Source organism: Nocardioides cavernae (genome assembly GCF_016907475.1).
In the GTDB taxonomy this organism is placed as follows: domain Bacteria; phylum Actinomycetota; class Actinomycetes; order Propionibacteriales; family Nocardioidaceae; genus Nocardioides; species Nocardioides cavernae.
This window is the reverse complement of the sequence record NZ_JAFBCA010000001.1, coordinates 4,144,599-4,201,373: the sequence shown is the minus strand read 5'-3', so window position 1 is coordinate 4,201,373 and position 56,775 is coordinate 4,144,599. Positions and strand designations below refer to the sequence as shown.

Below are 56,775 nucleotides of genomic sequence, written 5' to 3'. Positions count from 1 at the left end.
TGGAGGTAGAGGCTGCACTTGTCGTTGACGTCGTTCCAGAAGTCGTAGAACGACTCCGAGCTCTGCGAGGTCGCCGGCCAGTGCTGGCGCAGGTCGGCGAGCCACTGCGGCGCCTCGGGGTCGTCGGGGCTGGTCCACCCGGCGCCCGGCTCGAGCTGACCGGCCAGCCACCGCGTCAGGTCGCTGAGGGCCTGCACCGGTGCCTCCATCGCCGAGGGGTCCGGCTCCCAGACGTCCTGGCTCGCGCTGCGGTAGACCGTGGGAACGGCGCTGTTCACCCAGCTGTCGTGGCTCTGGTTCCACGTCGTCGTCAGGGCCTCCTGCATGAGCCGCTCGCGGTCGGCGTTGGTCACCGTCTGCTCGTACCAGTCGGGGTGGGTGGGGTGCATCGCGACGTAGAGCGCCTGCGTCTCCCACGGGTGCGACCCCGGGATCGTGAAGTAGCCCGGCTCGTGGCACCACCCGTCCTCGACGCGACGGTTCTGCTCGCTGTCGAACAGGTCGGCGCAGGACTCGTTGCCCTCCAGCTCGCCGATGCCGTCGACGATCTGCGTGAAGAGGGGGTCGAGCTGCTCGATGAGTCCGCTCACCTCACACCTCCGGAGCGGTCGGCTCGGGCGCGAGCTCGGGGTCGCCGACGTACTGCTGGTGCTGGGCGAACCACGCCTCGGCGTCCGCGTCGACGCCCACGAAGTCGTCGGCGATCGCGTCGAGCGCCGTCGCGCTGTCGTTGAAGGTCCGGACCATCGAGCGCAGGTGGACGAAGAGCTCGACCGACAGGTCGGCGAGGTCACCGGCGACCGGGTGGTTGCCGGCGAGCGCGAGCTGGGCCACGATCGGGTCGATCGCCCCCGACGTGGCGTCCGCGCGTGCGGAGAAGTCCGCTGCCTTCGCGGGCAGGACGTCGTGGGCCGCCTGGTAGATGGCGCCCATCTTCATCTCGATCACGCTCATGTGGTCCCCTTCGTCAGTCCCCGCCTGGTACGCCACTGCTACCCCGACGCGCCCGGGCGAAACCATCTCGGTGCCGTGAGGGAGGATCGTGCGCGTGAAGCCCGCCGTCCGGTACGCCCTCCCGCTCGCGCTCGCCGGCGCCCTGCTGGCCGGGTGCAGCTCGGGGGAGAGCGACGACGACGGTCAGGTCGAGGCGGGCCACACCCACGCGCCCGGCCAGGGCCACACGTCGATGGCCGTCGGCGACGGCACCCGCGTCAGCGAGGTCGGCTACTCGCTCGCCGGCCTGCAGGTCCGCGAGCAGCCCGACGGCATCGGGGAGCTGCGCTTCCGCATCGACGACTACGAGGGCGAGCCGGTCACCGACTACGTCGAGGAGCTCACCAAGGAGCTGCACCTCTACGTCGTCAACGACGACCTCACCGTGTTCCGCCACCTGCACCCCACCCGCGACGACGACGGCAGCTGGACGGCGCCCTTCGACGTGCCGGACGCCGGTGGCTACCGGGTCGTCACGGAGTTCATCGCGGTCGACGAGGGTGGCAACGGCGACCACGTCGTGCTGGGCCGCCCGCTCGCCCTCCCGCCGGGCGACCCGGGCGACACCGCCGCCGACGACCGGGCGGTGTCGGTGTCGGTCGCCGAGGCCCCGACGACGGGCCCCAACGGCGAGCTGCGTCTGGTCGTGCGCGACGCCGCCCGCCGGCCCGTCGAGCTCGGCACCTACCTCGGGGCGTACGCCCACGTCACCGGCTTCCACCGCGAGACCGGCGCGATGGTGCACCTGCACCCGCTCGGCCCGCCCGAGGTCACCCAGGCCGGCTCCGAGCTGACGTTCCACGCCGAGATCCCCGACCCCGGCGACTACCGCCTGTTCGCGCAGGTGCGCGTCGACGGCTTCCTGCACACCGTGCCGGTGGAGCTCACGGTCGAACAGTCAGCGTGACCGTCGTGACCGGGTTGTCGAAGCGGCTGAGCGCGAGGCCGACCTGCACCTCCCACTCGCCGGCGCGCGGCACCACGACCTCGCCCCGGTAGGTGCCCGCGGCGATCGGCCGCACCACGACCGTGCCGAGGTCGAGGCCCTCGGTGCGCAGCGTGACGACCGGGTTCGCGGGCGGGTCGTACGGCTCGCCCGCGGCGTCCTGCACCTGCACGAGCAGCGTGTTGGAGCCCGTACGCCGGGGGTCCAGCACCGCCAGCACGCGGAGGTCGCCGGCCGTGGCGACGCCGACCCCCGTCGTGCCGGACTCGGCCGTGACCGGCGCCGGGCGGGGTGACTGGTTGACCAGGAACCCGGTGATCCCGAGGAGGGCGACGAGCAGCACCGCCTCGACCCGGACGGTGCGCGTGACGGCCGCCGCGGCGGCCTCGCGGTCGCCGAAGCCGGCCGCGCGCTCGACGGCGGGCAGGGTGCGCCAGCGGTTCCAGCCGCCGAGGGCCGCGACCAGCAGCGCGATCGCGACCTTGGCGAGCAGCAGCCAGCCGTAGCGGGTCTCCACCAGGCCGGACCACGAGCCGACGATGCGCCACGCGAGGAAGGTGCCGGTGGCGGCGACCGCCAGCAGCAGCCCGCCGGCGAGGGTCGAGAAGCGGGCGAGCGTGGTGGCCGCGAGGACCTCGCGTCCGGCGAGCGCCCGCAGCGACACCACCAGCCCGACGAGGCCGCCGAGCCAGGTCGCACCCGCCACCAGGTGGAGGACGTCGGCCGCGACCAGCAGCGGCGAGGGGTCGAAGGCGCGGGTGTGCCCGACCAGGGACGGGCCGACGAGCGCCACCACGGCGCCACCGGCCAGCAGCCGGCTGCGCGTCCGGTCCGGCGGCGCGGCCGAGGACGACCACGCCGCGACGCCCAGCCCGACCAGCACCAGCAGGGCGCTCAGCAGCTCGTTGCCGACCAGGCCGGGGTCGAACGCCGACACGACGTCCGTGAGCTCGAGGCCCTGGCCGTAGACCGACGCGACGGGGACCTGCAGGACGATGCCGGCGGCGCCCGCCGCGGCGGCGTACCGCAGCAGCCGGCGCAGCCGGGCACGCGTCTCGGTGCCGGCCCACGTGCGGGGGAGGACCAGGGCGAGGAACAGCGCAAGACCCGCCGCGAGCAGCAGCCCGACGTAGGTGACGACCGTGACGACGTCGCGGACCACGGTCACCGCTGTCGAGGAGCTCTCTGGCTCGGGCGTCGCCGTCACCGACACGGAGGGTGCGCCGACCGAGAAGGTCAGCGCGCCCGAGATGGGATGGCCGTCGCCGGAGAGCACGTTCCACGACACGACGTAGGTGCCGTCGGCGAGGTCTGCCGCGCCGGTGAGGTCGACGGTCACCTCCGTGCCGCTGGAGCCGGCGGTGGAGCCGACCTCGTCGCCCGCCGCGTCGTAGACGGCGATCTCCTGCGACGTCAGCCGCACCGGCTCGTTGAAGGTCAGCGTGACGGTGTCGGGGGCCGTCTCCACGACGGAGCCCTCGGCCGGGTCGGTGTCGATCAGCTCGGCGTGCGCCGAGGCCGGTGCGGCCCCGAGCACGACGAGCGCGAGCGCGACCAGCGCGACGCCGACCCGCGCCCACCCCCGAGGGAGGGACAGGGGCCGCCGCGCCGGTCGCGCCGCAGGGGTCACGACGACGAGCGGGTCCGGGCCAGGGCGAGACCGCCGGCAGCCAGGCCGAGCAGGCCTGCCACGAGACCGGCCCACCCGAGGGCCGAGGAGGAGTCGCCCGCGTCGTCGGCCGGCTCCTCGGCGGACGCGTCGGTGTCGCCCGCCTCATCCGCCTCGTCTGCTGCGTCCGCGGCCGGCTCGGCGGCTGCGTCGTCCCCGTGGCCGCCGGCCTCGGCCGCCACGATCTCGAACGCCGGTGCGGGGCTCTCGAGCTCTTCGGGGTCCTGGCCCTCGGCCGGGACCTCGGTCCAGCCGGTCTCGCCCTTCTGGCAGGTCTGGATCGTGGGGAAGCTCAGTGTCTCGCCCTCGGCGTCGGGCAGCTGGAAGGACAGCTCGAAGGCGTCGCGCTCGCCGTCGGGCAGCGGCGTGCTGGCGGTGTAGACGATCGACGCGGTGCGCTCGGTCACCTCGTTGCCGTGGGCGTCGGCCACCGGCTCGTCGAGCTTCTCGATCGTCTTCTCGACGTCGTAGAAGGGGTTGCGGCTCGGGGTCACCGAGAGCACCGACTCCGGGACCTGGATCTCGATCTTCGTGGTGGGCGAGCCCTCGCAGCCGTGGCCGACGCTGAACGTGACGACGGTGTAGGCGCCGGCCGCGGCCGTCGACGGCGTGGCGGTGACGTGCGCGCTCGCCGGGGCGGCGAGCGAGAGGGCGATGGCGGCGGTTGCGGCCGGGAAGGCGCCGAGGCGCGCGAACGTACGGATGGACATGTCTCTCCTGGGTGTGGTGCGGGTCTGGGGTCGCGTGACCACCCGAGCCCGGACGGGCTCAGGCGGACAGGACCGCCAGGGGCGGACCGCGCCGCGGAGAGACGAGCAGGAGGACGAGCGAGGACCGCGTGGTGGCGCCGGACGGCCGGCGCGGCACGCGGGTGCGGACCGGGAGGGCCGGGTGCGCGTGGACCGAGACGGCGTAGGACGCCGCGAGTCGGCCGGCCCACCACAGCACGGCGGTCAGCAGCGTGACGAAGGCGTGGGCGCCGACCATCTGCCACGACCAGCCCGGGTCGGGGGCGGCCACGGCGGTGTGGTCGTGGGACGTCACGAGGCCGAACGACTCGTGCACCCCGAGCTGGGCCGCGGCCACCGCGGGCAGCAGGGCCCACCCGGGCACGTCGCGCCGGAAGACCAGCACGCTCGCACCGAGGACCACGGCGGCGACCAGCGCCAGGCCGGGGCCGGTGGGCACGTCACCGCCGGCCCAGGTGTGGGCCGTGGTGGCGCCGGTGACGGCGACGGTCGTCGCCGCCACGGCGCGGGCGAGGGCGTACGGCGCACGCGCGCGCACCACCCTCGCCTCCCACGTCACGGCCCCATCGTCGCAGACGGGACCGTCCTACGGGTGGGTCGGTCTAGCGGCCGTGCGGGCGCCCGTGGCGCCGGTAGTCGGCGCGGCCCGGCGGGGGCGGCGCCCACGGACCGCGACGGCGGTGCGCGAACCACATCAGCGGGAAGATCAGCAGGAACAACGGCGCGTCAGCGATCACGCTGAGGACGATCAGGACGGCGAGCACCGGCAGCAGCGGGAACCTCGACCGCCAACCGGGTCGGCCCGGTGCACGGACGGGCGTGCGTGCGGGCTGCGCGGCCTGGGGGCGGGGCAGGTCGCTGAACAGCACCGCCAGGTCGGCGCGCGTCCGGGCCGTCCAGATGGCGTCCAGCCGCTCGTCGTACTCCTCGTGCTCGAGGCGCCCGTCGGCGTAGTGCATCGCGAGCTCGCCCATCGCGCGCTCCCGGTCGCTGTCGGCGATCCGCATGCGCGGATCGGGCGCGTTCATCGCTCGCCGTCCCGTCCGTCCGCGAGGATGCCGTAGAGCCGGCGGCGGGTGTCGACGAGCACGTCGAGGGCGGCCTTCTTCTGCTGCTCCGAACCCTGGGTGGCGAGCTGCCAGACCGCGCTGACGACCTGCCCGATCTCGCTCTTGATGTCAGCGTGGCCGGACGGCTGGTCCGAGGGGACCTCCTCGGTGCGGGCGAAGGGCGCCCACACGGCGGCGAGGTCGGTGCCGTTCTCCTCGGCCCAGGCGGCGCCCGAGTCGGTGAGCCGGATCGTGCGACGCCCGCGCTCGTCGTCGGACTCCACGAGGCCCTCGTCCTGCAGCTGCTGGATGGTCGGATAGACCGAGCCGGGGGAGGGGCGCCACTCGCCGTTGCTGAGCTCGGCGATCTCCTGGATCACCTGGTAGCCGTTGATCGACTCGTCGGCCTTCCGGGCGCGGTGCAGCACGTCGATGATCGCGGTGCGCACGTCACCGCGGCGCACCCGCGGGCCGCGCTGCGGCGGGCGCTGCGGGGCGAACGCGTTGCCGAAGATCTCGCCGAGCCACGGCGGAGGACCGCCGGCACGGCGGCCGCGGCCGCCGCCACCGGAGAGGGCCTGGCCCCAGCTGGTCCAGTCGTTGCCGGCCGGGCGGCGGTAGTCGCGCTCGCCCCGGTCGCCGCCGGCGTTGCTCGTGTTGTCGTCGTTGTTCTCGGGCCAGTCGGCCCCGGGCCATTGGTGTCCCATGGGTGCTCCCTCGATTGGTGGAGATGGTGTGGTGGAGATGTCTGGTGGAGCGGTACGTCGTGAACTATCGGTGACGTATCGCGATATATCGTAAGCGTACGCCGGGAGTGATTCGTGGACAAGGAAATTGTTGGTGAACGCACCAGCGGTGGCCCAGCCACCTGTCCGGCGTGCGGAAGGTGGCTGGACCACCGCTGGTGGTCGAGCAGGAGCGGCGCCCTACTGGCGAGCGCGGCCCGTCGGCGTGCAGGCGTTCTTCGGCACCGTGGAGTCGTCGATGATCGCGTTGAACAGCGCGGGTGCCCGGTCGGGATCGGCGACGATCCGGTTGGGGTCGCTCGGCGCCGGCAGGTTGGGCATCGTGCAGGTCTGGCTCTCACCCGTCATGGCGAGGGCGAACCTACCGAGGTCGAAGGGGTTCATGTCCTCGTCGATGCGGATGGCGCCGGTCGCGGCGTCGTTGATCTGCCAGTAGCGCACAGGGTTCACGAAGGTCCACGGCGAGAGCGCCTCGTCGCCGATCGCGCTGATGACCTCGCGCTGGCGGGCCACGCGGTCGAGGTCGCTGAGCGCCGTCACGTGGCGCGAGCGCGAGTACGCCAGCGCGGTCTGGCCGTCGACCTCCTGGCAGCCCTTCTTGATGTCGAGGCGCGCCATCGGGTCCTTCATGTCCTGCTTCGGGCAGATCTCCACCCCGCCGAACGCGTCGACGGTGTTGATGACGCTGCCGAACCCGAGCTCGACGTAGTGGTCGATGTGGATGCCGGTCAGCGCCTCCACCCGCTGGACAAGCAGGGGGGCGCCGCCGCTCGCGAAGGCGGCGTTGATCATCTGCGTGCCACCGTCGGGGACGTCGACGAGGGTGTCGCGGGGGATCGACATCATCGTGCGGCCGCCGGAGCCGGTGTGGAGCACGATGATCGTGTCGGTGTTGGTGCCGCCGCGCTCGCCGGTCTGCAGCGCCTTGCGCTGCTCGTCGGTGAGGTCGTCGGCCTTGTCGGAGCCGACGATGAGGTAGTTGGTGCCGGGCTGGTCGCCGGGGCGGTCGCCACTGGGCGCGGCGTCGACCTTGTCGATCTTCGTCCAGTGGTAGAGCGGGACGCCCAGGAGGTAGACGAGCAGCAGGATCAGCACGAGGGGGATCAGGCCGAGGCCGAGACGCCGGCCGCGCTTCTTCGTCTTCTTCGGCCGCGGCGGCGGGGCCGGCGCCGGCGTACGTGCAGGGGCGGGCGGCTGGCCGCCCGAGCCGCGTGCCTCGCGACGGGCGACCGGCATCACCCGGGTCTCGTCGGAGCGGCCGCCCTGGGACTGCTGCGCCTCGACGCGCTGCGTGGCGTCGCTCGGCGGGCTCTTGGACTGGCTCCCGTAGAGCCAGTCGTACTCGGGTGTTCCCTTCTCGGGCACCCCGGAGCCCTGCGGACGATCAGCCATGGGCGATGACGCTACCGTGCGGGTCATGAGCGAGCGCAGCGAGCGAGTCGTCCAGCACTGCGCGTCGGGTGCCTCGTGCGCGCACGGAGCGAAGCGAGTACGTGCATGAGCGATGGGCGACCCACGTCGTACAGCCGGGTGAGCCTGGGGATCATGGCCCACTCGAGCGAGGCCAACCTGCTGGGCAACGTCCACGGCGGCGAGATCATGAAGCTCGCGGACTCCACGGCGGGCGCCGTGGCGCACCGGCACAGCGGCGGGCCGGCGGTCACCGCGGCGATGGACGAGATGACCTTCCTCGCGCCGGTCCACGTCGGCGACATCATCAAGACCTACTCCCAGGTCAACTGGGCCGGGCGCTCGTCGATGGAGATCGGCGTGCGCGTGGAGGCGCAGCCCTGGGGCAACGCGAGCGACGAGCCGGTGCACGTCGCCAGCGCCTACTTCGTCTTCGTCGCCATCGACGAGGAGGGGCACCCGCGCCCCGTGCCGCCGCTGGAGACCGAGACCACGGGTGACGTACGACGTCAGCGCGAGGCCGAGATCCGCCGCGCGCACCGGCTGGCGCGCAAGACGGAGATCGACCAGGGCCGCGAGGAGTGAGCGGAGGCGTGACCGACTGGCGCCATATCCGGACCGAGCGGCTGTGGCTGGACGAGCCGGTGCAGGACGACCTGGGTGACCTCCACCGCATCCACGCCGACCCGGCGAGCTGGGCGCACTTCCCGCAGGGACGCCACCTCGACCTCGCCCGGACGCAGCAGTCGCTCGACGCGAGCGAGGTCGACTGGGCGCACGGTCTCGGCTACTGGTGCGTCCGGGACTCGGCGGCCGGTCCGGTGATCGGGATGGCCGGGTGCGCCGTCGTGGCGGGTCAGCCCTGGTGGAACCTCTACTACCGCTTCGAGTCGTCCGTGCGCGGCCGCGGCTATGCCGCTGAGGCGGCCGGCGCCGCGTTGGAGGCCGCCCACGACGTGGTCCCCGACCGACCGGTGCTGGCCTACCTGCTCGACATCAACGTCGCCTCGCGTCGTACGGCGGAGAAGTCCGGCCTGACCCTCGTGTGGAGCGGGCCGGACGCCGGCAACGACGACCCCGACGCGATCCGGCTGGTCTACCTCGATCGGGAGCCCGACGCCGCGATCCGCGCGGCCATGGACGAGCGCTTCACTCCGGGGCCGACAGTCTGAGGACTGCGGCGAGTCGCGACCGGGTGGGACGGGTGTGACTGGTGATACTGGGCGGGCTGACTTCCCCCAGCAGAGAGAGGCCCCCCGATGCCGTCCGTCCCGCCCCCCGGGTCGCACCAGCAGCGGTTCACCACGGTCGACCGCGCCCAGCGCGTCCGGTTCCGCCGTGCGGTGACGCTGATGCTGATGACCCTGTTCCTCCCGGGATCGGCCCAGCTGGTGTCCGGAAACCGCAGGGTGGGCCGCATCGCGCTGTGGACCTGGCTCACGCTGGCCGTCGTCGGCGTGCTCGCGGTCGTGACGTCGTACTTCTGGCACGGGCTCGCGTTCTGGGCCGGCACCAGCACGGTCCTGCTGCAGGTCCTGCGCCTGGGCCTGATCGCGCTCGCCGTCGGCTGGGCCTACCTCTTCGTCGACGCCTGGCGCCTCGGCCAGCCCCTGACCCTGCAGCGCCAGCACCGGCTCGCGATCGTGGGCGTCAACGGCTTCCTCTGCTTCAGCGTCGCCGGCGCGCTGCTCTTCGGCGCCCACGTCGTCAGCGTCCAGCGCGACTTCATGATCTCGATGTTCGGCACCGGCGAGGCGGTCGGCGCCCACCACGGCCGCTACAACGTGCTGCTCATGGGCGGCGACGCGGGAGCCGGCCGGTGGGGCCTGCGGCCCGACTCGATGACCGTGGCGAGCATCGACGCCGAGACCGGCAAGGCGGTGCTGATCTCGCTGCCGCGCAACATGCAGAACTTCCCGTTCCCCGAGGGATCGGTGATGGAGAAGCAGTTCCCCGACGGCTTCGACGAGGAGGGGATGTACCTCAACGGGCTCGCCACCTGGGCGCTCGACCACGCCTCGCTGTTCAAGGGGTCGGAGAACCCCGGCGTCGACGCGACCATCGAGGGCGTCGAGGGCATCACTGGCCTGAAGATGAACTACTGGGCGATGGTCAACCTCGAGGGCTTCAAGGACCTCGTCGACGCCGTCGGCGGGGTGGAGCTCAACGTGCGCCAGCGGATCCCCGTCGGCCTGCCGAGCGACTCGTTCTTCCGCTACATCGAGCCCGGCACGCGCACCCTCAACGGCATGGACACGCTGTGGTTCGCCCGCGCGCGGCACGACTCCGACGACTACTCCCGCATGGCGCGCCAGAAGTGCGTGATGAGCGCGATGCTGCAGCAGGTCAGCCCGCAGGTGGCGCTGCGCAACTTCGAGAAGATCGCCGGCGCCGGTTCGGCCATGGTCTCCACCAACGTCCCGCGCGGTGAGGTCGACCGCTTCGTCGACCTCGCGATCAAGGCCAAGAGCCAGAAGATCGCGTCGCTGTCGCTCGTGCCGCCCATGGTCAACACCGCGAACCCCGACATCGACCTGGTCCACGCCAAGGTCGAGGCGGCCATCGCGAAGGCAGAGGGTCGTACGCCCGAGGAGCCCGTCGAGACCGCCGAGGCCGCGCCGGCGGACACCGAGTCCACGGAGTCCACCGACACCACGGAGGACGAGGCGACAGCGGGCGCCGCCGACGAGGCAACCGACCAGGGTGCTGCCTCGACGCCGCCCGCCCCGGCGCCCAGCACGCCCCCGGCCGTCACCGGCGGGTCGCTCGGCTCGCTGTCCACCGGCTACGCCGCCAACCAGTCGGAGGACGTCGGCGCGGTTTGTTGAGCGCGCCCGTGCCGCCCCTAGTGTGTACGCCGTGACCACCGGACCCCTGCCTCGCATCGTCGCGGTCGTGGTCACCTTCAACCGCCTGCCGCTGCTCCAGAAGCTCGTCGAGCGCCTCGGGCAGGTCGATGGCCTGGCCGAGGTGCTGGTCGTCGACAACGCGTCGTCCGACGGCACGGGGGAGTGGCTCGCGGCCCGCCCGACCACCGGCGAGGTCCCGCTGTGCGGGCGCACCCTCACGACCAACCGCGGCGGCGCGGGTGGCTTCCACGACGGGCTCGCGTGGGCGATCGACCGCGACGCCGACCTGGTCTGGCTGATGGACGACGACGGCCTGCCCGACGTCGACTGTCTCGACCAGCTGCTCGTCGAGTCCGACAACCTCGACTTCTGGGGCCCCCTGGTGGTCGACGAGGCCGACCCGGACCGGCTGGTGTTCCCCATCCGCCTGCCCGGCAGCACCCGCGTCGTGCACGCGGTCGACGACGTACGCCGCGCCGCGAAGAAGGACCGGATCGACGGGATCGTGATCCCCTTCAACGGGGTCCTGGTCACCAAGGAGCTCGTCGACCTGATCGGCCTGCCCCGCGAGGAGTTCTTCATCTGGGGCGACGACCACGAGTACCGCCTGCGCGCGGAGGAGGCGGGGGCCCGCGTCGCCACGGTGGTCACCGCGACGGTGCGCCACCCCAGCGTCGGCAACCTCGGCACGCCGATGATGTTCGGCCGCACGACCTACAACGACTCGCCGAGCGACCTCAAGCACTACTGCATGGCCCGCAACAACCTGGTCAACCTCCGCGACTACCGCGGCCCGCTGCACGCGCTGGCCTTCGTCGTGAAGACCGCCTGGTTCTACACCTTCACCCGGCCGAGCCTGTCGCGGCTGCGCCTGAGCGTCGGCGCGATGCGGGCCGGCATCGCCGGTGACTTCGACGGCCACCGGAGGTTCCTGTCGTGACGACCCCGACCGCCCGGTCGACGGAGACGGTGGCGGTCGTCGTGGTCACCTTCAACCGCGCCGACCTGCTCGCCCGGCTCCTCGACGGCCTCGCTGCCCAGACGCGGCGCCCCGACGCCGTGATCGTGGTCGACAACGCGAGCAGCGACCACACCCGGCAGGTGCTCGAGGCCCGCACGGACCTCCCGCTGCACGTCACCTGGAGCGAGGAGAACCTCGGCGGCGCCGGCGGCTTCCACCTCGGCGTGCGAGCGGCGTACGACGCCGGGTGGGACCGCGTCTGGCTCATCGACGACGACGTGGTGCCCGCCGCCGGCTGCCTCGAGGCGCTGATGGGCGTCGACGAGGACTGCCTCATCGCGACCCGGGAGGACCTGTCGGGCGCGCTGGTCGAGAAGGCCGCCGTCGAGTTCGACCTGCGCAACCCGCTCGCGATCAAGCCGAAGCGGTCCACCGTCGACAGCACGTACCCCGATCGCGCGTCGATGCCGGAGCTCGTCGAGGTGCACAACGTCGCGTTCGAGGGCTTCATGGCCCGCCGGAGCGTGGTCGAGGAGGTCGGCTTCCCCGACCCCTCCTTCTTCATCTTCTACGACGACGCGGAGTACGCCGTCCGCGCGCGCCGGGCCGGCCACCGGATCTGGGCGGTGCGCGACGCGGTCCTGGTCCGCCAGCTCGACTTCAACCAGCAGCACGACCTGTCGGGGTGGAAGGGCTTCTACATGTACCGCAACCTCTTCGTGGTGCACCTGCGCCACGGGGAGAACGTGCTGGTGCGCCTGAAGCCGTGGCTGATCACGCTCGTCGTGGTGCTGCTCAGCCCGGTGCGGGGCGGGCGGGCCGAGGCCCGCAACGTGATCCGCGCCATGGCCTCGGCGCGGGGGATGCGCCGCCTGACGGCTTCCGCACGCCCCCCTCGATAGACTCACCCCGCGTTTCTCACCCAAGGAGTTCATCCCTTGTCCCAGGGCCCCACGAACGACACAGACCAGCTTCCCGACCTCGTCATCGTCGGCGCCGGACTGTTCGGTCTCACGATCGCCGAGCGGTGCGCCGAGGAGCTCGGTCTCCGCGTGCTCATCCTCGAGCGTCGCCACCACCTCGGCGGCAACGCCTACTCCGAGCGTGACCCGGAGACCAACGTGGAGGTGCACAAGTACGGCGCGCACCTCTTCCACACCTCCAACGAGCGGGTGTGGGAGTACGCCAACCGGTTCACGTCGTTCACCGACTACCGGCACAAGGTGTTCGGCAAGTACCAGGGGCAGGTCTACTCCCTGCCGCTCAACCTCGCGCTGATCAACCAGTTCTTCGGCAAGAGCCACACCCCCGACGAGGCGCGCGCGCTGATCGCGGAGCAGTCCGCCGAGTTCGACACCGCCTCGGCGACGAACCTCGAGGAGAAGGCGATCAGCCTGATCGGCCGCCCGCTCTACGAGGCGTTCATCAAGGGCTACACCGGCAAGCAGTGGCAGACCGACCCCACCGAGCTGAGCGCGGACATCATCACCCGGCTCCCGGTGCGCTACACCTTCCAGAACGGCTGGTTCAGCGACACCTACGAGGGCCTGCCCGTCGACGGCTACACGGCGTGGCTGACCCGGATGGCCGACCACCCCAACATCGAGGTCCGCCTCGAGACCGACTTCTTCGAGGTGGCCGACGACTACAAGGGCAAGGTGCCGATCATCTACACCGGCCCGGTGGACGAGTACTTCGGCAACTCCGAGGGCCGGCTGTCGTGGCGCACCGTCGACCTCGAGGAGAGCGTCGTCGACACCGACGACTTCCAGGGCACCGGCGTCGTCAACTACAACGACCAGGACGTCCCCTACACGCGCATCATCGAGTTCAAGCACTTCCACCCCGAGCGGGAGAAGACCCACCTGCCCGGCAAGAGCGTGATCGTCCACGAGTACAGCCGCTTCGCCGAGGAGGGCGACGAGCCCTACTACCCGGTGAACACCGCCGACGACCGCGCCAAGCTGATCAAGTACCGCGAGCTGGCCAAGGCCGAGCCGATGGTCCTGTTCGGCGGCCGCCTGGGCACCTACAAGTACCTCGACATGCACATGGCCATCGGGGCCGCCCTGTCGATGTACGACAACAAGCTCAAGCCGCACTTCACCGAGGGCGCCGAGCTCACGAGCGGAGGCATCGACGCATGAGCACCACGTCAACCGTCACCAGGCTGCTGCAGCGGCAGATCATGCCGATCGACCGCGACCCCGACGTCTTCCCCCTCTACGTCGACCTCGAGGACGCCAAGCTCGACACCGACCGCCACGCGGTCGGCGGCGACAAGGCCGCCAAGGACCTCAACAACGCCGCGATCCGCCAGTCGACCTCGACCGGCAAGAAGCTGCACCCCGACCAGATCCGCTCGCGCACCGCGCTGGAGCTCCGGCCGTCGCAGCCGCTGTCGTTCGGCACCTACTTCAACGCCTTCCCGGCCTCCTACTGGCGCCGTCACACCGTCGTCACCGACGTCGACCTGACCGTCGACGTCGTCGGCGCAGGCACCGTCGTGACCGTCTACAAGTCGATGGCGCGCGGCCACGCCCAGCGCGTGGACTCCACCGCCGTCGAGGGGGAGGGGCAGGACGCTCGCGGGTCGTTCTCCTTCTCGCTGCCGCTCAAGCCGTTCGTCGACGGCGGGTGGTACTGGTACGACGTCGTCGCCGGCGACCACGGCGCCACCGTCGAGGGGGCCGAGTGGACCGCGCAGGTCCCGGCCGACCGCGCCGAGCACGGCACGGTCGACGTGTGCATCACCACGATGCTGCCCGACATGAGCGCCCGGCTGCTGGGCCAGCTCGGCGACGCGGAGGAGCTGCGGCCCTACCTCGACACCGTGATGGTGATGGACCAGGGCAAGGACAAGGTCACCGACAGCGCCTACTTCCCGGCCGCCGAGGCGGGCCTGGGCGACAAGCTGCGCGTGATCGTGCAGGGCAACCTGGGCGGCTCCGGTGGCTACGCCCGCGGCCAGCTCGAGAGCGTCCGCAAGGGCACCGCGACCTACGCGATGATGATGGACGACGACGTCGTCTGCGAGCCCGAGGGCATCATCCGCGCGGTCACCTTCGGCGACCTGGCCAAGCGCCCGACGATCGTCGGCGGCCACATGTTCAACCTCTACAGCCGCTCCGAGCTCCACTCGTTCGGCGAGATCGTGCAGCCGTGGCGCTTCTGGTGGCAGACCCGCCTCGACGGCTACAGCCAGTGGGACTTCGGCGCCCGCAACCTGCGCTCCTCGCGCTGGCTGCACAAGCGCGCCGACGTCGACTTCAACGGCTGGTTCATGTGCCTGATCCCGCGGGTCGTGCTGGAGGAGGTCGGCCTCTCGCTGCCGGTCTTCATCAAGTGGGACGACTCCGAGTTCGGCCTGCGCGCCAAGCAGGCCGGCTACCCGACGGTGTCCTTCCCGGGTGCCGCGGTCTGGCACGTGCCGTGGACCGACAAGAACGACGGCGTGGACTGGCAGTCCTACTTCCACCACCGCAACCGGATCATCGCCGCGCTGCTGCACTCGCCCTACGAGCGCGGCGGCCGCATGGTGCGCGAGAGCCTCAACCACCAGGTCAAGCACCTCGCGTCGCTGCAGTACTCCACCGCGGAGCTGCGCCACCTCGCGATGGAGGACGTGCTGCGGGGCCCGCACGCGCTGCACGGCGAGCTCGCCACGAAGCTGGCGGAGATCAACGCGTTCCGCAAGCAGTTCTCCGACGCCCAGCTGCACGCCGACCGCGACGAGCTGCCGCCGGTGCGCCGCAAGAAGCCGCCCAAGAAGGGCAAGTCCGACATCGAGATCCCCGGCCGCAAGGCCACGCTGATGGCCGCCGGCCTCGCGCCGCTGCGCCAGCTGCGCCCGGTCCGGGAGATGGCCGAGGAGTACCCGGAGACCGAGCTGACGGCGATGGACGCCGGCTGGTTCAACCTCGCGAAGTACGACTCCGTCGTGGTGTCGATGAACGACGGCTCGTCGGTCGCGCTCTACAAGCGCGACCCGGCCCACTACCGCGACCTGCTCAAGCGCACGCTCGAGATCCACAGGCGCTTCCGTCGCGAGTGGCCGGCCCTGGCCCAGCAGTACCGCGACGCCCTCGGCGAGATCACCTCCCCCGAGGCGTGGGAGAAGACCTTCGCGCCCTGGATCGAGCCGGCGGACCGCCCCGCGGAGACCCCCGCCGACGGTCCGGCGAGCAAGACCGAGTGAGCCGCCCGTGAGCACGACAGCATCGGGTCCCGCCCGGCGCACCAGGGCCGAGCTGGAGACCCTGCCGCTGGCCCCGCCCGCGGCCACGGGCCTCGGCGAGGTCGTACGCCGCCGCTACCTGCTCAGCATGCTGGTGCGCAACACCATCAGGTCGCGCTACCAGGGCACCGTGCTGGGCTGGGTGTGGAGCTACCTGCAGCCGGCCATCCGGTTCTGCATGTTCTACTTCCTGTTCCAGGTGATGATCGGCCGCGGCGCCGGGATCGAGAACTTCGCCATCCACCTGTTCGCGGGCATGGTGGTCGTGCACTTCTTCACCGAGACCTTCAACGGCGGCACCCAGTCGCTGGTGCAGAACCGGTCGCTGATCACCAAGCTGCCGGTGCCGCGGGAGATGTTCCCGGTGGCGCGCATGCTCGTGGCGGGCTGGCACACGATCCCGATGCTGGTGATCCTCGTGGTGCCCTGCCTCTTCCTCGGCTGGACACCCGACCCGGTGGGGATGGCAGCCGCGCTGCTGGGCTTCACGCTCACCGCCTCGCTCGGGCTGGCGCTGGGCCTGCTCTTCAGCGTCGGCAACGTCTTCATGCGCGACATCGGCAAGGTCGCCCAGACCCTCACGCAGTTCGTCACCTTCAGCGTGCCGATGATGTACCCGTTCACGCTCGTCTACGAGCGCTTCGGGGAGCCGATCGCGAGCTGGTACCTCCTCAACCCGATGGCGGAGGCGGTGCTGCTCATCCAGCGCGGCTTCTGGACCGGCACCACCAGCGACCCGGAGGCGACGGCAGCGGTGCACCTGCCCGACCACCTGTTCACGCGCGGCCTCGTGATGACGGGCCTCGCGCTCGTGCTGCTGGTGATGTCGCAGCGCATCTTCGCCCGCCTCGAGTCCAAGGTCCCGGAGCGTCTTTGATGAGCACCCCACGAAACCGCGGCCTTCCCCCGCTTCGCTCCTCCAGCCCACGCTTCCGCAGGGACCCCGCATGACCACCATGATCTCGGTGGAGAACGCCACCAAGTCCTTCACGCTGTCCTACCAGCGCTCGCTGAAGCAGACCGTCCTGGCCAAGGCCCGCGGTCGCAAGACCCACGACAGCTTCAACGCCGTCGACGACGTCAGCTTCAAGGTGCACGAGGGCGAGGCGGTCGGCCTGATGGGCCTCAACGGCTCCGGCAAGTCGACGCTGCTCAAGCTCATCAGCGGCGTGATGCGTCCCGACTCCGGATCGGTGCTCACCCGCGGTCGCATCGCGGGACTCATCGCGACCGGCACGGGCTTCGACAACAACCTGAGCGGCCGGGAGAACCTCTACCTCAACGCGGCCATCCTCGGGATGTCGCGGGCCGAGACCGATCGCAAGTTCGACGAGATCGTCGACTTCGCCGACCTCGGCAAGTTCCTGGACACCGAGGTGGCCTACTACAGCTCCGGCATGAAGGCCCGCCTCGGCTTCTCGGTCGCGGTCAACGTCGACGCCGACATCTTCATCGCCGACGAGGCCCTGGCAGTGGGGGACCGGCCGTTCAAGCGCAAGTGCAAGCGGCGCATGGACGAGATCGTGAAGTCCGGGGTGACGATGTTCTACGTCTCGCACGCCCCCGGCTCGGTCCGCAACCTGTGCGACCGCGTCCTGGTGATGGAGAACGGCCGCCTCGGCTTCGACGGCGACGTCGAGGAGGGCATCCACTACCTCCACTACGACGAGGGCGACGAGGAGTCCGGCGAGGACGACGGCCTCGGCGCCGACATCTGAGACGAGCAGCCGGCCACCAGCCTCCGAGCGGTGCGTGAGCCACATTCTTGGCCTGAGGAACGTGGCTCACGCACCGCTCGACGCATTTCGTGGCAGGATCGGCGAGAATTACACCGATGTAACGGCGTGTCGACTGGAAATTACACGTTTGTAGTTACTCAGAAACTCTTCCGTGACTGATGTGACTGGTGTGAAACTCCTGCCTTGTGTGACCTTCCCCCACACAGCAGGAGTCTTGTCATGCGTCCTCTTCAGGCCCGCCTCGTCACCCTCTGCCAGCAGGTGCTGGCACTCGGTGTCGTGCTCGTCGTGCTCACCCCCGCCTCCGGTGTCGTGTCCCTCGACATCGTGGGGGAAGCACCCGGTGCTCCCGCTGCCGCTCAGGCCGCTCCTGCGGCCCTGATGTCGGCGACCGTCCCCACGAAGGCGGTCACGCCGAACGTCACCGAGGTGCCGCTCACCGGCGCCGCCGGCGGCTTCGCCGGTCTCCGCGGGCGCACCGTCGCGGGCGGTGCCACCGAGGCGCGCGTGGTCAGCACCCCGCAGCCGGTGGACGCCTTCGGCGCGGTCGGCGTGACGTGGCAGAGCGGCGAGGTGCTCGAGGAGGACCAGATCACCCTCCGCGTCCGCACCCGCAGCGGCGACGAGTGGAGCGCCTGGGAGGACCTGGAGTACCACGACGAGCACGGCCCCGACGCGGGCAGCGCCGAGGCCGCGAACGCCCGCCCCGGCACCGAGCCCACGTTCGTCGGCGACGTCGACGACGTCCAGGTCGAGGCCCGCACCGACGGCGTCGCCCTGCCGGACGACCTCTCCCTCGCCCTCGTCGACCCGGGGTCGGCCACGAGGACCGAGACCGAGGCGCCGGCCGACACCGCCGACGAGGACCCCAGCGCGTCGTACGACGACGACTACGCACAGCAGGACGGCACCGACGCCGCGACGGAGGGCATCACCCTGCAGGCCGCGCGCAAGCAGACCGTCGCGCAGCCCACGATCTACTCCCGCGCCCAGTGGGGCGCCGACGAGAGCATCCGCAACAAGAGCGCGCTGCGCTACGGCACGATCAGCGGCGGCTTCGTCCACCACACGGTCAACGCGAACAACTACACCGAGGCCCAGGTGCCCGCGATCCTGCGCAGCATCTACGCCTACCACGTGAAGTCGAGGGGCTGGAGCGACATCGGCTACAACTTCCTCGTCGACCGCTTCGGTCGCATCTGGGAGGGCCGCTACGGCGGCATCGACAAGCCCGTCGTCGGCGCCCACACGCTCAACTACAACGACTACTCCTTCGCGATGTCGGCGATCGGCAACTTCGACACCGTCCAGCCGCCCGACGTGATGCTGCGGGCCTACGGCCAGCTCTTCGCGTGGAAGCTGTCGCTGCACGGCGTCAACCCCGCGTCGACGTCGCAGAAGATCGGCCGCGGCACGTTCCAGGCGATCAACGGGCACCGCGACGCCGGTTCGACGGCCTGCCCGGGCAAGTACCTCTACGCCCAGCTGCCGCTGATCCGGACGTACGCCTCCCAGGCGGCGCCGGTGGTCACGCCGCCGCCCCCGCCGACCGAGGTGCCCATCGCGGAGCCCGCTCCGCAGAACAACCTGGACGCCTCGCCCTACCCGGACCTCGTCGTGCGCCGCGCCGCCGACGGCCGCGGCCTGGTGCTGCCGACCGGTGGCCTGACGTCCTTCCAGAAGCGCACGGTCGTGGGCAAGAAGGGCTGGGACAAGCGCGCCGACGTGCTGGTCTCGCCCGACCTCACGGGCGACGGCCTGCCGGACCTGGTGACGGCCGACAAGTCCGGCGTGGTCCGGGTACGGGTCGGCAAGGGCAACGGCAAGTTCGGCAAGACCACCCGCAAGCTCCGGCTGCGCGGCTACTCGCTGATCACCGCCGTCGGTGACATCAACGGTGACGGCCGCAACGACCTCGTGGCCCGCTTCAAGGGGCGCCTGGCCACGTTGCTCGCGACCGAGAAGGGCGGCTTCGCCCGCAAGGTCACCCGCAAGGGCTACGGCAACTACCGGCAGCTCATCGGCGCCGGCGACGTCAACGGCGACGGGCGGGCGGACCTCCTGCTGCGCACGAAGAACCGGCTGTTCCTGCAGACCGGCTACGGCACCGGCCGGTTCGCCGCGCCCAAGCGCGTCGCCGGATCCTGGAGCGGCTACAACCGCGTCATCGCCGGCGACTTCAACGGGGACGGACGCTCCGACCTGGTCGCCCGTTCGTCCAAGGGGAACGTGATGCTGATGCCGGGTCGCGGCGACGGCACGTACGGCGCCGCGCTGGGCCCCGCCACGAACCTGAAGTCGATGCGCTGGATCACCGGCGCCAACATGGTCGACGGCGCCGGTGCGGACCTGATCGGCGTCTCGGGCAAGCAGCTCGTGGTCGTCGCCAACCGCGACACCTTCGAGCTCGGCGCACCGGTCGACACCGGCGTCTCCTTCGCAGGGATGGACACGATCCTCAACTCCGGTGACGTCAACCGCGACGGCTTCGGCGACGTGCTCACCCGCGACGGCTCCGGCCAGCTGTGGCTCTTCGCCGGCAACGGCACCGGCGCGCTCGCCGCCGGCACCGTCCTCGGCCAGGGCTGGGCCCCGGTCCAGGGGCTCAGGGCGGTCGGCGACGTGACCGGCGACGGCCTGCCCGACCTCATCGGGACCCCGGCCGGCGGCGCGTTGATGGTCTGGCCCGGCAACGGCTCCGGCTTCGGTGCGGCGATCGCCGTCAAGGGCGGCGCGGTTCCCTCCCGGGCCGGGCTGCCGTCGGACCTCTCCGGCTTCGACTGGGTGCTCGGGGTCCAGGCCATGACGCTCAAGGGGTCGGCCGACTACATCGTCCGCGACCGGGCGAGCGGGGTGGCGTACGTCTACTCCGGTCGCAAGTCCGGCGTCTCCCACCCGCGTGTGCTGGGCGAGGGACTGGGGGCCTTCGACCTGGCCGGGTGACCGGCTCCCAGCGAAGAGCGATCAGGCCCGGGCAGTCGCCCGTTCGGCGTCGTGGACGTCGTCGAGGCGAGCCGGGTCGGGATTGCGGACAAGGACCAGCGAGCCGCCTCGTCCGAGGGGCTCGGTGAAGGTGGCCATTCCTGGTGGGGAAGCCGGGTCGGCCACCGAGAGAAGACGGCCGCCGTCGGTGAGACCACTCCCGACGGCGGCCGTCCTGTCGTGCGTCCAGAGCCGGGCCTGGGTGAGGTCGTCGGTGGCGAGGTCGTCACCGGTCGGCGGGTCCCACGCGGTGAAGCCGTCGGGCTGCGACCAGATCTCCACGCCCACGTCGAGCACGCCGGCCGGGAGCGCCTCGGCGAACCGCACACCCAGCGGGCGGAGGCTGCACGCGAGCACCGGGATCGAGCCGGCGCGGGGCGCCCACGCGTCGAGCCCGTCGGGTCCGCACACGACGGCGTCCGGGTCGCCGGAGGTCGTGACGCGCAGGCCGACCGTCCACGCAGCGCCCAGGAAGACCGTCGAGAGCCAGTGCGGCGGGAGGTCGATGCGCAGCGACATGCCGCGCTCGAGGTCGGCGACCTCGGTCAGCAGGCCGGACGCCTTCGCCACCCAGTTGGCGTACGTCGTCACCGACAGCTCGACCCGCTCGTCGGTCGCGTGGTCGTAGAAGGTCACGAGCGGACGTCCGGGGTCGCGGCGCAGCTGTGCCGCCAGCACCTCGGCGAAGGTGCTGTACGCGCCGGACGTGCCCGGCGTGGTCATCGGGATCGGGACCCTCAGACGGCGTTGGGCTCGGGGGAGTCCATGTAGGGGTAGTCCTCCATGAACGTCTCCAGGGCGGAGCCGCTGACCTCGGAGCAGTACTGCCAGACGCCGACCTGCTTGGACGCGTCGGTCTCACCGACGCCGCCGAGCGACCAGTGCGTCAGGGCGACGTGCTGGCCCTTGGGGAAGTCCTTGCCGTCTTCAGAGGTCCACGGCACGGCCTTGAACTTGTCGCGCAGGTTGTCGGTGCCCTGCAGCTTGGAGGCGATCCCGCGCAGGACGTCCATCTGGTCGGAGTCGTCGGCGATGGTCTCGTCGTACCAGAGGATCGTGAAGCCGTGCTCGAGGTTGTGCACGAGCTCGCCGAGCTCCGGGCGGTCCGAGGCGGTGTAGAGCTTGCGCTCCATGCTGTCCCACATGTTCCAGTGCTGGCCGAAGGCCGGCGGGGCGTCGGGGTAGGTCATCGGCGTGCCGACGTCGACGTGGTCCTGGCTGCCCTCGGCCGACTTGGTGGTGACGTCCTGGCAGACCGAGGCCTTCGCGCCGATCTCGCCGAGCGAGTCCGAGGCGTAGGCCCGCAGGTCCCACCAGTCCTTGATCGGCTTGAACGCCGCGGCGCCCACGATCAGCGCGGCGACGAGGACGCACACGCCCACGATCGCCAGCCCGCGCCGGTTTTCGCGCTTGGACTGCTGGGAGCGGATGGAGTCGATGACCGCCTGACGGTCGGTCTTTGCCTGCTTGGCCACGGTGCTCGGTGTCTCTCGGTCGACTGCTGGAGGGTGCTGCTGGGCGCGACGGATGCGTCCGCGGTGGGAGAGTCTACGTAGTCGCAGGTGACACGCCGCACACGACGTCGTCTCCGGCCCGCTCCCAGCCGCGGATCCGCCACCCGTGCGCGAAGCACACGGCGGCCACCGCAGCGTGGTCGGCGTCGCCCGGCAGGTGAAGGACGACGCGGTCCGGGTCGTCGTCGAAGGTCAGCAGGAGCGCGGACGAGAGCGCCTGCCCGGCACCGACCACCCGGCCGACCGCGGAGTGCAGCTCGTGCGCGACGGCGGGCGCCCCGAAGGGGGCGCGGTCCGCGTCGTCGCCGGTCAGGGCGCGTACGACGGCCTCGCGGGCGCCCCAGCCGAAGAGGTCGCCCCCGTCGGGGCGCACCAGCGACCTGGCGCCGGGGCCGTCCTCGCCGGGCGGCAGCACCAGGTCGGCCCGCCCGCGGACGACGGCGACCGGCCGCCCGCCCAGCTTGCCCTGCGCGAGCTCCGCCGCCCCGGCGATCTCGTCGGCCACGGCGGGGAGGGTGACGGCCAGGGCGTTGCCGTGGGGGTCGGTGCGGCCGGCGAAGTCCTCGGCGACGAGCAGTCCGGCCGCCCCGATCGCGATGTCGGTCTGACCCTCGCGCCACGCGCGGCCCGAGGTGTCCGTGACCACGACCCCGACGTTGGCGCCGGTGCGTCGGTGCACCTCGTGGCGCAGCGCTCGCGCCGAGGCGTCGGGGTCGAGGGGGAGGAGCACGACCGACCCGGTGGCCACGTTGGAGGCGTCGACCCCGGCGGCGGCCATGGTGAGGCCGAGACGGTTGCGCACGATGGTCACCGGCCCGCGGCGCGCGACGACGCGGACCGTCTCCTCCTCGACGGCCGCGTCGCGGTCGCCCGCCCGTACCCGTCCCTCGGCCTTGCTCACCACCTTGCTGGTCACGCACAGCACGTCGCCGTCGGCGAGACCGTGGTCGCCCCGGAGGGAGTCGAGCACCAGCGCGGCCAGGTCGTCACCGGCGACGACCTCGGGCACCCCGTCGGGCGCCCACACCTCGAGCCGGGTGCTCACGAGCGCCCGTCGGTGACGAGCGAGACGGCGGCCGCGGCCATCGCCGCGGTGGCGTCGTGGCCGGACATCATGAGGGGGACGGCCGCGGCGCGGATCCCGGACTGCTCCAGACCGGTCAGCTGCCCGGCGTCGCGCTCGTCGACCAGCCAGCCGTCGAGCACGCCGCCCGCGCTGCGTGCGCCGTAGTGGGCGCCGACGGCGCCGGCGCTGACCTCGACGCCGATGCTCGTCAGCATCTGTGCCGCCATGCCGTGCACGTGCGAGGAGCCGACGATGGGGGAGAGGCCGACGACGGGTGCGGGGGTCGAGCGGACGGCGTCGCGGATGCCGGGTACCCCCAGGATGGTGCCGACCGACACCACCGGGTTGGACGGCGGCAGCACGACGAGGTCGGCCTCGCCGATGGCCTCGAGCACGCCGGGCGCGGGCGTCGCGGCGTCCTGGCCGACCGCGATCACCGTCTCGGCGGGCACCGCTGCGCGCAGCCGCACCCAGTACTCCTGGAAGTGGACCACCCTCCGCCCGCTCGCGCTGTCGGGGTCGGCCACGGCGACGTGGGTCTCGACCCGGTCGTCCGACATCGGCAGGAGTCGCACGGTCTCGCCGTGCACGGGCGTGAGCCAGCGGCGGCAGAGCGCCTCGGTGACCTGCGACAGCGTGTAGCCGGCCTCGAGCATCTGGGTGCGGACCAGGTGGGTCGCGATGTCGCGGTCCCCGAGGCCGAACCACGTCGGCTCGACGCCGTACGCCTCGAGCTCCGTGCGGGCGCTCCACGTCTCGTCGCGACGACCCCAGCCGCGCTCGACGTCGATGCCGTCACCGAGGGTGTACATCACGGTGTCGAGATCGGGGCAGACCTTGAGGCCGTGGATCCACCAGTCGTCGGCGGTGTTGGCCACGACCGTCACCTCGGTGTCGGCGGACCCGCCCGGCACGACACCTGTGCGGAGGCCGTGGAGGAGTCCCTGGAGGAAGCGGGCCCCGCCGACCCCGCCCGAGAGGACGGTGATACGGCGGAGCGTGGGCGCGGATGATGGCATAGGAACAGCCTGCCGGAAGAGGAATGGCCATATCAGATCCGGGCTTGACTTGCGGGGTACGACAGGCATGTAATTCCCACAGTGTCGTTATGTTGATCAAGTGTCTCGTTCAGTTCTGAAAACAGGGTCGAAAGGGCGTCAGCCATGAGAGCAGAACTGTTTCTTCTCGAGCCCGAGGGCGAGGAGTTCGGTTGGCAGGACCGCGCGTTGTGCGCGCAGACGGACCCCGAGGCGTTCTTCCCCGAGAAGGGCGGCTCCACCAGGGAGGCCAAGAAGGTCTGCCTGACGTGCGAGGTCCGCGACGACTGCTTGGAGTCCGCGCTGATGAACGACGAGCGCTTCGGCATCTGGGGCGGTCTGTCCGAGCGTGAGCGCCGCAAGCTGAAGAAGAGCGCCGCGGGCTGAGGTCCGGGCCGGCGCGTCCGGCCCGTCGCCAGCACCACTCCGGCGGTTTCATGGAGCGCGGAGCCCCTCGCTAGGGTGCTCCGGTGACCGTCACAGCGCTTCTCGTCAGTCATGACGGGGCGCGATGGCTCCCAGCAGTCCTCACCGGTCTGAGCGGGCAGACCCTCCCGGTGGATCGCGTCGTCGCCGTCGACACCACGAGCCGCGACGACAGCACCACGCTCGTGCGCGACGCGCTCGGCGAGCAGGTCGTGCTCGACGTCGTGCCCGGCTCGACCAGCTATCCCGCCGCGGTGCGCCACGGCCTCGAGCTGGCCCCGGCGACCGGCGACGACGAGTGGATCTGGCTGCTCCACGACGACAGCAACCCCGCCCCGACGGCCCTCGCCGAGCTGCTCGACGCAGCCCGCGAGCACCCCTCGGTCGCGATCCTCGGCCCCAAGCTGCGCGAGTGGCCCTCGCTGCGCCGCCTCCTCGAGGTCGGCCTCACCATCACCGGCACCGGGCACCGCGAGACCGGTCTGGAGCGGGGTGAGTACGACCAGGGCCAGCACGACGCCGTGCGCGAGGTGCTCGCGGTCAACACCGCCGGCATGCTCGTGCGTCGCTCCGTGCTGGAGTCGCTCGGCGGGCTCGACGAGGACCTGCCGATCTTCGGCAACGACATCGACTTCGGCTGGCGCGCCGCGCTGGCCGGGCACCGGACCCTCGTCGTCCCGCAGGCCGTGGTCTTCCACGCCGAGGCCGCGCACCGCGGCATCCGGCGTACGCCGCTCACCGGGCGGCACACGCACTACCAGGAGCGGCGCGCCGCCCTCCTCACCTCGCTGGCCAACGTCTCCTCGCGCGGGTTCGCCTGGCAGTACGTCCGGCTCTTCCTCGGCTCGCTGCTGCGCGTGGTCGGCTTCCTCGTCGTGCGGTCGGTGGGGGAGGCGCTCGACGAGCTCGCGGCTACGTTGTCGGTGCACGGGAGGCCGCGCCAGGTCCTGGCCGCGCGTCGAGACCGGGCCGACCTGCGGCAGGGCGACCCCGCCGACGTACGCCGCCTGCTGGCCCCGGCGTGGCTGCCCTACCGTCACGGCCTCGACTTCGTCACCGACCTCGCCTCGGCCGCCACCAGCCAGGCCGCCGACGTCGCCGAGCGGCGCCGCCTCGCCAAGGCTGCGGACGCGCCCGGCGCCGGGCCGGGCGTGCGCGAGGCGCGACGCGGGTCCGGGACGTCGGCGGACGACGACGAGGACGCCTACCTCACTGACTCCGGCTTCGTCGCCCGCTTCTTCACCAACCCGGTCGCCGTGGTGCTGGCGCTCTTCGGCGTCCTGGCACTGATCGCCGCCCGGGAGGCCTTCGGCTCGATCACCGGCGGCGCGCTGTCCCCGGTGCCGGAGGCCGCGACGGACTGGTGGCGCCTGCACGTCTCGAGCTGGCACCCGCTCGGCACCGGCACCGACGTGCCGGCCCCCGCCTACGTGCTGCCGTTCGCGTTCGCCGCGACACTCCTGCTCGGTCACACCGGAGCCGTCGTGTCCGGCCTGATGCTGCTCGCCGTCCCGGTGGCGGCGTGGGGGGCGTGGCGGCTGCTCAAGGTCGTCGGACGGCTGGTCGACCCGCTGGGCCTGCCGCGCTGGCTGGTGGTGTGGGGTGCCCTGACCTACGCCCTCGTCCCGGTGACCTCCGGTGCCTGGGCGGAGGGACGCTTCGGCACGGTGGCGGTCGCCGCCCTGCTGCCCTGGACCGCGCACGCCGCCCTCGGCTTCGTCGACCCGGACCGCGACCGGCGGTGGCGCGCGGCCTGGCGCACGGCCCTGCTCCTGGCCCTCGGCGCGGCGTTCGTCCCCGGGCTCTGGCTCTTCGCGCTGCTCGCCACCGCCGTCGTCCTCGGCGCCGCGGCGGTGATCGCCCCGCGGCTGCTGCGCGAGCGCGACAGCTGGGGTCCGCCCGTGGTCGCCGTCGCCGCGACGCCCGTGCTCCTCGCGCCCTGGCTGCTGCCGCTGCTCACCACCGGCTCCGCGTCCGGCCTGCTGCTCGAGGCCGGGCGCCTCACCGTCGACCAGGTGACCTTCGGCGGCCTGGTGACCGGCCGGCTCAACGACCTCGGGGCCCCGCTGTGGTTCGGCGTGGTGCTCGGCCTGCTCGCCCTCGCCGCCCTGATCCCGCGTCGTACGCGCGTGCCCGTGCTCATCTGCTGGCTGGTGGCGCTGGCGGCGGCCGTCGTGTCCGGACTGCTCTCGCACGTGACGCTCGACCTGCCGTCGGTGACCACCCGACCCAGCCTGGGCCTGTTCGTGGTCATCCTGCAGGGCACGTCGGTCGTGGCGGTCGTGCTGGGCGCCGACGCCTACCTGCGGCGGCTCGCCGACCACCACCCGTGGTGGCAGCGCGTGGTCGCCACGGCCCTCGCCCTGGCCGCGGCGTTGGTGCCCCTCGGGGGCCTCGTCTGGTGGCTGGGCGCCGACGACGGCGCCGACGTGCTCGCGCGCGACGCCGAGCAGTCGGTCCCGGTCTACATGAAGCAGAGCTCGCTGCTCGGCCAGGAGCACGGCGTGCTCGTCATCGGCGGGTCCGTCGACGAGGGCGTCACCTACCGCATCCGGCGCGACGACGGCACGACGGTGGGGGAGGACGAGATCCTCACCCTGGCCGACGAGGACGCCGGGCTGACCAGCGACGTGCGTGACCTCGTGTCCGCCCCCACGCCAGCCGTCGTGGCGGACCTGGGTGCCCGGGGCGTGGAGTACGTCGTCCTGAGCTCGCCCGCCGACGGCCGGATCTCGTCGCTGCTCGACGCGACCGCCGGGCTCGAGCAGGCCAGCGCCGAGGACCGCACGACCCGCGCCTGGCGCGTCGACCGTCCGCTCGACCCGGCGTCGCTCGAGGGCCCCAGCCCGTGGTGGCGCACCGCGCTGCTCGTCGTGCAGGGGCTGGCGATCGTGGTCGTGCTGGTGCTCGCCCTACCGACCGTCCGGCAGCGCCGCCGTGGGGAGGGCCGCGATGACTGAGCCCAGCACCCCCGCTCCGGGAGGTGGCCGGCGTCGGGCCGCCGAGACCGCGCGCACCCGGCCCTCGCCGGTGACGATCCTCGCCGTACTCATCCCCCTCCTGACCGTGGCCGCCCTCGCCCTCGTGCGACCGGCCGAGCAGGCGTCGTCCTCCCACGCCCCCGCGGAGGCGCCGCTCGACCGCGTCACCGCGGTCTGCCCCGCCCGGCTGCCCGGCGCCGACGAGATCCGGATGGGCACCACCGGGCTGGGCTCGGGCGACCTGACGCTGCGCGTCGGACGCCGGGACGACACCCAGACCCTGTCCGGCGGCGTCGCGTCGCGCACCGAGCGGCAGTACGTCGTCATCAACGGCAGCGGCGAGCTCGCGCCCGGCCTCGTCGCGTCGCGCTCCGGCGGCGGATCGGCGACCGGGTGCGACCAGCCGGCGCCCGAGCGGTGGTTCACCGGCGCCGGCGCGTCCGCCGAGCACACCTCGACGCTCACCCTCATCAACCCCGACCGCGGACCGGCCGTCGCCGACGTCACCGTCTGGGACGGCAGCGGGCTCGTCGACGTGCCCGCGCTCCGCGGGGTGCGCGTGCCGGGCGGCCGCTCGACGTCCTTCGACCTCTCGGAGGTCGCACCCAACCGCGACGCCCTGGCGCTGCGCGTCAGCGTCTCGCGCGGCCGGCTCGCCTCCCACGTGGTCGACGTGGTCGACCCGGTCGGACGCGACCGCCCGGTGCGCGAGTGGCTGCCCGCCCAGGCCGCGCCCGCCTCGACGTCGTACGTCGCCGGCATCGGCACGACCTCCGCCGACCGGGTCCTGACCCTGGCCAACCCCGGCGACAGCGAGGTGCGGGTCGCCCTCGAGCTGGTCAGCGAGGACAGCGAGTTCGCCCCGTCCGGCCTCGAGGAGGTCACCCTCGACCCGGCGTCGGTCGACGAGGTCGACCTCAGCGGCGTGCTGCGCGGCCGCGGCCTCGTGGGCGTCCAGGCGCTCCGACTGGAGGCGACCGGCCCGGTCACCGCCTCCCTCCGCATCCGGACCCCGACCGACCTCGCGCTGACGTCGGCGGGCTCGACGATCGAGGGCGAGGCCGCCGTCGCCCTGCCGGCCGGGGCCAAGCGCATCGTGGTCACGGGCGCCACCGCTCCCGGTCTGGTGACGCTGCAGGCCTGGGACGAGGACGGTGACGCCGTGGTCCGCGAGCGTCGGGTCGAGGTCGACCCGGCGACGGCGGCGCGCATCCGGGTGCCCGACGACGCGGTGCTCGCGCAGGTGCTGGTGGAGCGCACGGGCGCGGTCGTGTCGGTCGAGGTCAGCGACAGCGGACTGTCCGTCCTGCCCCTGTCGCAGCTCGGCACCACCAGCGAGGTCGCGGACGTGCGCCCGGCCCAGCGCTAGTCCGGGCCGGTCCGGCTCAGTCGGCGTACCTCTCGTCGACCTGGCCGGGCGTGAGGTTGAGCAGCTCGGCCAGCTGCTCCACGACGATGGTGTGCACGAGCGCCTCGAGCTCGTCGCGCGAGGTCGAGCGGTGCTCGATGGGGCGGCGGAAGATCACCAGCCGGGTCGGCTCCTGGCCCTTGCCGCGCACCAGCGATGACAGCGGGACGGTCTCGTCGCCCCAGTCGTCGGGCAGCATCGGCGCGTCCTCGACGGCGTACTCCACCAGCCCGAGGTGGCGGTGCCAGCGCTCGTCCAGCGGGGTCACCACGTCGAGCACGAGCTGGTCGAACCGCTGCCGCGCCGTCCGCAGCGCCGTGGTGCCCGGACGGGCCGGCACCACTCCGGGACCGCGCATGCCACGGCCCCTCCGGTCCCGCGTCCGGGGCCGCGCCTCGCCGGCCCGCTCGCTGCCCGTGTCGCTGCCCACCCCGATGTCCACGCCGCGAGCCTAAGCGCCGCGCGTGTGCGCGCCGGGTAGCGTCGGCGCCGTGAGCCTTGCCCGTCGTTGTTCGCGGACGGCGTGTGGCCGTCCCGCGGTCAACACGCTGACCTACGTCTACGCCGATTCGACCGCGGTCCTGGGTCCGTTGGCGACGTACGCCGAGCCGCACGCCTACGACCTCTGCGAGGTGCACAGCGAGCGGCTGTCGGCCCCGCGCGGCTGGGAGGTGCTCCGGCTGGCGGCCGACCCGAAGGCGCAGGGCCCGAGCAGCGACGACCTGCTCGCGCTGGCCGACGCGGTCCGCGAAGCGGCCCGACCCGCTCCGGCGCCGGTCCCGCTGCACTCCACCGACGACCCGACCCGCGGCGCCAAGCGCGGCCACCTGCGCGTGCTCACCTCCACTGACTGACCGGTCCCGGCACCCCCTAGGATCATCGGCGTGAACATCGACCAGCAGCTGCTGAGCATCATCGTCTGCCCGGCCTGCCACGGCGAGCTGGCACCCGCGTCCGACGGCGTCGAGGAGCTCGTGTGCCAGGGCTGCGGCAACGCCTACCCGGTCCGCGACGACATCCCGGTGCTGCTGGTCGACGAGGCCCGCAAGCCCGCCTGAGCACTGAGGAGCTGGCCGTGGCGACGTGGTTCGACGAGGCCCGGCTGGACGACGCCGGGGTGCTGGAGACGGTCGACCTCCGGCTGCGCACGCTCGCCGAGAGCGGTGCCCGGGTGCGCCGGGAGGCCCACGAGGCCGCAGCGGCGACCGCGGAGGCCATCGCTCGCGGTCGCGACGAGGCCCGTCCCCGCGCGGTGATCGCCGCGGGGCCCGACTCGAGGCTGCTCCGCGCGGTGCTCGAGCCCTGGTGTCCGGTGCCGTTCGTGGCGTGGCCCAACCCGGGGCTCCCCGGATGGGCGGGGTCGCTCGACCTCGTCGTCATGCTGGCGCCCGAGGGCAACGACCACGGGTCGGCGTCGGCCGTCGCCGAGGCCGTACGCCGTGGGGCGCAGGTCGTGGTCGCGTGCCCCGAGCGCTCGCTCGTGGGCGAGCACGCCGCCGGGCGGCACGTGACGGTGCTGCCGACGGTGACGGGCGACCAGCTCGCGACCGCCGTGGTCGTCCTCGACTACCTCGCCCACGTCCACCTCGGTCCGCGCGCCGACGCCGAGTCGGTGGCCGAGTCCCTCGACCGGGTCGCCGAGAGCTGCTCGCCGCACCGCGACCTCGCGGTCAATCCCGCCAAGATGCTGGCGATCGCGATGGCCGACACGAACCCGCTCGTCTGGGGCGGCTCGGTCCTCGCGGCCCGCGCGGCCCGGCGGCTGACCGAGTCGCTGCGTCGCACCAGCGGCCGGTCGGCGATCGCCGGTGACGCCGAGCACCTGCTGCCCGTCATCGAGGCCACCAAGCCGCACGACCTGTTCGCCGACCCGTTCGCCGACGAGCCCGCCGACCTGCGTCCGCTGCTGCTGATCCTCGACGACCGGTCCGACGACCCGGTCGTCCGCGCGCAGACCGGCGAGCTCAAGGCAGCCGCTGCGCGCCACGGCGTACGGGTCGAGGTGCTCGAGACCGACGCCGGCGACGAGGTCGCGCGCTACGCATCGCTGCTGCTCACCGGCACCTACGCCGCGGAGTACCTCCGCGTCGGCCTCGTCGAGGACTGACCGGGCTCTCACGTCGCTGGAGGTTTGAGCCGCTCGGTGCCGGGCAGGACTGGGCAGTCAGCATCCACGTCACACAGGAGCATCCATGCGTCGCACCTCCCTGTCCATCGCCGCCGGCCTCACCGCGGTCCTGCTCGTGTCCGGCACTCCTGCCCAGGCGGCCGTGTCCGCGAAGGACCTCCCGAAGAAGGGTGACATCGTCAAGGCCTTCCCGGAGCTGGCAGACGCCGAGTTCACCTCCTTCACCTCGACGAAGAACTCGGCGCCGGGAGCCACCTGCGACACGTCGGAGATCGTGAAGGTCAAGCGCCTCGCGAGCATCCGCGGCGTCTCGTCCGCCGGGGCGTCCTTCGTGCAGTCCACGGTCATCCAGCACTCGTCGGCGGCCAAGGTCAAGGCGTACCTCAAGTCGTACAAGCGCTATGCCAAGGACTGCGCCTCCTTCACCCAGTCCGCCACTGGCGGCACGGTCACGACCACGCTGGGCAAGGCACCCAAGCTTGGCCAGTCGACGGTGATGCTGCAGCAGGAGACCACCGTCGGGGGCGTCGTCTCCTACTCCAACGTCGTGTTCATCGGCGACGGCAAGCGGTCCGCGGCCGTCGTGGCCATCGACGACGCGGCCATCCCCGCGTCCGCCATCAAGCAGCTCGCGAAGGTGACCGCCAAGAAGATGAAGTGACGCCTCACCCGAGGTGACCCCACGGAGCCCCGGAGCCGACCGCACCACGCGGACGGCCCGGGGCTCCGGTGTCGTCAGGGCCGGGTGCCCTCGGGTGGCTGCTGGTCGACGTCGGCCCAGACCTCGACCAGCTCGACGAGGAGGCCGTCGCGCGCGGTCGCGAAGCTCGCCACGGCGAACTCGAGCGCCTCGCCCGTGCCGCCCTTCCCGGTCACCCGCGCCCGCAGCACCCCACGATCTCCCTCGACCACCACGTCCTCGACGTGCATCCGCTCGAAGCCGGGGTAGTCGGCGTTGAACCGCACCCACTCCTCCCGGTCGAAGACCTCGCCGGTGTGCACCAACCGACACCGGAAGTCGCGGTGCAGCACGCCGGGCAGCGCCTCCCAGTCGTGGGCGTCGATGAGCCCGGCAAGTCGGGTGATCAGTGCGCGCGCGTCCATGTGCCGAGTGTGCCCGTTGGTACCGACAGCGGCTCAGGCGCGGAGCTGCGCACCCGAGTGCACGTGGACGTGGAGGTGCTTGGAGTCCTGGTAGGCGCCGAGGTTGGTCAGGACGGCGGCTGCTCCGTGCTCCTCCTCGACCCGGCGGGCGAGCTGCTGGACGACCGCGAGGAGTGCCCGGACGTGCGCCTCGTCGGACGCCGCGATCGTGGTGAACGAGGCGATGTGCTGCTTGGGGACTGCCACGAGGTGGACCGGCCAGAACGGCCGGGTGTGGTGGTAGGCGAGCACCAGGTCGTCCTCGTGGACCACCTCCAGCGGGACGGCCCGCGGGATCGCCACGTCGCAGTAGAAGTCGTCGCCGTCGTAGGTCCCCACGTCGCTCACCTGGACATCCTCGCAGCGGGCTCGCCGGCTCACGTCCGGCCCGGACACCGGCCGACAAGCCGACGAGCGTCCGGCTCCGACTTTGCTCGTACCTGCTGCGAGTGAGCGTCGACCTAGCGCCCGGCGATCAGGTCGAGCACCTCGACCGTCGGCCGTACGTCGCCATAGGAGCGGTGGACCACGTGGAGGGTGGCGTTGTGGTCCTGGTCGCGCATCGCCGCACACGCGTCGGCGACGAGGATGACGCGCAGGCCGGCGGTGCTGGCATCGCGCACGGTGTCCTCGACGCAGACGTTGGTGACGGTCCCCGCCACCACGAGCGTGTCGACGTCGCGAGCATCGAGAAGGGCGGGGAGGTCGGAGGATCCGGGGGAGTACGCACTCCGCGCGGTCTTCTCCACGACCAGGTCGTCCGGGGCGACGTCGAGCGAGGGGTCCACGCGCGACCTCGGAGGACCGTCGCCACCGGACCGGGCGTAGCGATCGGCCACCTCGTCGCCGAAGAACTCGCGGTCCTTGGCGCTCGGCGGCGCGTAGCCGGGCACCACCCACGCGACCACACCTCCCGCCGAGCGGAGAGCGGAGGCGAGCCGATCGACGCGCGGCACGATCCCGCGGACGTACGCCGACTCGCGGACGAAGAACGGCACCACGTCGACCACCACGAGCGCGGTGCGTCGTGGGTCGAGGTGCTCGAAGGCGTGTCGCCGGCCGCGCCGGGCCTCGTGCCGGGCGTACTCCCGCTCCTCGACGAGCCAGGCGTGGTCGGCCGTGTCCAGCGGGCCCGGGAGCGGTGGTGTCGACATCCGGCGAGGCTACTGTCCCTGCATGGCCTCCGTGGACGTGCTGCGCCGGATGCGCGCCGACGACGTACCCGCCGTGATGGAGGTCCAGGAGCCCACCTCGGTCGCCGGGCTCTCGGGGGTGTTCCCGCAGGACACCCATCCCTTCCCGCGCGAGGTGCTGGCCGGGCGGTGGCGCGAGGAGATCGACGACCCGACGATCGAGTGCTTCGTGATCGAGCGAGCGGGTGCCGTCGCCGGCTTCGCGGCGCTGGCCGACGACGAGGTGAAGCACTTCGGCGTCGCCCTCGAGGAGTGGGGGAGCGGGCTGGCGTCCGCGGCCCATGACGAGCTGCTCGCCCGGATGGCGGCCGCCGGCGTCACGCGACCGTGGCTCCGCTGCTACGCGGCCAACCCCCGTGGGCGCTCCTTCTGGGAGAAGCACGGGTGGGTCGAGACCGGTGAGCGCAGCCGCGGCCCGATGCCGCCGCACGCCGAGCTGCTGACCTACGCCTACGACCCTGATTCGTCCGGAACCGGCACCACAGTGGCGTCATGACCGACGCGCCGTCGTACGACACCAGGCTCCTCACCCCGGAGACCTGGGCCGACTTCGCGGCCCTCGTCGAGGCCAACAACGGCGTGTGGGGCGGGTGCTGGTGCATCGGCTTCCACCCCGAGGGCCTGGCCGGGACCGCCGAGGACCACCGGATCGCCAAGCGGGCGCACACCGACAGGGGCACCGTGCACCAGGTGCTGGTGTACGACGGCAGCGACGCGGTCGGGTGGTGCCAGTTCGGCACCCCGGACGAGCTCCCCCACATCAAGAACGCCAAGGCCTACGAGGCGGACCTCGCAGCCCTGCCGGAGTGGCGGATCGGCTGCATCTTCACCGGCAGCAAGCACCGCGGGAAGGGCGTCGCGCGGGCCGCTGTGTCGGCTGTCCTCGCGGAGATCGCCGCGGCCGGCGGGGGCGTGGTCGAGGCCTACCCGGAGCAGGTCGTCGACCGGAAGCCGCAGCGCGGCGCCTACCTGCACACCGGACCGGAGTCGCTCTACGAGGAGCTCGGCTTCGTCCGTGACCGCAGGATCGCCAAGTGGCGCTGGGTGATGCGCCGCACCGTGGAGGCCTGAGCCCGGCCCCTTCGCGGCGGGCAGTCGGCGGGCAGTCGGCGGGCAGTCGGCGGGGCACGACGGCGTACGCCGCGCCGATAGGCTGCACCCCACCGGACGCACCACCCGACCACTGACCCGAAGGATCGCCCATGGCCGGCGGACTGTTCGCCCTCCTCGACGATGTCGCCGCGCTCGCGCGCATCGCAGCAGCCAGCGTGGACGACGTCGGCGCTGCCGCGGGTCGGGCCAGCGCCAAGGCCGCCGGCGTCGTGGTCGACGACACCGCCGTGACCCCGCAGTACCTCCACGGGTCGGCCGCGGAGCGCGAGCTGCCGATCATCAAGCAGATCGCCATCGGCTCGCTGCGCAACAAGCTGCTCTTCATCCTTCCCGCAGCGGTGCTGCTCGGGCAGTTCCTCCCGTGGTTGCTGCCGGTGATCCTGATCTTCGGTGGTGGCTTCCTCGCCTACGAGGGCGCCCACAAGGTGCACGAGCGCCTCACCGGGCACTCCACCGAGGCCGAGGAGGACGTGTCGGAGGCCGGGGAGTTCACCCCCGAGCACGAGAAGCGCACCATCGCCAACGCCGTGCGCACCGACTTCATCCTCAGTGCCGAGATCATGGTGATCGCGCTCAAGGAGGTCGTCAGCTCCGACCCCGACGCGAGCATCTGGATGCGCGCCATCGTGCTCGCGGTCGTCGCGGTGCTGATCACCGTCCTGGTCTATGGCGTCGTGGCGCTGATCGTGAAGATGGACGACGTCGGCCTCGCCCTGTCCAAGCGCGACTCCCGGGCCTCCCAGCGGATCGGCCACGGGATGGTCGGCTTCATGCCGAAGCTGCTGGCCGGCATCTCCCTCATCGGCACGCTGGCCATGCTCTGGGTCGGTGGCCACATCTTCCTCGTCAGCCTCTACGAGATCGGCGGTCACGACGGCCTGCTCGAGGGCACGGCACTCGGCGACGCCCTGCACGCGCCGTACGACCTCCTGCACCACTGGGAGGAGGACGTGCACCACGCGATCGGCGGGGCGCTGGGAAGCCTCGTCGGGTGGCTGCTCAACACCCTGGTCTCCGCCCTCGTCGGCCTCGTCGTCGGGTTCGTCGTGCTGTACGCCCTGCGCGTGTTCGGCATCGGTGCTCACGGCGACGAGCACGGCAGCGAGCACGGCAGCGAGCACGGCAGCGAGCACGCCAGCGAGCACGGCGGTGAGGACGTCACCGAGCGCGGCGGCGAGCACGGTGCGGACCACGTCCCGACGGGCTCCGAGGGGCGTGGCGGCGCGACCGGATCGACCCCCGCCGACCCGCCCCCCGAGGATTCTCCGAATCGCTGAGGGCGGTCCTACTCTTTTCCGGTCCGCGCGGGAGATCCCGAGGACGCACAGATGTGCGGCGCAGACGGCTCCACCACACCAGGAGACAACCGATGGACTTCAAGGTCGCCGACCTCAACCTCGCCGCCTACGGCCGCAAGGAGATCGAGCTCGCCGAGCACGAGATGCCGGGCCTGATGGCCATGCGCGAGCGCTACGGCAAGGAGCAGCCCCTCAAGGGGGCGCGCATCGCGGGCTCGCTGCACATGACGATCCAGACCGCCGTGCTGATCGAGACCCTCGCGGCCCTCGGCGCGGACATCCGCTGGGCCACCTGCAACATCTTCTCCACCCAGGACCACGCCGCCGCCGCGGTCGTCGTCGGCCGCCCGTCCACGGGGGGCACCCCCGAGGACCCGAAGGGCGTTCCGGTCTTCGCGTGGAAGGGTGAGAGCCTCGCCGAGTACTGGGACGAGGCCGAGAAGGTCTTCGACTTCGCCGAGGGCGGCCCCAACATGCTGCTCGACGACGGCGGCGACATCACGATGCTGCTGCACCTCGGTGTCGAGTACGAGAAGGCGGGCGCCGTCCCGTCGCAGGACTCCACCGACAACGAGGAGTTCAAGGAGGTGCTGCGCGTGCTGGCCCGCTCGCTCGAGGCCGACCCGCAGCGCTGGACCAAGCGCGCCCCCATGGTCAAGGGAGTCTCCGAGGAGACCACGACCGGCGTGCTGCGGCTCTACGAGCGCTTCAAGGAGGGCACCCTCCTCTTCCCGGCGATCAACGTCAACGACTCGGTCACCAAGTCCAAGTTCGACAACAAGTACGGCTGCCGCCACTCGCTCGTCGACGGCATCAACCGCGCCACCGACGTGATGATCGGCGGCAAGGTCGCCGTCGTCTGCGGCTACGGCGACGTCGGCAAGGGCTCGGCGGAGTCGCTGCGCGGTCAGGGTGCCCGCGTCATCGTCACCGAGATCGACCCCATCTGCGCGCTGCAGGCCGCGATGGACGGATACGAGGTCAAGCGCCTCGACTCGGTCGTCGAGACCGCCGACATCTTCATCACCACGACCGGCAACTTCGACATCATCACCGTCGAGCACTTCCACAAGATGAAGCACCAGGCGATCGTCGGCAACATCGGTCACTTCGACAACGAGATCAACATGGCGGGCCTCGCCAGGATCCCGGGCATCGTCAAGGACGAGATCAAGCCGCAGGTCCACCAGTGGATCTTCCCCGGCGAGGACGGCAAGCCCGGCAAGAAGGTCATCGTGCTGTCGGAGGGCCGCCTGCTCAACCTTGGCAACGCCACCGGCCACCCGTCGTTCGTCATGTCGAACTCCTTCACCAACCAGGTGCTGGCCCAGATCGACCTGTTCACCAAGGCCGACTCCTACGAGCTGGGCGTGCACGTGCTGCCCAAGCACCTCGACGAGGAGGTCGCCCGGCTGCACCTCGACGCCCTCGGCGTCGAGCTGACCGAGCTCTCCAAGGAGCAGGCCGGCTACCTCGGCGTCCCGGTCGAGGGTCCGTACAAGCCCGAGCACTACCGCTACTGAGCAAGCGCACGCGTTCGGCTGAGGTCGGTCGTGGTGCCCCAATAGACTGGCGCCATGACCGACTTCGCCGAACCAGCGCGTGGCAGCGTGCTCGTCGTCGACGACGACCCCTCCCTGGCGGAGATGTTGTCCATCGTCCTGCGCCAGGAGGGGTTCGACAGCCGCATCGTCGGGCGTGGTGACGTGGCCCTCGACGCGTTCCGCGACTACAAGCCCGACCTGGTGCTGCTCGACCTGATGCTCCCCGGCAAGGACGGCATCGACGTCTGCAAGGAGATCCGCGCCGAGTCCGGCGTGCCGATCGTGATGCTCACCGCGAAGGGCGACACCATCGACGTGGTCGTCGGCCTGGAGTCCGGCGCCGACGACTACATCGTCAAGCCGTTCAAGCCCAAGGAGCTCATCGCGCGCGTCCGTGCGCGGGTGCGCCGCCACGACGTCACTCCCGGCGAGGGACTGACCATCGGTGACGTGTCGATCGACGTGGCGGGCCACTCGGTGGCCCGTGCGGGTGAGCCGATCAACCTGACCCCGCTCGAGTTCGACCTGCTGGTGTGCCTCGCGCGCAAGCCGTGGCAGGTCTTCACGCGCGAGGTGCTGCTCGAGCAGGTCTGGGGCTACCGCCACAGTGCCGACACCCGGCTCGTCAACGTGCACGTCCAGCGCCTGCGCTCCAAGGTCGAGCACGACCCGGAGAACCCGGAGGTCGTCGTGACCGTCCGTGGCGTGGGCTACAAGGCCGGCAAGTCCTAGGAGCCACCGGTGAGCATGCGTGACCGGCTCCCACCGGTGCTGCGGCACGGGCCCGCCTTCTGGCGGCGCTCGGTGCAGGCGCGCGTCGTGGTCAGCACGGTCCTGCTCTCGGCGGCGGTCGTCGGCATCGTCGGCTGGTTCCTCATGCAGCAGACCCGTGACGGGCTGCTCGACCACCGGGTCGAGGCCGTGGTGCAGGAGGCGGAGGGCGAGACCGAGGCGGCCCGCGCGGCGCTGGCCGCCACGCCCGGCATCGACGCCGACGAGTCGGCCCAGCAGCAGGCGCTCGTCGAGCCGATCCAGGCGCGCGGCACCACGCGCGGATTCGCCGTGGTGCTGTCCCCGCCGGTCGACGAGGGCGTCCGGCTGGCTGACGGCGGCGCGAAGTTCACCGAGGGCCTCGACCTGGCCAGCGTCCCGGAGTCTCTCGAGGCCCGCTTCGACTCGCTCTCCCCGACGGCCTGGACCTTCACCGACATCCGCACGACGCGGCCGATCCAGGGCCTGCCCGACGGCCCCGGCATCGTGGTCGGCAGCCAGGTCCGGCTCCCCGCCGACGACAACACCTACACGCTCTACTACCTCTACCCGCTCGCCGAGCAGGAGGAGACGCTCGCGCTCGTCTCGCGGGCGATGCTCGTCGCCGGCGTGCCGCTGCTGCTGCTCGTGGCGTTGCTGACCTGGCTGGTGACCCGCCAGGTCGTGACGCCGATCCGGATGGCCCGCCGGGTCGCCGAGCGCCTGGCGGCCGGCCAGCTCCAGGAGCGCCTGCGCGTCACCGGTGAGGACGACCTGGCGCGGCTCGCGACGTCGTTCAACCAGATGGCCTCCAACCTCCAGAAGCAGATCCGGCAGCTGGAGGAGCTCAGCCGGCTCCAGCGGCGCTTCGTCTCCGACGTCTCCCACGAGCTGCGCACGCCCATCACCACCGTGCGGATGGCCAGCGACGTCATCCACGACGCCAAGCCGTTCCTCGACCCGGTCACCGGTCGCGCGGCCGAGCTGCTCCAGAAGGAGCTCGACCGCTTCGAGACGCTCCTGGCCGACCTGCTCGAGATCAGCCGTTTCGACGCGGGGGCGGCGGTGCTCGAGACGGAGGACGTCGACCTGGTCGACGTCGTCCGCCGCGTGGTCGACATGACCTCGGTGCTCGCCGCCCAGCGCGACACCCGTGTGGTGCTGCACGACCCCGGCACGCCGTGCGTCGCGGAGGCCGACGTACGCCGGGTGGAGCGGATCGTGCGCAACCTCGTCACCAACGCCATCGACCACGCCGAGTGCCGCGACGTCGAGATCTTCGTCGGCGCCGACCTCCAGTCCGCCGCCATCGCGGTCCGGGACCACGGTGTGGGCCTCGGGCCGGGGGAGTCCGCGATGGTCTTCAACCGGTTCTGGCGCGCCGACCCGGCGCGGGCCCGCACGAGCGGCGGCACCGGGCTCGGCCTGTCGATCTCGCTCGAGGACACCCACCTGCACGGCGGGTGGCTCCAGGCGTGGGGCCGTCCCGGCGAGGGTGCCCAGTTCCGCCTGACGCTGCCCCGCCGGCTCGGCACCCAGCTGCGCCACTCGCCGCTGCCTCTGGTCCCCGTCGACGCTCGGGAGACGGCATGAGGGGCAGCATGACGAGGCATCGCACCGTCCGGGTGGCGCGGGTCGCGCGCGTGCTCGGCCTGGTGACGGTCGCCGCGCTGCTGGCGGGCTGCGTGCGGATGCCGACCTCGGGCCCGGTCGTCGAGTCGGAGGGCACCAGCGGCTCCCAGGACGCGCCCGGCATCTCCTTCGACCCCCGACCCCCGCAGGCCGGCCAGGCGACCGCCGAGGTGGTCGAGGGCTTCTTCGAGGCGATGAAGGCCACCCCGGTCAGCGTCAGCGTGGCACGCCAGTTCCTCTCCCGGGAGGCGGCGGAGGCGTGGGTGCCCGAGCAGCAGATCATCACCTACGCCGAGCTCGGCGACCCGACGGCCGGCACCTCCGTGCGCGTGCCGCTGACCGACGTCAACACCTACGACGCGCGCGGCGCCTGGCAGCGGACCAGCGGTGGCGCCATCCTCTCCCTCGGCCTGGTCAAGGAGGACGGCGAGTGGCGCATCGACGAGGTGCCCGACGCCCTCATCGTGCCGGAGACGTGGTTCGACGACTGGTACGAGCGGGCCTCGCTCTACTACTTCGACCCCACGACCGAGATCATGGTCCCCGAGCCGGTGTTCGTGCCCCGCGGTGACCAGTTCGCGTCGTCGCTGGTGCGCGGGCTGCTGACCAGGTCGTCCTCGGACCTCGAGGACGTCACGCGCAGCTACTTCCCACCGGGCACCACGCACGGTCTCTCGGTGCCGATCACCTCCGGCATCGCGCAGGTCTCGCTCTCCGGCGACCCGGACGCAGTGGACGAGCTGACCGCCCAGCGGATGCTGGCCCAGCTCGTCTGGACGCTTCGGCAGGAGCCGCGCATCGGTGCCGTCCAGCTCAGCATCGGCGGTCGGACGATCGTCGGGCCCAGCGGCTCCCCCCAGGTCAGCCTGCAGTTCGGCAGCGGCTACGACCCCAACGGCGTGCCCGCCACCACCGACCTGTTCGCGCTCGACAAGGGAATGGTCGTCACCGGACCCATGGGTGAGCTCGCCCCCACCCTCGGCCCGCTCGGGCAGGAGGAGTCCGGCTACGACCTGCGCTCGATCGGAGTCAGCCTCTCCGGCGTCCGCCTGGCGGGGGTCACCTCCACGGGCTCGGAGCTGGTGGTGGCGCCGACCGAGTCGCCCACCGGTGAGGTGGCGACCGTCATCCTCGGAGCCGTCGACCTGGCCGCACCGCACTGGGACTACCGCGACCGCATCTGGGTGCTCGACCGCAACAACGGCCGCGCGCGGGTGTTCCAGGTTGTCGACGGGGCGGCCGGGGAGGTGGTCGTGCCGGGGCTCACCGGGCGCCGCCTCACGGAGCTGATCGTCTCGCGCGACGGCAGCCGGCTGGTGGCCGTCGTGCGGACCGGCAAGGCGGACCGCGTGGTCTCGGTGCGGGTCCGGCACGACTCCGCCGGGGCCGTGGCCGGGTTCACCAGGCCGCAGGTGCTGCCGGAGCCCGCGGAGGGCACTGCGCGGATCCGGGACATCGCCTGGCGCTCGCCCACGACGGTGTCGGTGCTGAGGGACATCATCACCGAGGGCCTCTCGCAGGTGCGCACGGTCTCCGTGGACGGGGCCCCGGGCGAGATCTCGACCGGAGGCACGACGAGCCTGCGCGGACGCATCCGCACGCTGGTGTCCTCCCCGGTGGAACTCGTCGAGGCCTATGCCGTGGCCGGGCGATCCGTGTTCGCCCTGACCCGGCCCGAGCGCTCGGTGCCCGACCTGCCGCCCGGCCTGAGGTCGCTCACCTACGTCGGCTGATCCACAGGCGCCGCGCGGGCGGTTGCCGTCGTACGACGCCTGCTGCTGGCATGGGCGGGTGCTCGACGAGGCCCTCGACCTGTTCCTCGGCAGCCGGTGCGTGGGGTGCGACCTGCCGGGCCGGATGCTCTGCCCGGCCTGCCGCGACGTCCTGTCGGGCCGGCCACGGGTGGCGTGGCCGACACCCGTGCCCGACGGACTCGTGACGCCGTGGGTCGCGGAGGCGTACGACGGTGCGGTGCGAGCGCTGGTGGTGGGACACAAGGACCGCGGCCAGTGGGGCCACCGGCGGGTGCTGGGTGACCTGCTCGCGCAGGCGGTCCACGGTGCCGCCGCCCACCTCGACCCCGCGGTCCCGCTGCTGCTGGTCCCGGTGCCGTCGCGGCCGGGAGCCGGTCGGCGGCGCGGCTACGAGGCCACCGAGGCGCTCGTCCGCCGGGCCGCGTCCCGCGTCCGTCGTGTGCGACCCACGGCGGTCGCGCCCCTGCTGGCCTCGCGCGGGGCCGCCGACCAGGCCGGCCTCGGTGCGGGGGACCGCGCCGCCAACATGGCCGGCTCGATGCACTGTCCCTCCGCCGCGCTCGCGCGCGTCGGTCGCCGATGGAGCCGGGCCCACGTCCTCGTCTGCGACGACGTGCTGACCACCGGGTCGACCGCCCGTGAGGCCCAGCGGGCCCTCGAGGCGGTGGGCCTGCCGCCCGTCGCGGTCGCTGCGGTGGCGGCCACACCGCGGCGCGCCGGCCCTGGGGGCCAGGAGTTCCAGACCGACAGGTGACCCCACGGTTGGCCCGATGCGGTTGAGGGGCTAGCGTCTTGTCATGGAGTCCGCCCGGGTCCGTGGTTGCGTCACGGAGAGGGCTGTGCGCGGCACCGCGAGGTGCAGTGACAGGCCAGACCCGTGGCAAGCCGATGCCAGTCGCAGGCGAAACGGTCCACGTAAGTCCCCGGGCACCGCGCTGCTCTGCAGCCCGACGCCCGTCGGACGATCACGGTGCGGCTTAGAAGTAAGTCCTGCCTCGTCGCCGGCACCAGATGTGCCGGACGCCGGGAGAAGGCCAGTAGTGACGGAGAAGTTGCGAACGCTTCAGCAGGCGGTTGTGGGGTCGAAGACCAGGTCGGCCGGGCGGGCTCCATCCCACCCTGCCCCGGCGGGTGCACCGCCGCGGCGAAATGGAGGGGTGCGGACCGTTCGCTAGTTGAGGAGGTTCACATGGAGGTTGTGGTCACGGGACGGCACTGCGAGGTGTCCGACCGGTTCCGCGAGCACGTGTCCGAGAAGCTCAGCCGTCTGGAGAAGCACGATCACCGCATCATGCGCGTCCAGGTGGAGGTCGAGCTCGAGAAGAACCCCCGCCAGCACGACCGGTCGGCGAAGGTGGAGCTCACTGCCTTCTCCAAGGGGCCGGTGATCCGCGCCGAGGCTGCCGCCGAGGACAAGATGGGTGCCCTCGACCTGGCCCTGGACAAGATGCAGTCCCAGATGCGCCGCGCCGCCGACCGGCGCCGCGTGCACAAGGGACGCAACGCGCACGTCGGCGTGGGCGAGGCCCTCGCCTCGTTGCCGGAGGCCGAGGATGCTTCCGCCGCAGACGAGGGGGTCGTCGAGCGCAAGGTCGGCCCGATCACGGTGACGGGTGACGGACCGCTCGTGGTCCGCGAGAAGTCCCACACCGCGATCGCGATGACCCTCGACCAGGCCCTCTACGAGATGGAGCTCGTCGGGCACGACTTCTACCTCTTCGTGGACAAGGAGAGCGAGCGGCCGTCGGTGGTCTACCGCCGCCGCGGCTACGACTACGGAGTCATCTCGCTCGAGGTGGACTGAACCGACCACTGCCCCCCGGTCACGTGCGCATGACATGATGCGCGCGTGACCGAGGCAACATCAGCTGGGACCGAACCCGTCCGCGTCCTTGTCGTGGACGACCAGGAGCTCTTCCGCCGCGGCCTCATCATGCTGCTGGGTGGGGACATCGACATCGAGGTGGTCGGCGAGGCGGCCGACGGCATCACCGCCACCGAGCTGGCGATCACCACCGCGCCCGACGTGATCCTGCTCGACGTACGGATGCCGCGCCGCACCGGCGTCGAGGCCTGTCGGGCGATCAAGGAGGCCGTCCCGGCCACCAAGATCATCATGCTCACCGTCTCCGACGAGGAGGCCGACCTCTACGAGTCGGTCAAGAACGGTGCCGCCGGTTACCTGCTCAAGGACTCCTCGATCGAGGAGGTCGCCCAGGCGATCCGCGTGGTCAACGAGGGCCAGTCGCTCATCAGCCCTTCCATGGCCGTCAAGCTCATCGACGAGTTCAAGCAGATGTCGAAGCCCGAGCGCGAGCAGGGTCCCGCCCTGCGGCTCACCGAGCGCGAGCTCGAGGTCCTGCGCCTCGTGGCCAAGGGGCTCAACAACCGTGAGGTCGCCAAGGAGCTCTTCATCTCCGAGAACACGGTCAAGAACCACGTCCGCAACATCCTGGAGAAGCTGCAGCTCCACTCCCGCATGGAGGCCGTCATGTACGCCATGCGAGAGAAGTTGTTGGACCTTCCGTAGGACCGAGGTACGAGGTCCGACGCCGGTCGGACCCGTTGTCGGTCGCGTCTGGTTGAGTTCACGCGTGGACCAGCTCACGCAGCTCCAGGCCCGCCGGATCGCCCTGGCCGCCCAGGGCTTCACCGACCGGCCCCACGCCACGCCCACGATGGCGACGTTCGACCGCACGGTGGCGCGCACCGGCGTCCTGCAGGTCGACTCGGTCAACGTCCTCCAGCGCGCGCACTTCATGCCGCTCTACTCGCGGATGGGCCCCTACGACGTCGACCTGCTGCGTCGCGCCCAGCACGGCACCCCGCGCCGACCGCGCCGGCTCGTCGAGTACTGGGCGCACGTCCAGGCGCTGATGCCGGTCGAGCTGTGGCCGCTGATGCGCCACCGGATGGAGAAGTACCGCGGGGAGCGCGGCAAGTGGGGCTTCACCGCTGACGCGTCGCTCGAGCCGCAGGTGCTCGCCGCCGTGCGCGACCGGGGCCCGGTCACCGCGCGCGACCTGGAGGACGACTTCAGCACCGGCCCGCGCACCAAGCAGCACTGGGGCTGGAACTGGTCCGAGGCCCGCAAGGTCCTCGACTACCTCTACCTCGTGGGCGACGTCGCCGTCGCCGGGCGCAACAGCCAGTTCGAGGTGGTCTACGACGTGCCCGAGCGGGTCCTGCCCGCGAGCGTGCTCGCCGCACCCACGCCGACGCCGCAGGAGGCGGTCACCGAGCTCGTACGCCGCGCCGCGCGCTCGCACGGAGTGGCGAGCGGCCCCTGCCTGGCCGACTACTACCGGCTGCGGCTCCAGCCCACGCCCGGGACGGCGAGCGTCAAGGTGGCGATCGACGAGCTCGTCGAGTCCGGGGAGCTGACCCCGGTGGCGGTGCAGGGGTGGAAGCGGCAGGCCTACCTCCACCGCGACGCGCGGCTCCCGCGGCGGGTGGGCGCCCGCACGCTGCTCAGCCCGTTCGACCCACTCGTGTGGGAACGGGCGCGGGCCGAGGCGCTCTTCGACTTCTTCTACCGGATCGAGATCTACGTCCCCGCCGAGAAGCGCGTGCACGGCTACTACGTCCTGCCGTTCCTCCTCGGCGACCGGCTGGTGGGGCGGGTCGACCTCAAGGCCGACCGGGCCACCGGACGTCTGCTCGTCCAGGGCGCGTTCGCCGAGCCGGGCGCCCCGCCGGAGACCCCCCACGAGCTGGCCGGCGAGCTGCGGCGGATGGCTGACTGGCTCGGTCTGGACGACGTCGTGGTGGGCGAGCGGGGCGACCTGTCGCACGCATTGGGAGACCCGTTGGCGAGGTAGGTACAGTTACCACTCGTGCCTGCCATCATCGACAAGCTCCTCCGCATCGGCGAGGGCAAGATCCTCCGTGAGCTCGAATCCGTCTCCAAGGCCGTCAACGCCATCGAGGACGACTTCGTCAAGATGACCGACGACGAGCTCCGCGGGATGACCGACGAGTTCCGCGAGCGGCTCGCCAACGGGGAGACCCTCGACGACCTGATGCCGGAGGCCTTCGCCACCGTCCGGGAGGCGAGCAAGCGCGTGCTGGGCATGCGGCCCTTCGACGTCCAGGTCATGGGCGCGGCGGCCCTCCACCTCGGCAACATCGCCGAGATGAAGACCGGTGAGGGCAAGACGCTCGTCGCCGTGCTGCCCTCCTACCTCAACGCGCTCGCCGGCAAGGGCGTGCACGTGGTCACGGTCAACGACTACCTCGCCAAGTTCCAGTCCGAGCAGATGGGCCGCGTGCACCACTTCCTCGGCCTGACGACCGGCGTGATCCTGCCGTCGATGCGTCCCGCCGAGCGCCGCGAGGCCTATGCCTGCGACATCACCTACGGCACCAACAACGAGCTCGGCTTCGACTACCTGCGCGACAACATGGCCGACTCGGTCGACGAGTGCGTCCAGCGCGGCCACAACTTCGCCATCGTCGACGAGGTCGACTCGATCCTCATCGACGAGGCGCGGACCCCGCTCATCATCAGCGGCCCGACCCAGGACGAGGTCAAGTGGTACGCCGAGTTCTCCAAGGTGGCGCGCTCGATGGCCCGCGACACCGACTACGAGGTCGACGAGAAGAAGCGCACCATCTCGGTGCTCGAGCCCGGCATCACCAAGGTCGAGGACCACCTGGGCATCGACAACCTCTACGACTCGGTCAACACCCCGCTCATCTCGTTCCTCAACAACTCCATCAAGGCCAAGGAGCTGTTCCGCAACGACAAGGAGTACGTCGTCATGGACGGCGAGGTGCTCATCGTCGACGAGCACACCGGTCGCATCCTGGCCGGTCGCCGCTACAACGACGGCCTGCACCAGGCCATCGAGGCCAAGGAGGGCGTGACCGTCCGCGAGGAGTACCAGACCCTCGCCACGATCACCCTGCAGAACTACTTCCGCCTCTACGAGAAGCTCTCCGGCATGACCGGTACGGCCATGACCGAGGCCTCGGAGTTCGACAAGATCTACAAGCTCGGCGTGGTCCCGATCCCGACGAACCGTCCGATGCAGCGCATCGACAACGTCGACCTGGTCTACCGCACCGAGGAGGCGAAGTACGAGGCCGTCGCCGACGACATCCGCGACCGCCACGAGAAGGGCCAGCCGATCCTCATCGGCACCGTCTCGGTGGAGAAGTCGGAGTACCTCTCCAACCTGCTGCGCAAGCGCGGCATCCCGCACACCGTCCTCAACGCCAAGCAGCACGCCGACGAGGCCAAGGTCGTCGCGCTCGCCGGCCACCGGGGCTCGGTCACCGTCGCCACCAACATGGCCGGTCGAGGCACCGACATCATGCTCGGCGGCTCGGTCGACTTCCTCGCCGACCAGGAGCTGCGCAAGCAGGGCCTGGACCCGGTCGAGGCGCCGGAGGACTACGACGCCGCCTGGCCCGCCATGGTCGAGCGCATCAAGGCGCAGGTCGCAGCCGAGCACGACGAGGTCAGGGACCTCGGCGGCCTCTACGTCGTGGGCACCGAGCGTCACGAGTCGCGTCGCATCGACAACCAGCTCCGCGGTCGTTCCGGCCGTCAGGGCGACCCGGGCGAGTCCCGGTTCTACCTGTCGCTGCAGGACGAGATGATGCGCCTGTTCAAGTCGGAGTGGGTCGACCGCATCCTGACCGTGCTCAAGGTGCCCGATGACGTGCCGATCGACGCAAAGCGCGTCAGCAACGCCATCGCCGGCGCCCAGGCCAACATCGAGTCGCAGAACTTCGAGTCGCGCAAGAACGTGCTCAAGTACGACGACGTGATGAGCCGCCAGCGCGAGGTCATCTACGCCGAGCGCCGCCGCGTCCTCGAGGGCGCCGACCTCGGCGAGCAGATCCGCGGCTTCATCGACGACGTCATCACCGGCTACGTCCGCGGCGCGACCGAGGGCTACGCCGAGGACTGGGACCTCGACGGACTCTTCACCGCGCTCAACCAGCTCTACCCGGTCGGCCTGACCAAGGACGGCGTGGTCAAGGCCGCCGGTGGCGTCGAGGGCCTCAGCCGCGAGCAGCTGATCGAGGACCTCCAGAAGGACGTGCAGGAGGCCTACGACCGTCGTGAGGACGAGATGGGCGAGGAGGTCCAGCGCGAGCTGGAGCGTCGCGTCATCCTCTCCGTGCTCGACCGCAAGTGGCGCGAGCACCTCTACGAGATGGACTACCTCCGCGAGGGCATCTACCTGCGGGCCTACTCCCAGCGTGACCCGCTCGTGGAGTACCAGCGCGAGGGCTTCGACATGTTCGCCGCGATGATGGACGGCATCAAGGAGGAGTCGGTCGGCTTCCTCTTCAACCTCCAGGTCGAGGTCGAGGACGACGCGGACGACGAGGTGCAGGCCCAGCCGGTCGCCCCCCAGGTCTCCGGGGCCACCCCGCAGATCGACTTCGCGCAGGCGGCGGCCCACGCGCCCGGTGCCCAGCCGCAGCAGCAGCCGCACCAGCACACGCCCACCATCCGGGCCAAGGGCCTCGACAAGCCCAACCGTCCGCAGAACCTGTCCTACAGCGCGCCGTCCGAGGACGGCGAGGCCGAGGTCCACGCGTCCGCGGGTGCCGAGGACGACCCGTTCGCCGGTGTCGGTCGCAACTCGCTGTGCCCCTGCGGCTCGGGACAGAAGTTCAAGCGCTGCCACGGTGCCCCCGGCGGCGCCACCGGTCGCGCGACCATGGGCGGCTGAACACCCCACGACGTTCTTCTCCTCCGCTGCGCTCCCCCGAACAACGCCGCGGGGACCCCGGCTGAACACCCAGCTGAGCGTGAGCACGACGGGGCGTCAGCCCCAGGTGATCGCCACGCACTGCCACCGGTCCCGCACGACCTCGAAGCGTGCGGCGACCGCGCGGGAGCGACGGCCGTAGCGCACGTGCGCACTGGCCTCGACCGCGTCGCTGCGGATCAGGGCGGTGCGTACGCCGACCACGACCGGCCGCGCCGGATTGGGTCCACGGACCCGGCCCGGTGCGAGGCCGCCGGCGGCGGTGACCGTCCGGGCGCGGCCCGACAGCGCGTCGAAGACCTCCGGGACCGTGTGGCGCAGGAGCTGGGCGACCGGCCGGTCGCCGGCGGCGATCTCGACGGCGGCCTGCAGGTAGCGACCGACGAAGGTGTCGACCTGCTCCCGGGAGGCCTGCTCCAGGTCGGCCACGTCGCTCGCGCGGGTGCTGCGCAGGCGCGGCCGCGGGGGAGCGGTGCGCGGTGTCAGGTCCAGGGCCAGCGCGCCCTGCACGCTGGCCATGCCGGCGCTCGGTCGGAGGACGATGACCTCGGCCTCGGCGCTGTCGGGTGTGCTCATCGTCGTTCTCCGTCCTGGTCGTGGTTGGTCGTTGTGCGCGGGTCGGCGTCGGTGTCGGGGAGGCGGAGCGCCTGGCCCGGGTGGATCAGGTCGGGGTCGTCACCCACGACGTCGCGGTTGTGGCGCCAGATGGAACGCCACCGGGCCTCGACGTCGCCGGCCGGCACTGGGTGCGCGTGGGCGATGGACCACAGCGAGTCACCGGGCCGGACCACGTAAGTGCCGGCGGTCGGCGCGGCCGCGGGGGCGGCCGCAGCACCGGTGCGCCCCGGCCCGGCCGGTGCGACGGCGCGCTCGGGCAGCGGGAGCCCGACGAGCACCTCGACCCCGTCGCCGCTCGAGGCCTGCGCGGGGAGCGCCGTGCCAGCCACCACGGCCGCGCCGCACGCGAGCAGCACCAGTCGGCGCGTGGCTCCTCCGCTGCGCGGCACCGAGTCCGTCACGACCTCGGCGACCGTCACCGAGGTGACGATCCAGAGCCACGCCAGGGACAGGGCCAGTCCGGTGGCGCAGGCGGCAACCAGCACCTGGGGGACCGTCTGGGAGGCGCTCGCATCGGCGGCGGCGCGCCAGGTGCCGGGCACGGCCTGTGCCGCTGCTGCTGCGGTGGCCGTGAGGCCGAGCCAGACGGCGTACGGCCGTGCCGTGCGAGCGATCCCCCGAGACATCACGCTATCCTTCCGTTTGCGTGCGTTTGCATCATTCAACGATCGTTGACGGGGCGTGTCAACGGCTCATCCACAAGGTGCTGGTGCCTTGCGGCAACCGATGCGGGGGCCATGGCGTCTCCCGGGTGAAGGGGGACGATGACGGTGAGGACCATGACGACGCGAGCCCGGATCCGGGCAACGGCTGCCGCCGCGCTGCTGACCCTGACGGCCGGCTGCGGGGCCCAGCAGAGCGGCGACGCACCCGCGGGAGCGGAGCCGGCGGACCGGCAGACCGAGGGACCGGCCGAGCAGGACACTGGCCACGACGGGGGTGGCCTCCCGCGGCTGGACGTCCCCGTGACGGTCGGGACCGACCTCCTGGTGGGCGGTGAGCAGGTTCCCGGGCGGTGGTACGCCGCCGACGGCCGCGGCACGCACTGGATCGCGCTGCGCGACGACCGCACGTGGTGGTGGGGCTACGACGACGAGCCCCAGCGCATCGAGGGACAGGTCGACCAGTCGGTCGTCATCTCACCCGGTGGCGGCTACAGCGCGCAGGTCCTGACCGAGTCCGGCAACAGGTGGAGGCTGGTGGGGGCAGACACCGAGGAGGGCGGCGAAGGCCTCGGAGCCGTAGACCTGCCGCAGGGCGCGATCAGTCCGCCGCCGCGAGCGCTCGCGGCGACCGACGACGGGCTCGTCGTGGCCGGCGGTCCTGACTTCCAGTGGCTCTGGCGGCCCCTGGTCGACGACACGACCGTGGACCTCGCCGAGACCGCACCCGGACAGGTCGTCCTGGGCAGCACCGATGCCGGCCTGCTCGTCAACGAGGGCAGGTACGACCGGACCGACGGCACCCAGGGAACGCCCTACCTCGCTCGCCTCGCCGCCGACGGCACGCTGATCCGGTTGGACCCGGTGCCGACCCACGACGTGCTCGAGGCCGGGGAGCAGTGGCTCGCCTACGTGCCGCCGGGATCGATCGGTGGCGAGGCGTGGACGACGACCGAGCTGTTCGTGCAACGCCGCGACGGGTCCGCTGCAGGTGCCCTCGAGGCTCCCGCCGGGTGGCGGTTCGCGGTGCCGGGCTTCCGTTGGGAGTCCGCGGACGACCTCCTGGCCCTGCTGGTGTCCCCGGACGAGCGCACGCAGTCGCTGGCCCGGTGCCGACCCGACGCCGAGACCTGCGAGGTCATCCACCCGGCTGGCTAGGCTCGGCCCATGTCCTGGGAGCACGACCTGTTCGCGCTGCTCGACGACCTCGAGGGGCAGGCGGCCGTGGCGTGGGAGGCCGACCGCGAGGCCGAGCTCGCCGACCGGGCGCGCACCGAGTACGCCGCTGTCACGCTCGCCAGCCGCCTGATGGCCTCCCGTGGTCGCGAGGTCGCCCTCGACCTCCCGCACGTGGGCCGGCTCGAGGGACGACTGGCCCGGGTGGGGGAGGAGTGGTGCCTGCTCGGCGCGACCGGACAGGAGTGGATCGTCCCGCTGCGCGCGGTCACCGGCGTACGAGGGGCGAGCGGGCGCTCGGTGCCCGAGGTGGCGTGGTCACCGGTGGACCGCCTCGGCCTGCGTGCCGCCCTCCGCCGCCTCGCCGACGCCGGGGCCCGGTGCCTCGTCCACCTGGCCGACGGCACCCGCCACGAGGCGTACGTCGACCGCGTCGGCGCGGACTTCCTCGAGGGGCGCGCCACCTCGGGTGAGGTCTTCCTGGTGCCCTACGCCGGACTCGTCGCCGTGCAGAGCCGCGACGACTGACGCGGCGACCGCGAGCGTCAGGTGGCCTCGACGTCGTAGGGCGGGACCTGGCCGTCGGGAAGGGCGGACTGCCTGGCGGACTCCGCCTGCTCGCGGTCGACCTCGGCCATGGCCTCGGTGATGTGCTTGCGCACGATCGAGCGGGGGTCGAGGTCGCGCAGCTGGAGGTCGGAGTACTCGGGGCCGAGCTCGTTGCGGAGCTCGTCGCGGGCGTTGGTGGCGAGCCCGCGGGCGCGGTGGAGCAGCTGGGCGGCCTGGCGTGCGAGGTCGGGCAGCTTGTCCGGACCCAGCACGACGACCGCCACCAGGGCGATCACGGCCAGCTCGAGGAGCCCGACGTCGAACATGCTTCAGAACCTACTGCCTGGCCGGAGCCGTGGTCCGACGGAGGTCAGAACTTGCTGGACGGGATGAGCCCGAGCTGCATGCCGGCGAGCCCGCGCCCGCGGCCCGACAGCGTCTCGGCGACCCGGGTGAGCTCGCGAGCAGCGGGGGCTGTCGGGTCGGCCTCGACGATGGGCTTGCCGACGTCGCCGCCCTCGCGCAGCGAGATGTCGAGCGGGATCTGGGCCAGGACCGGCACGTCGTAGCCGAACCGCTCGGAGAGCGTCGCGGCGACGCGAGCGCCACCCCCGGAGCCGAAGATCTCCAGGCGGTGGTCGTCCTCGGGCGGGCAGTGCGGGCAGGGGAGGTAGCTCATGTTCTCGACCACGCCCACGACGCGCTGGTGCATCATCGACGCCATGGTGCCGGCGCGCTCGGCGACCTCGGCGGCCGCCTCCTGCGGGGTCGTGACGACGATGACCTCGGCGCTCGGCAGGTGCTGGCCGAGAGAGATCGCCACGTCGCCGGTGCCCGGGGGCAGGTCGAGCAGGAGGGCGTCGAGGTCGCCCCAGTAGACGTCGGCCAGCATCTGCACCAGCGCCCGGTCGAGCATCGGGCCGCGCCAGGCGACGACCTGGTCGCGGCGGGGCTTGAGCATGCCGATGGAGATCACCGAGACGCCGCTGGGCGTGGGCACGGGCATGATCAGGTCGTCGACCTGGGTCGGCCGGGTGTCGGCCACGCCGAGCATGGCGGGCACGGAGTGGCCGTAGATGTCGGCGTCGACGACGCCGACCTTGAGGCCTTGCGCGGCGAGCGAGAGGGCGAGGTTGACCGTGACCGACGACTTGCCGACGCCGCCCTTGCCGCTGGCGATGGCGTAGACCTTGGTCAGCGAGCCGGGCTGGGCGAACGGGATCTCGCGCTGGGCGCGGCCGTCGCTGAGGATCTCCTTGAGGCCGGCGCGCTGCTCGGCGGTCATCACGCCGAGGGTGAGGTCGATCGACGCGACGCCGGGGACCTTCGTGACGGCCGCGGTGACGTCGCGGTTGATGGTGTCCTTGAGGGGGCAGCCGGCCACGGTCAGCAGTACGTGGACCGCGACCGAGCCGTCCTCGGCCACCTCGACGGTGTCGACCATCCCCAGCTCCGTGATCGGGCGCTTGATCTCGGGATCGTTCACGGTCGCCAGGGCGTCCATCACCTGCTGCTGCGTGGGGGTGCTCATGATGGTGAAGTCTACGAGCCACCCCGTGGGCTCACGGTCCCGGCTCGTCCTCCGGCTCGCGACGCGTCAGGTCCTCGATGTCACCCAGCAGGCCGCGGAGCTCCGAGCGGAGGAAGTCGCGGGTGGCGACCTCGCCGACCGACATCCGCAGCGAGGCGACCTCGCGGGCGAGGAACTCCATGTCGGCGTGGGCGCGGGCGTTGGCCTGGCGGTCCTGCTCGGCGACCACCTTGTCGCGCTGCTCCTGGCGGTTCTGGGCGAGCAGGATCAGCGGGGCGGCGTACGACGCCTGGAGGCTGAGCATGAGCGTCAGGAAGATGAACGGGAACTCGTCGAAGCGCAGGTCCGCGGGCGCCAGCACGTTCCAGCAGATCCAGGCGACGACGAACATCGTCATCCAGAGCAGGAACTTCGCGGTGCCCATGTAGCGGGCGAACGACTCGGCGAACACACCGAAGGCGTCGGCGTCGACCGACGGTCGACGCACGATCGGGCGCCGGGTCTCGCGGGGCGTGTCCAGGCGGGGACGACGGTTCTCGCTCACCCGGCCCTCCCGGCGCTCGGTCCGCCGTTGATCCGGCCCGGACGCGGCGCCCGGTCACGCCAGCCCTCGGGCAGCATGTGGTCGAGCAGGTCGTCGACCGTCACCGCGCCGAGCAGGCGGCCCTCGTCGTCGACGACGGGTGCGGCCACCAGGTTGTAGGTGGCCAGGTGCGCCGCCACCTGGTCCATCGACGCGTCCGGGCGCAGCGGGTCCATCGACTCGTCGAGCGCGGCGGCCACCAGGGTCGAGGGAGGCTCCCGGAGCAGCCGCTGGATGTGTGCGGCGCCGAGGAGCTTGCCGGTCGGCGTCTCCAGCGGCTGCCGGCAGACGTAGACCAGGGCAGCGAGGGCCGGGGTGAGCTCGGGGTTGCGGACGTGGGCCAGCGCGTCGGCGATGGTGGCGTCGGGGGAGAGGATGACCGGCTCGGGCGTCATCATGGCGCCCGCCGTGTCGTCGGCGTAGGACATGAGGCGGCGGACGTCCTCGGCCTCCTCGGGCTCCATCAGGCCGAGCAGCGTGGCGGCGGTCTCGGGGTTGAGGTCGGCGATGAGGTCGGCGGCGTCGTCGGCCGACATCTCCTCGAGGATGTCGGCAGCGCGCTCGGAGTCGAGGTGCTCGAGGATCTCGACCTGGTCCTCGTCGGGCAGCTCCTCGAGCACGTCGGCGAGGCGCTCGTCGTCGAGGGCCGCGACCACGGCCGTACGCCGCTCGGGCGGGAGGTCGTGGATCATGTTCGCCGCGTCGGCCGGGCGCATCTCGTTGAGGGCCGCGATCAGGTGGGTGGCGCCCTGGGTGGGCTCGTGCTTCGTCAGGCCGGTGACGTCGCGCCACTCGACGACGTGGGTCTGGCCGCGCCGGCGGAAACCCTTGCTCGGCTCCTGCACCGCGACCCGTGAAAGCACCCAGTCACGGTTGCGGGCCTGCTCCATCGCGACGTCGTAGACGACGCCGGTGATGGCGCCGTCCTTGGCCGGGTCCTTGATGGTCACGGTCCGGTCGAGCATCTGGCCCATCACGAGCGTCTCGGTCGAGCGCTGCTCGAAGCGGCGCATGTTGAGCAGCCCGGTGGTGTGGACCTGACCGCTGTCGATGGCGGTGATCCGGGTCATCGGCACGAAGATCCGCCGTCGGCCGAACACCTCGGCGACCATGCCGAGGACGCGCGGCTGGCTCGTCTCGGTCCGGAGCGCGACCACGAGGTCGCGCACCTTGGCCACCTGGTCGCCCTGGGGGTCGAAGATCGGCAGCCCGACGATCCGGGCCACGAAGACGCGGGTCGGGGTGGTGCTCACGCGTGCAACGTTAGCGTGCCGCCTCCTCCGCGAACCTCCTCCACGCCGCGCGCGTGGTGTACCCTGACGTCGCACGAGTCACTTCTGTCACATCGATCGGACCCGCGCCGACACGTCCACGACGTGTGGGGAGGGGTCACGGTCGGGTCACCTCGACGACGCCACTTCCCCGACATCTGTGAGGCCCCCTCCATGCCCGGCACGACTGCTTCCTCGCGCCCGTCCTCCCTCCGACGCCTCTGTGCCGTCGGCCTGACGCTCGCCACGGCCCTGCTCGTGGCTCCCGCCGCGCCCGACGCCGGCCTCGCTCCCGCCTCGGCGGTCGAGCCGGCCGCGGCTCCCGTCGCGGCCCGGTCCATCACGGTCCCCCAGACGACCCCGGCCACCGGCTTCCGGGTGGGCAACTTCAACGTCCTCGGCGCCGACCACACCGCTCCCGGCGGCAACCGGAAGGGTTGGGAGTCGGGCACCGTGCGCATGGACCGCGTCGTCTCCCTGCTGGGGGAGAACACCCTCGACGTCGTGGGCTTCCAGGAGTTCCAGCCGCCGCAGGCGGCCCGCTTCGCGGAGCTGATGGGCGCGTCGTGGCAGACCTACCCGGGCCTGGACAACCCGGCCGGCCCGTCGGTCAACTCGATCGGGTGGCGCACCGACGTGTGGACGCTCCTCGAGGCGCGCACCCTCCCGATCCCCTACTTCGACGGCGCACCGAGCCGGATGCCGGCCGTGCTCCTGCAGAACGTCGGCACCGGCCGCCGCGTGTGGTTCTTCAACACCCACAACCCGGCCGACGTCCGCGGCCCGGCCCAGTCCTACCGCGATGCCGGCTTCGCGATGGAGGTCGCGCTCGCCAACGAGCTGCGCGCGGCCTACCCCGACGCTCCGTTCATCTCGCTCGGCGACAAGAACGAGCGCGGCAGCTACTACTGCAAGGTCGCGCCCGGCGCCAACATGTGGTCGGCGAGCGGCGGCTACGTCGACGGCAGCACGTGCTCCGCGCCCGGCGGCGGCGCGATCGACTGGATCATGGGCACCAAGGACGTCTTCTTCAACAGCTACACGCGTGTGTGGAACGACTTCGTCTCCAAGACCAGCGACCACCCGCTCTACACCGCCAACGTCGTCGTCCCGGCCTCCGCGCCGGTCGGCGTCGACCACGTCGTGGTGGTCGCCGTCCCCGGCCTGACCTCGGCCATCGCCGGCGGCTCGAGCGCCCCGGGTGAGGCCACCCGGATGGCCACCAACGGCACGTCGACGATGAACGCACGCACGGTCACCGAGAGCACCCAGGCCGACGCCAACCTGATGTCGCTGCTCAGCGGACGCCGGGTGTTCCCCAAGGCCGGAGGCCACGGCGTCGGCTCCAAGAAGACGCTCCCGTCGACGGTCCACGACTCGGCCGGCCAGTACGTCTCGAGCCTCTTCGACCTCGCGCACAACAACTCGGCGCGGACGATGTTCGCCTCGAGCCGCAAGGAGAACCAGCTCGTCCTCCGCAGCTGGAACCGCAAGAGCGGCGGCAAGGACCCGTACGGCGTCGACGACGGCACGGCCAAGATCGACCGGTTCAAGATCATGCGCGACGACTCGAAGAGCGTCGGCTGGTGGCGCGAGACCATCGAGCGCAAGCCCGCCGAGCTGAGCGTCATCGAGCTCTCGGGCGTCCTGAACGCCGGCCTGGACGGCGGCTTCAAGGGCGCGGACTACCAGAAGGCGGTCCGCAAGGCGTTCCAGAAGGTGGCCGGCATCCGTCGCAGCATCGCCAAGTCGCCCGCGATGAACGGCACCACGCTGCTCATCGTGACCGGCACCGGCGGCGCGCAGAAGTCGCGCGGGTCGTCGCGCACCTGGGCGAAGAGCTACAAGGTGCCGATGTGGGTGACCGGTCCGGGCGTCCCTGCCGGCAGCGACCTCTACGGGCTCAACCCGTCCTTCACGTCGCCCGGTCAAGAGCAGCCGGGCTACTCCGGCACGCAGCCCATCCGGGTCGGCGACCTGACCAACCTGGTGACGCGCTCGCTGGGCGTCCCGCCGGTGCCGGCGTCCTCGATGGACCCGGAGCAGCGGTTCCAGGTCTTCGACCCGCTGCTGGTGCCCGGGTCCTGATCCGCGCGATGGTTGGTGCCGGGTGACAGCGCCCGGTTAGGCTGGCGGCTCTGAGCCGTCCACGCCCGGCGTGGAGTCGTCCGCCGGGGCCGTCGGCTCACCCCCCGCAGAAGGTGGCCGTGAAGCACAAGGACCCCGAGACGACGAGCGGCGCGGCGAGCCCGCGCCGCTCGCACGTCGAGCTGTGGGCTCCGTTCCTCGTGCTCGCGGTCGTCGCGGCCGTGGTGTGGGCGTCGTTCTGGTCGG

General features: G+C 71.9%; 56 protein-coding genes (2 of these 56 running past the window's edge). 34 read left to right on the top strand and 22 right to left on the bottom strand.

The features are described from left to right. A protein-coding gene (locus JOD65_RS19845) for a hypothetical protein (protein ID WP_191194893.1) crosses the window boundary here: on the bottom strand, positions 1-590 show its 5' portion. It extends 535 nt beyond the left edge of the window; 590 of the gene's 1,125 nt are visible here — the first part of the coding sequence; its start codon is at positions 588-590; its stop codon lies off the left edge, out of view. Position 591: 1 nt separating this feature from the next. Next, complete coding sequence (locus JOD65_RS19840; RefSeq protein ID WP_191194894.1) at positions 592-954, bottom strand: hypothetical protein; 363 nt, start codon at positions 952-954, stop codon at positions 592-594. A gap of 94 nt (positions 955-1,048) precedes the next feature. Here JOD65_RS19840 and JOD65_RS19835 point away from each other — a divergent pair, with 94 nt between their 5' ends. Next, complete coding sequence (locus tag JOD65_RS19835; RefSeq protein WP_191194895.1) at positions 1,049-1,900, top strand: DUF8832 domain-containing protein; 852 nt, start codon at positions 1,049-1,051, stop codon at positions 1,898-1,900. Here the strand turns inward: JOD65_RS19835 and JOD65_RS19830 are convergent. From JOD65_RS19830 to JOD65_RS19805, 6 genes are all read right to left on the bottom strand, one after another. Then, positions 1,878-3,569, bottom strand: coding sequence for a copper resistance CopC/CopD family protein (locus JOD65_RS19830; protein ID WP_191194896.1), 1,692 nt, complete (start codon positions 3,567-3,569; stop codon positions 1,878-1,880). The genes JOD65_RS19835 and JOD65_RS19830 overlap by 23 nt on opposite strands. Then, positions 3,566-4,318: a YcnI family copper-binding membrane protein gene (locus JOD65_RS19825; RefSeq protein ID WP_191194897.1), complete on the bottom strand. Its 753-nt coding sequence runs from the start codon at positions 4,316-4,318 to the stop codon at positions 3,566-3,568. The genes JOD65_RS19830 and JOD65_RS19825 overlap by 4 nt, the downstream gene beginning before the upstream one ends. Positions 4,319-4,376: 58 nt before the next feature. After that, the gene (locus JOD65_RS19820) at positions 4,377-4,916 is read right to left on the bottom strand and encodes a hypothetical protein (RefSeq protein WP_191194898.1); all 540 of its coding nucleotides are present in this window, start codon (positions 4,914-4,916) and stop codon (positions 4,377-4,379) included. A 43-nt stretch (positions 4,917-4,959) separates the two neighbouring features. Continuing rightward, positions 4,960-5,364 (bottom strand): DUF1707 SHOCT-like domain-containing protein, encoded by a 405-nt coding sequence (locus JOD65_RS19815; protein ID WP_191194899.1) that lies wholly within the window; start codon positions 5,362-5,364, stop codon positions 4,960-4,962. A gap of 17 nt (positions 5,365-5,381) precedes the next feature. Continuing rightward, a complete protein-coding gene (locus JOD65_RS19810) occupies positions 5,382-6,113 on the bottom strand; it encodes a PadR family transcriptional regulator (RefSeq protein ID WP_191194900.1) in 732 nt (243 codons plus the stop codon). A gap of 219 nt (positions 6,114-6,332) precedes the next feature. Further along, a complete protein-coding gene (locus tag JOD65_RS19805; RefSeq protein WP_191194901.1) occupies positions 6,333-7,544 on the bottom strand; it encodes an LCP family protein in 1,212 nt (403 codons plus the stop codon). Positions 7,545-7,649: 105 nt separating this feature from the next. On the opposite strand from JOD65_RS19805, the gene JOD65_RS19800 reads away from it, so the two are divergent. The 10 genes from JOD65_RS19800 to JOD65_RS19755 all read left to right on the top strand — a co-directional run bounded on the left by JOD65_RS19800 (position 7,650) and on the right by JOD65_RS19755 (position 20,291). Beyond that, entirely contained in the window at positions 7,650-8,147 is a 498-nt protein-coding gene (locus JOD65_RS19800; RefSeq protein ID WP_191194902.1) for an acyl-CoA thioesterase, read from the top strand. 8 nt (positions 8,148-8,155) lie between these two features. Beyond that, positions 8,156-8,734, top strand: coding sequence for a GNAT family N-acetyltransferase (locus tag JOD65_RS19795; protein WP_191194903.1), 579 nt, complete (start codon positions 8,156-8,158; stop codon positions 8,732-8,734). Positions 8,735-8,821: 87 nt separating this feature from the next. Continuing rightward, positions 8,822-10,390 (top strand): LCP family protein, encoded by a 1,569-nt coding sequence (locus tag JOD65_RS19790; protein WP_191194904.1) that lies wholly within the window; start codon positions 8,822-8,824, stop codon positions 10,388-10,390. Positions 10,391-10,421: 31 nt separating this feature from the next. Then, positions 10,422-11,351, top strand: a complete 930-nt coding sequence (locus JOD65_RS19785; protein WP_307821286.1) for a glycosyltransferase family 2 protein — start codon at positions 10,422-10,424, stop codon at positions 11,349-11,351. Then, positions 11,348-12,274, top strand: coding sequence for a glycosyltransferase family 2 protein (locus JOD65_RS19780; protein ID WP_191194905.1), 927 nt, complete (start codon positions 11,348-11,350; stop codon positions 12,272-12,274). Before JOD65_RS19785 ends, JOD65_RS19780 begins: the two co-directional genes overlap by 4 nt. Positions 12,275-12,310: 36 nt before the next feature. After that, positions 12,311-13,519, top strand: a complete 1,209-nt coding sequence (gene glf / locus JOD65_RS19775) for a UDP-galactopyranose mutase (RefSeq protein WP_191194906.1) — start codon at positions 12,311-12,313, stop codon at positions 13,517-13,519. Beyond that, positions 13,516-15,570, top strand: coding sequence for a glycosyltransferase (locus JOD65_RS19770; protein ID WP_191194907.1), 2,055 nt, complete (start codon positions 13,516-13,518; stop codon positions 15,568-15,570). The genes glf and JOD65_RS19770 overlap by 4 nt, the downstream gene beginning before the upstream one ends. Before the next feature lie 7 nt (positions 15,571-15,577). Further along, positions 15,578-16,486, top strand: coding sequence for an ABC transporter permease (locus tag JOD65_RS19765; protein WP_307821285.1), 909 nt, complete (start codon positions 15,578-15,580; stop codon positions 16,484-16,486). 70 nt (positions 16,487-16,556) lie between these two features. Then, positions 16,557-17,327 carry an ABC transporter ATP-binding protein gene (locus tag JOD65_RS19760; RefSeq protein ID WP_191194908.1) on the top strand — a complete coding sequence of 257 codons (771 nt, stop codon included), beginning with the start codon at positions 16,557-16,559 and terminating at the stop codon, positions 17,325-17,327. Between the two features lie 240 nt (positions 17,328-17,567). After that, positions 17,568-20,291 (top strand): FG-GAP-like repeat-containing protein, encoded by a 2,724-nt coding sequence (locus JOD65_RS19755; RefSeq protein WP_191194909.1) that lies wholly within the window; start codon positions 17,568-17,570, stop codon positions 20,289-20,291. A 21-nt stretch (positions 20,292-20,312) separates the two neighbouring features. Here the strand turns inward: JOD65_RS19755 and JOD65_RS19750 are convergent, their stop codons facing one another. The 4 genes from JOD65_RS19750 to cofD all read right to left on the bottom strand — a co-directional run bounded on the left by JOD65_RS19750 (position 20,313) and on the right by cofD (position 23,929). Further along, complete coding sequence (locus JOD65_RS19750; protein WP_191194910.1) at positions 20,313-21,053, bottom strand: TIGR03089 family protein; 741 nt, start codon at positions 21,051-21,053, stop codon at positions 20,313-20,315. A 14-nt stretch (positions 21,054-21,067) separates the two neighbouring features. Continuing rightward, positions 21,068-21,805, bottom strand: a complete 738-nt coding sequence (locus tag JOD65_RS23485) for a DUF3105 domain-containing protein (RefSeq protein ID WP_191194911.1) — start codon at positions 21,803-21,805, stop codon at positions 21,068-21,070. 73 nt (positions 21,806-21,878) lie between these two features. Then, positions 21,879-22,889: a coenzyme F420-0:L-glutamate ligase gene (gene cofE / locus JOD65_RS19740; protein ID WP_191194912.1), complete on the bottom strand. Its 1,011-nt coding sequence runs from the start codon at positions 22,887-22,889 to the stop codon at positions 21,879-21,881. Beyond that, positions 22,886-23,929 carry a 2-phospho-L-lactate transferase gene (cofD, locus tag JOD65_RS19735; protein WP_191194913.1) on the bottom strand — a complete coding sequence of 348 codons (1,044 nt, stop codon included), beginning with the start codon at positions 23,927-23,929 and terminating at the stop codon, positions 22,886-22,888. Before cofD ends, cofE begins: the two co-directional genes overlap by 4 nt. Positions 23,930-24,073: 144 nt before the next feature. On the opposite strand from cofD, the gene JOD65_RS19730 reads away from it, so the two are divergent. The 3 genes from JOD65_RS19730 to JOD65_RS19720 all read left to right on the top strand — a co-directional run bounded on the left by JOD65_RS19730 (position 24,074) and on the right by JOD65_RS19720 (position 28,723). After that, complete coding sequence (locus JOD65_RS19730; protein WP_191194914.1) at positions 24,074-24,334, top strand: WhiB family transcriptional regulator; 261 nt, start codon at positions 24,074-24,076, stop codon at positions 24,332-24,334. A gap of 83 nt (positions 24,335-24,417) precedes the next feature. Beyond that, the gene (locus tag JOD65_RS19725; RefSeq protein ID WP_191194915.1) at positions 24,418-27,333 is read left to right on the top strand and encodes a glycosyltransferase family 2 protein; all 2,916 of its coding nucleotides are present in this window, start codon (positions 24,418-24,420) and stop codon (positions 27,331-27,333) included. After that, positions 27,326-28,723, top strand: coding sequence for a DUF5719 family protein (locus tag JOD65_RS19720; protein WP_191194916.1), 1,398 nt, complete (start codon positions 27,326-27,328; stop codon positions 28,721-28,723). The genes JOD65_RS19725 and JOD65_RS19720 overlap by 8 nt, the downstream gene beginning before the upstream one ends. Before the next feature lie 16 nt (positions 28,724-28,739). Here the strand turns inward: JOD65_RS19720 and JOD65_RS19715 are convergent, their stop codons facing one another. After that, on the bottom strand, positions 28,740-29,204 hold the full coding sequence (locus JOD65_RS19715; protein WP_307821283.1) for a metallopeptidase family protein: 465 nt from the start codon (positions 29,202-29,204) through the stop codon (positions 28,740-28,742). A gap of 49 nt (positions 29,205-29,253) precedes the next feature. Between JOD65_RS19715 and JOD65_RS19710 the strand changes: the two genes are divergently transcribed. From JOD65_RS19710 to JOD65_RS19695, 4 genes are all read left to right on the top strand, one after another. Continuing rightward, complete coding sequence (locus JOD65_RS19710; RefSeq protein WP_191194917.1) at positions 29,254-29,616, top strand: DUF3499 domain-containing protein; 363 nt, start codon at positions 29,254-29,256, stop codon at positions 29,614-29,616. A 30-nt stretch (positions 29,617-29,646) separates the two neighbouring features. Next, complete coding sequence (locus JOD65_RS19705) at positions 29,647-29,820, top strand: Trm112 family protein (protein ID WP_191194918.1); 174 nt, start codon at positions 29,647-29,649, stop codon at positions 29,818-29,820. A 17-nt stretch (positions 29,821-29,837) separates the two neighbouring features. Continuing rightward, positions 29,838-30,869: an SIS domain-containing protein gene (locus JOD65_RS19700; RefSeq protein ID WP_191194919.1), complete on the top strand. Its 1,032-nt coding sequence runs from the start codon at positions 29,838-29,840 to the stop codon at positions 30,867-30,869. Between the two features lie 85 nt (positions 30,870-30,954). After that, positions 30,955-31,551, top strand: a complete 597-nt coding sequence (locus JOD65_RS19695) for a hypothetical protein (RefSeq protein ID WP_191194920.1) — start codon at positions 30,955-30,957, stop codon at positions 31,549-31,551. A gap of 74 nt (positions 31,552-31,625) precedes the next feature. On the opposite strand, the gene JOD65_RS19690 is transcribed toward JOD65_RS19695, so the two are convergent. From JOD65_RS19690 to JOD65_RS19680, 3 genes are all read right to left on the bottom strand, one after another. Next, positions 31,626-31,994: a nuclear transport factor 2 family protein gene (locus JOD65_RS19690; RefSeq protein WP_191194921.1), complete on the bottom strand. Its 369-nt coding sequence runs from the start codon at positions 31,992-31,994 to the stop codon at positions 31,626-31,628. Between the two features lie 33 nt (positions 31,995-32,027). After that, positions 32,028-32,381 carry an HIT domain-containing protein gene (locus tag JOD65_RS19685; RefSeq protein WP_204811305.1) on the bottom strand — a complete coding sequence of 118 codons (354 nt, stop codon included), beginning with the start codon at positions 32,379-32,381 and terminating at the stop codon, positions 32,028-32,030. A 113-nt stretch (positions 32,382-32,494) separates the two neighbouring features. Then, positions 32,495-33,187, bottom strand: coding sequence for a cysteine hydrolase family protein (locus JOD65_RS19680; protein ID WP_191194922.1), 693 nt, complete (start codon positions 33,185-33,187; stop codon positions 32,495-32,497). Between the two features lie 22 nt (positions 33,188-33,209). Between JOD65_RS19680 and JOD65_RS19675 the strand changes: the two genes are divergently transcribed. The 12 genes from JOD65_RS19675 to secA all read left to right on the top strand — a co-directional run bounded on the left by JOD65_RS19675 (position 33,210) and on the right by secA (position 48,012). Further along, positions 33,210-33,722: a GNAT family N-acetyltransferase gene (locus JOD65_RS19675; RefSeq protein ID WP_204811303.1), complete on the top strand. Its 513-nt coding sequence runs from the start codon at positions 33,210-33,212 to the stop codon at positions 33,720-33,722. Next, a complete protein-coding gene (locus JOD65_RS19670) occupies positions 33,719-34,297 on the top strand; it encodes a GNAT family N-acetyltransferase (protein ID WP_191194923.1) in 579 nt (192 codons plus the stop codon). The genes JOD65_RS19675 and JOD65_RS19670 overlap by 4 nt, the downstream gene beginning before the upstream one ends. Positions 34,298-34,428: 131 nt before the next feature. Next, the gene (locus JOD65_RS19665; RefSeq protein ID WP_191194924.1) at positions 34,429-35,616 is read left to right on the top strand and encodes a DUF808 domain-containing protein; all 1,188 of its coding nucleotides are present in this window, start codon (positions 34,429-34,431) and stop codon (positions 35,614-35,616) included. Between the two features lie 92 nt (positions 35,617-35,708). Then, positions 35,709-37,160 (top strand): adenosylhomocysteinase, encoded by a 1,452-nt coding sequence (gene ahcY, locus JOD65_RS19660; RefSeq protein ID WP_191194925.1) that lies wholly within the window; start codon positions 35,709-35,711, stop codon positions 37,158-37,160. Positions 37,161-37,214: 54 nt separating this feature from the next. Continuing rightward, positions 37,215-37,913 carry an MtrAB system response regulator MtrA gene (gene mtrA / locus JOD65_RS19655; RefSeq protein WP_191194926.1) on the top strand — a complete coding sequence of 233 codons (699 nt, stop codon included), beginning with the start codon at positions 37,215-37,217 and terminating at the stop codon, positions 37,911-37,913. 15 nt (positions 37,914-37,928) lie between these two features. Next, on the top strand, positions 37,929-39,524 hold the full coding sequence (gene mtrB, locus JOD65_RS19650) for an MtrAB system histidine kinase MtrB (protein WP_191195492.1): 1,596 nt from the start codon (positions 37,929-37,931) through the stop codon (positions 39,522-39,524). Between the two features lie 8 nt (positions 39,525-39,532). Further along, positions 39,533-41,296 (top strand): LpqB family beta-propeller domain-containing protein, encoded by a 1,764-nt coding sequence (locus JOD65_RS19645; RefSeq protein ID WP_191194927.1) that lies wholly within the window; start codon positions 39,533-39,535, stop codon positions 41,294-41,296. Positions 41,297-41,354: 58 nt separating this feature from the next. Next, positions 41,355-42,071 (top strand): ComF family protein, encoded by a 717-nt coding sequence (locus JOD65_RS19640; RefSeq protein ID WP_307821281.1) that lies wholly within the window; start codon positions 41,355-41,357, stop codon positions 42,069-42,071. A gap of 435 nt (positions 42,072-42,506) precedes the next feature. Further along, positions 42,507-43,121 (top strand): ribosome hibernation-promoting factor, HPF/YfiA family, encoded by a 615-nt coding sequence (gene hpf, locus JOD65_RS19635; protein WP_191194928.1) that lies wholly within the window; start codon positions 42,507-42,509, stop codon positions 43,119-43,121. Between the two features lie 45 nt (positions 43,122-43,166). Continuing rightward, positions 43,167-43,847 carry a response regulator gene (locus tag JOD65_RS24125; protein ID WP_191194929.1) on the top strand — a complete coding sequence of 227 codons (681 nt, stop codon included), beginning with the start codon at positions 43,167-43,169 and terminating at the stop codon, positions 43,845-43,847. Between the two features lie 64 nt (positions 43,848-43,911). Then, positions 43,912-45,138 (top strand): winged helix-turn-helix domain-containing protein, encoded by a 1,227-nt coding sequence (locus tag JOD65_RS19625; protein ID WP_191194930.1) that lies wholly within the window; start codon positions 43,912-43,914, stop codon positions 45,136-45,138. Positions 45,139-45,153: 15 nt separating this feature from the next. Further along, positions 45,154-48,012 (top strand): preprotein translocase subunit SecA, encoded by a 2,859-nt coding sequence (gene secA, locus JOD65_RS19620; RefSeq protein ID WP_191194931.1) that lies wholly within the window; start codon positions 45,154-45,156, stop codon positions 48,010-48,012. Positions 48,013-48,108: 96 nt separating this feature from the next. On the opposite strand, the gene JOD65_RS19615 is transcribed toward secA, so the two are convergent. Continuing rightward, positions 48,109-48,627: an Rv3235 family protein gene (locus tag JOD65_RS19615; RefSeq protein WP_191194932.1), complete on the bottom strand. Its 519-nt coding sequence runs from the start codon at positions 48,625-48,627 to the stop codon at positions 48,109-48,111. Beyond that, positions 48,624-49,295, bottom strand: coding sequence for a LysM peptidoglycan-binding domain-containing protein (locus tag JOD65_RS19610; protein ID WP_191194933.1), 672 nt, complete (start codon positions 49,293-49,295; stop codon positions 48,624-48,626). The genes JOD65_RS19615 and JOD65_RS19610 overlap by 4 nt, the downstream gene beginning before the upstream one ends. Before the next feature lie 153 nt (positions 49,296-49,448). Between JOD65_RS19610 and JOD65_RS19605 the strand changes: the two genes are divergently transcribed. Beyond that, complete coding sequence (locus JOD65_RS19605) at positions 49,449-50,489, top strand: hypothetical protein (RefSeq protein WP_191194934.1); 1,041 nt, start codon at positions 49,449-49,451, stop codon at positions 50,487-50,489. A 9-nt stretch (positions 50,490-50,498) separates the two neighbouring features. After that, complete coding sequence (locus JOD65_RS19600; protein ID WP_191194935.1) at positions 50,499-51,035, top strand: hypothetical protein; 537 nt, start codon at positions 50,499-50,501, stop codon at positions 51,033-51,035. 17 nt (positions 51,036-51,052) lie between these two features. Here the strand turns inward: JOD65_RS19600 and JOD65_RS19595 are convergent, their stop codons facing one another. The 4 genes from JOD65_RS19595 to JOD65_RS19580 are packed head-to-tail and all read right to left on the bottom strand — an operon-like array spanning position 51,053 to position 54,423. Further along, positions 51,053-51,382 (bottom strand): sec-independent translocase, encoded by a 330-nt coding sequence (locus JOD65_RS19595; protein ID WP_191194936.1) that lies wholly within the window; start codon positions 51,380-51,382, stop codon positions 51,053-51,055. 44 nt (positions 51,383-51,426) lie between these two features. Beyond that, positions 51,427-52,587 (bottom strand): Mrp/NBP35 family ATP-binding protein, encoded by a 1,161-nt coding sequence (locus JOD65_RS19590; protein ID WP_191194937.1) that lies wholly within the window; start codon positions 52,585-52,587, stop codon positions 51,427-51,429. A 31-nt stretch (positions 52,588-52,618) separates the two neighbouring features. After that, positions 52,619-53,131, bottom strand: coding sequence for a DUF1003 domain-containing protein (locus JOD65_RS19585; protein WP_191194938.1), 513 nt, complete (start codon positions 53,129-53,131; stop codon positions 52,619-52,621). Continuing rightward, complete coding sequence (locus JOD65_RS19580) at positions 53,128-54,423, bottom strand: magnesium transporter MgtE N-terminal domain-containing protein (RefSeq protein WP_191194939.1); 1,296 nt, start codon at positions 54,421-54,423, stop codon at positions 53,128-53,130. Before JOD65_RS19580 ends, JOD65_RS19585 begins: the two co-directional genes overlap by 4 nt. A gap of 192 nt (positions 54,424-54,615) precedes the next feature. Between JOD65_RS19580 and JOD65_RS19575 the strand changes: the two genes are divergently transcribed. Both JOD65_RS19575 and JOD65_RS19570 read left to right on the top strand, forming a co-directional pair. Then, positions 54,616-56,529 (top strand): endonuclease/exonuclease/phosphatase family protein, encoded by a 1,914-nt coding sequence (locus JOD65_RS19575; RefSeq protein WP_191194940.1) that lies wholly within the window; start codon positions 54,616-54,618, stop codon positions 56,527-56,529. A 119-nt stretch (positions 56,530-56,648) separates the two neighbouring features. Next, on the top strand, positions 56,649-56,775 hold the 5' end (the start) of the coding sequence (locus JOD65_RS19570) for an endonuclease/exonuclease/phosphatase family protein (RefSeq protein WP_191194941.1). Its footprint extends 1,058 nt past the window's final position; the window shows 127 of its 1,185 coding nt (coding positions 1-127); the start codon lies at positions 56,649-56,651; its stop codon lies beyond the right edge, outside the window.

Bases quoted from the DNA above. Each gene is read 5' to 3' on its own strand.
- JOD65_RS19840 (WP_191194894.1), bottom strand. From the start codon at position 954: ATGAGCGTGATCGAGATGAAGATGGGCGCCATCTACCAGGCGGCCCAC.
- JOD65_RS19825 (WP_191194897.1), bottom strand. From the start codon at position 4,318: ATGTCCATCCGTACGTTCGCGCGCCTCGGCGCCTTCCCGGCCGCAACC.
- JOD65_RS19815 (WP_191194899.1), bottom strand. From the start codon at position 5,364: ATGCGGATCGCCGACAGCGACCGGGAGCGCGCGATGGGCGAGCTCGCG.
- JOD65_RS19810 (WP_191194900.1), bottom strand. From the start codon at position 6,113: ATGGGACACCAATGGCCCGGGGCCGACTGGCCCGAGAACAACGACGAC.
- JOD65_RS19805 (WP_191194901.1), bottom strand. From the start codon at position 7,544: ATGGCTGATCGTCCGCAGGGCTCCGGGGTGCCCGAGAAGGGAACACCC.
- JOD65_RS19800 (WP_191194902.1), top strand. From the start codon at position 7,650: ATGAGCGATGGGCGACCCACGTCGTACAGCCGGGTGAGCCTGGGGATC.
- JOD65_RS19790 (WP_191194904.1), top strand. From the start codon at position 8,822: ATGCCGTCCGTCCCGCCCCCCGGGTCGCACCAGCAGCGGTTCACCACG.
- JOD65_RS19770 (WP_191194907.1), top strand. From the start codon at position 13,516: ATGAGCACCACGTCAACCGTCACCAGGCTGCTGCAGCGGCAGATCATG.
- JOD65_RS19760 (WP_191194908.1), top strand. From the start codon at position 16,557: ATGACCACCATGATCTCGGTGGAGAACGCCACCAAGTCCTTCACGCTG.
- JOD65_RS19755 (WP_191194909.1), top strand. From the start codon at position 17,568: ATGCGTCCTCTTCAGGCCCGCCTCGTCACCCTCTGCCAGCAGGTGCTG.
- JOD65_RS19750 (WP_191194910.1), bottom strand. From the start codon at position 21,053: ATGACCACGCCGGGCACGTCCGGCGCGTACAGCACCTTCGCCGAGGTG.
- cofD (WP_191194913.1), bottom strand. From the start codon at position 23,929: ATGCCATCATCCGCGCCCACGCTCCGCCGTATCACCGTCCTCTCGGGC.
- JOD65_RS19730 (WP_191194914.1), top strand. From the start codon at position 24,074: ATGAGAGCAGAACTGTTTCTTCTCGAGCCCGAGGGCGAGGAGTTCGGT.
- JOD65_RS19720 (WP_191194916.1), top strand. From the start codon at position 27,326: ATGACTGAGCCCAGCACCCCCGCTCCGGGAGGTGGCCGGCGTCGGGCC.
- JOD65_RS19695 (WP_191194920.1), top strand. From the start codon at position 30,955: ATGCGTCGCACCTCCCTGTCCATCGCCGCCGGCCTCACCGCGGTCCTG.
- JOD65_RS19690 (WP_191194921.1), bottom strand. From the start codon at position 31,994: ATGGACGCGCGCGCACTGATCACCCGACTTGCCGGGCTCATCGACGCC.
- JOD65_RS19680 (WP_191194922.1), bottom strand. From the start codon at position 33,187: ATGTCGACACCACCGCTCCCGGGCCCGCTGGACACGGCCGACCACGCC.
- JOD65_RS19675 (WP_204811303.1), top strand. From the start codon at position 33,210: ATGGCCTCCGTGGACGTGCTGCGCCGGATGCGCGCCGACGACGTACCC.
- JOD65_RS19670 (WP_191194923.1), top strand. From the start codon at position 33,719: ATGACCGACGCGCCGTCGTACGACACCAGGCTCCTCACCCCGGAGACC.
- JOD65_RS19665 (WP_191194924.1), top strand. From the start codon at position 34,429: ATGGCCGGCGGACTGTTCGCCCTCCTCGACGATGTCGCCGCGCTCGCG.
- ahcY (WP_191194925.1), top strand. From the start codon at position 35,709: ATGGACTTCAAGGTCGCCGACCTCAACCTCGCCGCCTACGGCCGCAAG.
- mtrA (WP_191194926.1), top strand. From the start codon at position 37,215: ATGACCGACTTCGCCGAACCAGCGCGTGGCAGCGTGCTCGTCGTCGAC.
- mtrB (WP_191195492.1), top strand. From the start codon at position 37,929: ATGCGTGACCGGCTCCCACCGGTGCTGCGGCACGGGCCCGCCTTCTGG.
- JOD65_RS19645 (WP_191194927.1), top strand. From the start codon at position 39,533: ATGACGAGGCATCGCACCGTCCGGGTGGCGCGGGTCGCGCGCGTGCTC.
- hpf (WP_191194928.1), top strand. From the start codon at position 42,507: ATGGAGGTTGTGGTCACGGGACGGCACTGCGAGGTGTCCGACCGGTTC.
- JOD65_RS19615 (WP_191194932.1), bottom strand. From the start codon at position 48,627: ATGAGCACACCCGACAGCGCCGAGGCCGAGGTCATCGTCCTCCGACCG.
- JOD65_RS19610 (WP_191194933.1), bottom strand. From the start codon at position 49,295: ATGTCTCGGGGGATCGCTCGCACGGCACGGCCGTACGCCGTCTGGCTC.
- JOD65_RS19605 (WP_191194934.1), top strand. From the start codon at position 49,449: ATGACGACGCGAGCCCGGATCCGGGCAACGGCTGCCGCCGCGCTGCTG.
- JOD65_RS19600 (WP_191194935.1), top strand. From the start codon at position 50,499: ATGTCCTGGGAGCACGACCTGTTCGCGCTGCTCGACGACCTCGAGGGG.
- JOD65_RS19595 (WP_191194936.1), bottom strand. From the start codon at position 51,382: ATGTTCGACGTCGGGCTCCTCGAGCTGGCCGTGATCGCCCTGGTGGCG.
- JOD65_RS19590 (WP_191194937.1), bottom strand. From the start codon at position 52,587: ATGAGCACCCCCACGCAGCAGCAGGTGATGGACGCCCTGGCGACCGTG.
- JOD65_RS19575 (WP_191194940.1), top strand. From the start codon at position 54,616: ATGCCCGGCACGACTGCTTCCTCGCGCCCGTCCTCCCTCCGACGCCTC.